We start from the raw sequence: 57,671 nt of genomic DNA on the forward strand, positions 1-57,671 counted from the left end.
CGTGTCGTTTGTGGTTTATCTGACATTATTGCGATCTTTTGTCCAATTACATGATTTAATAGCGTTGATTTTCCCACGTTCGGTCGACCAATAATAGAAACAAATCCTGATTTAAAACCTTTTTCGTTATTCATCCATATCCTCCGCTGTAAATGCTCCAGGTAGCAACTCTGCTACCGTCATTTCTGTAATATCACCTTTTAAATTCGTCAATACGACAAGCGTGTCACGCGAACACAATTCAACCATCACTTGACGACAAGCTCCGCATGGAGAGACAGGCCTGTCCGTTCCTGCTACGATAGCTACCATTTTTACATTCTTATTCCCTTCCGAATACGCCTTAAACAAAGCCGTACGCTCAGCACAATTCGTAAGTCCATATGAGGCATTTTCGATATTAGCACCTCTATAAACTGAACCATCCTCCATTAGCAGGGCTGCTCCAACAGGGAAGTTAGAATAAGGCACATACGCTTGTTCCCTTGCCCGCTTAGCTTCAACGATTAATTGCTCTTTATTCATTATTTTCCTCATCCTTTCTTCTCGAGCGTACATGAACGACCATATCCCGTTCATTGTACTCCGTTTCCATATCATTTACTATGGCTTCTGGGTCAGGCGGTACAACGACACCACCAGAAATAATGAACTTTAACCCTTGTTCTACAGTCATATTTAAGACAATTACTTCATCTCTTGGAACGAGCACAAGCCAACCAGAAGTTGGATTTGGTGTCGTAGGCAGGAAAACATTAATACAATCTTTTGAAGTTACCCTCTGTGCTTCTCCTTTTGATTCTCCTGTTTGAAATCCGACCGTATAGAGACCTTTTCTTGGATATTCAACAAGTACAACGTTTTTAAACGAAGAACGTTCTTGCGCAAACGCATGAATGACTTGTTCTACCGAAGTATAGATAGAGTTTGCAATCGGAATTTTACGAAAGGAACGATCAATAGTACCAAATATTTTCATGCCTCTCCCTTGAATACGCATGGCTCCAACCCATGTTATAAGGAGGATCGTTAATATAAAACCAATTCCGAGCAGTCGTTCCGAGAAAGGAGTGTACACCCCAAGAAAATAGATGCGGCCCTCTTCTGTTGTGATAATATTCAATGCTTTTAACACATCTGTAATAAAGGACCCGAGAAATGCATCTACCAAGCCAAACAGTAATTGAATAACGTAAATTGTTGCTATTGCAGGCAACAAGAAGATAATGCCTGCAATAATATTTTTTTGAAATCTCTTCCACATAGTAGAGGGTACTCCTCTCAACCAGTTCTATAACAATTTAAGTATAGCCGGGATAAAAAGGATACATCCAATTGCCACTGCAAATAAACAATAGATGAAGACAGCAGCTGCCGCTATATCCTTTGCCCGTTTTGCTAATGGATGGTATTCTTCCGTTACAAGATCAACTGTACGTTCAATGGCTGTATTCATTATTTCTAGAGCAAACATACTAGCTATTACTAAAAGCAATACTACCCAATGCTCAACTGAAAATCGCAATAAAAATGCAGCAAACATAGTTACAATTGCTACTAACAAGTGAATCTGCATGTTCTGTTCATGTTTAAGAACGTATCTGAATCCCTGTGAGGCATAAAAAAATGACCTGAGTAACCTTTTAAAACCTCTTTTGTTTCTATCGTGTAAGCCCATAAGCAGTTAAAATGTCCTCTTGCCTTGAGAACATTTCCTTCTCATCGGCATCTGTCATATGGTCATATCCAAGTAAGTGAAGCATACCATGAACTGTTAAGAAGCCTAGTTCCCGCTCAAATGAGTGGCCGTATTCCTCCGCTTGCTTTTTAATGTGAGCAGATGAAATAATAATATCACCAAGGATATTAGGCATATCTTCTGCATAGACAACCTCAGGTTCATCTTCATCTTGTTCATTTAAAGCAAAAGAAATAACATCTGTTGGTTGGTCTTTATCCCGATATTCCCTATTAATTTCTTGAATACGTTTTTCATCTACAATTGTCACCGAGACTTCAATTTCCCCTTTTAATTCTTCCACTTCTGCCGTTTTCAAAATTACACACTCAATCAGTTCATGCTGATCTTCTGTAATACTGTTCGTCTCATCATTAAAATCCACAGTAATGTTCATCCTTTTTCTCCCTTCCTTTTACATCTTCCGGGTATTCGATACGTTGATGAAACGTTCCTTTTAACGTTTCAAGGATCGAAACAGCTATTTGGTCAAGTTCTTTTAACGTTAGATCCGATTCATCAAATTGACCATCTTCTAATTTATCTTGAATTATTTTTCGAACGAGCGCTTCAATTTTATCTGGTGTTGGCTTCTGTATCGTTCGTACCGCTGCTTCTACACTATCCGCAATTCCAACGATGGCTGAAACTTTTGTTTGCGCCTTTGGACCTGGATAGCGAAATTGCGACTCTGGAACCGGTTGGTCAGTATCCTTATTTGCTTTATGATAAAAATACTTTAGTAGAGTCGTACCATGATGTTGCTCGGCAATATCAATGATCTCTTTAGGCATCTTATACTCACGCAATAGATCCGCTCCATCATAAGGATGTGCGATAATAATAGTTCTACTTAATTGCGGAGAAATTTTGTCATGAGGATTTTCCATTCTCATTTGATTTTCAATAAAAAAGTGTGGTCTCTTTGTTTTTCCTAAGTCGTGATAGTAAGAACCAACTCGAGCTAGTAGCCCATTTTCGCCAATCGATTCACAAGCTGCTTCTGCTAAGTTCCCGACAACAACACTATGATGGTACGTTCCCGGGGCTTCAACCAATATTTTACGCAATAAAGGATGGTTAGGACTTGAAAGTTCAATTAATCTAGATGTCGATAAAATTCCAAACCCCGCCTCAAAAAATGGCAATAAGCCGATTGTTAATACCGCAGCTACAAAACCAGATAAAAAGGCAAATCCAACGTGCATCCCAATTTCAAACCAACCACTTTGAACGCTTTTCATAAATAATAAAGCAATGACAGCCACGATATTAATAGCTGAAACAAATAAACCTGCTCTTAAAATTCTAGAAATTCGATTAGACTTATCTAAAAAATAAGCACCTGCAAATGAACTAAATAACATATAAAAACCATAAGTAAAGTTGAACGTTCCTAAAGTTTCATTATTAAACATAATACTTCCAATAACAGCAAACATTATACCTGTATATAACGCAAGACGAGTATGAATGAGCAACGTAATAAGCATTGCTCCAATTGACACAGGTACAACAAATCCAATACCTTGAATTTCTAACCCTTCTAATAGGCTAGTAATTTTCATTAAAGATACTGTTACAATAAAAATTAACGTGTACATTAATAAATGGCTGTTATTTTTTTGTACGGAAGTTTGCGCTTCATTTACATAGTACGCCAACATACCCGTAATAAGCAAAATGAGCAAAGCTAATCCTATATATGGGAAAATATTGAAGGATCCGTCTAATAGCCCTACAATCCGAAGTTGTTCATAGATGTCATGATCAATCATTTCCCCTTCTTTTACAAGAAGTTGTCCTTCTCTAATTAGAACGGGCTCGACACTCTCCGCTGCCTCTTGTCTTAGTTGTTCAGTTGCATTAGCATCATATATGTAATTCGGAATGATAGCAAATTGGGCCACTTCAATCATGGCATCTAGAAGCCTACTACTTACAGTAGAAATAGCAATTTGGTTGCTAACTTCCTGTTTTGCATCAGCTAATTCTCGAATGGATATTCTCTCACTCATTACTTCATGTACAGCATTTGTTGTCGTCTCTTTTGCAATTTGCAACTGTGAATCTCCTGCGTCTAAAAGTGTAATGAGAGTTTGATCTGTAATCCCGTTACTCCTCCTTAAGGAAAGAACTTCTTTTATATAATCAATTTGCAACTCAATTAGTTCATCTTCACTTAAAGGCTCTTCTTCTAAATCGCGGTCGCCAACAAGTTCTTCTTCCATATTCTTTGCTTTATTAACAACTTCATAGATATCATCTACTTTCTTTACCTGATTTTGAGCATACTCTCGTTTTAAGTCATAAACAGGTCCAATCTCATCTATAGCTGCACTTCGCCGTTCCTCTGTAGCCGTTCTATGCTCGATTGTTATAGGTGAACGGATGTCTTTGTCAGCAATTTGAGAAAGACGAATATCCAATGTTTCTGGAATAACATTTCCTAACAATAATATATAAAGAATAAATCCAATCGTACAAAAAAGGATTGCGCGTATGTATTGATGTTCTCGAAGTCTTTTCCACCACTTCTGTTGATCAATGGTTGATCTTCTCTTCAAACAAATCACCTCATTTCTTCCTTTTCTTCATTCTCAAAAGGGAAGACCCTCTTTCATTAAGAGGGTCTTCCTATTAACGCCTCCTAAGGCAAGGCTTTCTTTTCCACATAATCCTATGTTCTTTCGATGAATTCTCTCTCATCAGCATCTTGTTTTTCATAGGCCTGTAAAATCTGTTGCACCAATGTGTGACGAACAACATCAGACTGTTGCAAATAAATAAATGCTATATCTTTTACTTTGTCCAAAATTTCAATCGCAACTTTCAGGCCGGATTTTTTGCCACGTGGCAAATCAATCTGTGTTAGATCTCCATTGATCACCATTTTCGACCCAAATCCCAGTCTAGTGATGAACATTTTCATTTGTTCACGAGTTGTATTTTGAGCTTCATCAAGAATGACAAAAGCGTCATCTAGTGTACGTCCACGCATATAAGCTAAAGGCGCTACTTCAATCGTACCTCTTTCCATCAACCTTGCCGTTTGTTCCATACCTAAAACATCATGAAGAGCGTCATAAAGAGGACGCAAGTATGGATCGACTTTCTCCTTTAAATCTCCAGGCAAGAAGCCCAAACTTTCTCCCGCCTCTACGGCTGGACGAGTTAAAACAATTCGCTTTACATGACCTTCTTTTAAAGCCGTTACTGCCATGACAACGGCTAGATACGTTTTCCCCGTACCTGCTGGACCAATTCCAAAAACCATGTCTTTTTTCTTTAAGGCAGAGACATAATGACGTTGACCAAGAGTCTTCGCAATAATCGGTTTTCCTTTGACATTCGTTGCAACTTTTTCATCATAAAGCTCAAGAAGCTCATCTAAACGATTATTTTCAGCTAATTGAGCAGCATATACGACATCTCTCTCAGAAATAGTTATCCCTTTTCGGATTAATTGTATTAAAGTTGTAATGATTTTGCGAACAATTTCTATCTTCTCTACATCTCCAGTAACGAGTACTTCCTCGCCACGTGTAACAAGCGTTACATCAAGATGTTCTTCTATTCGCTTCAGATGTCTGTCATGAGGTCCAATAAGTGCCTGTGTCTCATTGGCATTCTTGACTTCTAACTGTATTATTTTCGTTTCTGACAATAGACTCAATCTCCTTGAATAATCGGTTGCTCCGATGTAATATCTTCTATTACTTGGTAATGTATCCGTAAGTTTACTTTACCATTCTCAACAGTTTCGTGCAAAACTTTTTCTCCAATTATCTCCGCATCCTTTGGTAAATCCTTCGATAAATCAACACGGGCACGTTCCCTGGCAGCCCGAACAGCATCTTTCTTTGTATAAGTACGTTCAAATTGATCAGTTTCAAGAAAATCAGAACGTTTATAAGTTAATGGCAATGACCAATTAAAAAATTTGAAAGGTCTTTCGTGAACCGACTCCGTAGATTCTTCAAAATTAACTTTTCCATACCCCCATATTGGGATATCAAGCCCAGAAATCGAGAGATAATGTTTTGATTTCTTTTCCCCAGTTAATGTAGTAAACAGGGTATCTAACGGGATTGTCACTTCAGACTTGTACCAAATTTCACCAAATACAACGGCCTGAGCTGGAACCAACTCTTTTTCTTCATCTTCAGCGTCTTTTTTTCCTATATATCCGGAAACAAGGAGATCTCCTTCTCTAACAAAATCATTAGGCTTAACCATGGCTTGACCATGTTCAACAAAGATTTTACGGATGATCGCTTTCTTCGTTGCCACTAAATGTCTTGGACTGTAGCGGTCTGCCTCTTCAGGAAGTTGTTGTTCAACTACTTCAAACTCAAAGGTCGTCCCCTTTTGCCTAACACCAACCCATGTGGCCCCTTGAACTAACTCAGTGACATCTCTTTGAATAAGCTCAACACTCGGAAGAGAGAACTGAAATGCTCCACGCTTTATCCCCATTTCTGTTACTACTTGTCTAAGTTCATGCTCTACTTGCGGAGAAGCTCCCTTAATTTCAATCCCCCAAACCATATTTGACAGAACGAACATAATGGCCAAAAACCCCACAAGACCAGCAACAAACCCTGAGCGCGCCATGATTCTCCTTATTAAAAAAGGAAATCCACTCCGTTGAATAAACGACACTTTACAATTGGTCATTCGTAAAAATGGACGAATCCTTTTTGCATCGTCTACATCCATATAGCAAACAATTCGATTGTCGCCAATTTTTTTTATTTGCCATATCGAGATGTTTTCCTCAATACAACGATTAAGAAATCTTTCTGGATAATCACCATCTATTCTTACCCGTACATAGCCATGTAAATGGTTAGTCCAATTATTCTTCATTGTTGTTTTTCCCCCTTTAAAACATACGTATACCTAGCTACTTGCTATGTACGTGAATCATCTATATAAAGAACTTGATCAATGCGCCCTTCAAGTAGCAATTCTTCCGGTAAAATGGTTTTAATGACAAAGTTGTCACCCTTTATAAGTAATTGCCCCTGCTTAAGTAACAACCGGAGCTCTTGGTTGGAGAATCTTAATACACCGCGATGATTTTCAATGTATATATGCAATTGGCCGATCATTGTGATTCGCGGCAGGTCCATCATGACATCTGCAGGTAATTGCAGTTGCTTTGTCATCCAGTTCTTCATTTGTTGTCTCATTTTTTTCATATGTGAACCCCCTCTCCTCTAATCTTTATGATCAATGATGAATTGATATCACAACGAATCGAAGCCAAAACAAAAAAAAGAAGCAGTGCCTGATTGGCACTACTTCATGTAGCGTCTTCTTGAAAATGTATTATGAGGCTGACGCGCTCTCGGACGACCAAGCACTTCCGACCACACAACTGCTTTCATAGCTTCTTTATTTGATAGACGATTTAATTGGAGATCAAGACTACCACTCTGATGAGTTACTTCTGTCTCACTTCTTACTTCACGGTCTCTTTTAGAAGCTTTTTCTCTTTTTTGACGTAATTCATCATACCGATTTTGAATCTCTTGCTGCAATTTCTCTCGTTCAGAAGGTCCTGTTACTTGGACTTGTTCCACTTTAGGTTCTTGGCGACTTGGTCCTCGTTCAGGCTCCACTTCTTCTTGCTTAAATATCTCTCGCCAATCAACTTTTTCCTCTTGTGGTTGTTGCGGAGTTCTCTGTCTCTGCCCTGCTCCACGGTTATCTTGTTGCTGCTGACCGGCACCTGTCATTCGACCTAACATACTAATGATACCACCGACAATAACAGCTACAAAGATAAAATTCTGAGCAATAAACTCAAATAAACTTTCTAAAGGCACATTCATCTCCTCCTTTCATTTTTAGGGGAGGATTCATGATTATTCACCCTTTTGATTAGTTGAATCACCATCAGTAGCTTTGCTAATTGAATCACGCATATCTGTATCCGCCATCACATTCTGATAGTTCATATAATCCATAACACCCATGTTTCCTTGACGTAACGCCTCAGAAAGTGCCATTGGTACTTCAGCTTCAGCTTCAACAACTTTCGCACGCATTTCTTCAACTTTCGCTTTCATCTCTTGTTCTTTCGCTACTGCCATTGCACGACGTTCTTCTGCTTTTGCTTGAGCAATTTTCTTATCAGCTTCAGCTTGGTCAGTCTGTAATTCAGCCCCAATATTTTTGCCGATATCAATATCTGCAATATCAATAGACAGAATTTCAAACGCTGTTCCAGCATCTAATCCTTTTGAAAGAACCGTTTGTGAAATCATATCTGGATTTTCTAATACTTTTTTATGATTTTCAGCTGAACCGATTGTCGAAACGATCCCTTCACCAACACGGGCAATAACCGTATCTTCACCAGCCCCCCCAACAAGACGGTCGATGTTAGCACGTACCGTAATACGAGCCTTAGCTTTTACTTCAATTCCATCCATCGCCACACCAGCAATAAATGGTGTTTCAATAACTTTTGGGTTTACACTCATCTGTACAGCTTCAAGTACATCACGTCCAGCTAGATCAATTGCTGCTGCACGTTCAAAAGTTAATTCAATATTCGCTCTTTGTGCTGCAATTAGTGCGTTAACAACTCGGTCAACGTTACCTCCAGCAAGATAATGCCCCTCTAATTTCGAAGTACTTAAATCAAGCCCTGCTTTTACCGCTTTAATTAACGGGTTTACAACACGAGCAGGAATGACTCGACGTAACCTCATTCCAACTAATTCAAAAATACCAATTCGAACCCCTGCCGCTAAGGCTGAAATCCACAGCATAACTGGTACAAAAGTAAATAATACCGCAAGCAAAATTAGCAATATCGCTAAACCAATTAACAATGTAATACTACCAGGATCTAATGCCATTTTCTTATTCCTCCCTTAATTTGTTTTCTTTCACTTCACGAACAACAATTCGTGAACCAGCTGTATACACAACTTCAATTTTACTACCCTGTCCAATATATCCTCCTTCAGATACAACGTCAAGACGTTCTCCATCAAAAACTGCTGAGCCTGAAGGTCTGAGCGGAGTCAAAGTTGTACCTGTTTGGCCAATCAATTCTTCTCTTGTTTTATTAGAGATATACCCTTTTTCACTACTGGTGGAATCCGTATGAATGATCTTTTTCATCGGACCACGATTGCCAAAATATTTAAAGATGAAAACCGTGGCGACCGCTGTTATCACAAGGGCAATCGCAATATATATAAGCATCGAGGCCGTTGAGAATGACGCAAGTAACATCCCCCCAATAACAGAGGCAATCCCTAACAATCCAAAGATCCCAAAACCAGGTATAAAAACCTCAACCATAATGAGTAAGAAACCAATCACAAATAAAATCATCGATTCCCAACCAGCAAAGCCCGCGAACATATGCCCAAAGAAAAAGAGCAATAAAGCGGAGATTCCCATTATTCCTGGAACTCCAAAACCAGGAGAATATAGTTCAAGAACTAACCCTAAGCTACCAATTGATAATAATATGGGTATGACAACCGGATGAGTAACAAAGCGAGCAATCTGCTCAGAAAAGCTCACTTCCATATCTCGTTCTTCTACATTTCCTAATTCTAAATAGTCAAGAAGCTCCGCTCGATTAGACGCAATTGCTTCAGCATACCCTACTTGCAATGCTTGTTGAGCTGTAAGGGTTAAAAGCTCCCCTTCAGGCGCGCCTAATTCAGGCAGATCAATACGCTGATCAGCCATTGCAAGAGCATACTGCGGATCTCGATCATTCAACTCAGCAGCACTACGCATCTCAGATAACCAATATGATTGTGTCTTATCATCAGCCGCATTTCCAGCACCATCAATTACAGCTGCTGAACCCATAGTTGCCCCTGGTGCCATAATAATTTTGTCAGTATTGAGTGCGATATATGCCCCTGCAGAAATCGCCTTGTTTTTAACAAACGTAATAATCTGGATATCACTTTCTTGAATTAAAAGCGCAATGTTTCCAGCAGCATCAACGGCTCCACCCGGTGTATCCATCTCTAATATAATATGAGTAGCACCATCTTCTTTTGCCGTAGCAATAGACCTTGACATAAAAGCTTCTAGACCACGTTCAACTGTTTGCTCAACTGGAATATAATAAACTAAAGATTCATAATCAGAGTCTTGATCACTATAAACTAGCGATTGAATTGGCATGAGCAAACAAGCTAAAAGAAGAAATGTGATTGAACAAATTAGACGTAAACGCCTTCTTTCCATATGTACCCTCCCTTCTATCGTCGCTCTAATCCTTCTACGAATACAACCTAAAAATGGTTTCAACTTCTTCAACCATTTTTATATAATATTCGCTTTCAATTCACTTATCATTCTATCATGAAAACAAATTCCAGCTCTAGTAAAAGCAAAAAAACGTCTCACCTCTAACAAGAGATGAGACGTTTGTGTCATTATGATAAATGTTGTTGCACAAGACGATTCACAAGACCACCATCAGCTTTTCCTTTAACCTTAGGCATGATTGCTCCCATGACCTTACCCATGTCTCCTTTGGTTGACGCCCCTACTTCTGTTATTGTTTCTTGAACAATTTGAGAGACATCTTCTTCAGAAAGCTGTTCTGGCATATAGTCTTCAAGTACAGTGATTTCATCACGTAGCTTGGAAGCTAAATCTTCACGGTTTGCTTTTTCAAACTCATGGAGGGAATCCTTGCGTTGTTTCAGTTCGCGATTAAGCACCGTAAGGCTATCATCGTCCGTCAACTCACGTCCGAGCTTATACTTCTCGTTTTGCAACGATGACTTTACCATACGGATGACAGAGAGTCTATCCTTTTCCTTGTTCTTCATCGCATTCTTCATGTCTTGATTTAACCGTTCAAGAAGATTCAATGAAAGCACCCTCTCACTTCAATTAGAACTTACGTTTTCTTGCTGCTTCAGATTTCTTCTTACGCTTAACACTAGGCTTTTCATAGTGCTTACGCTTTTTAACCTCAGCCAACGTTCCTTCTTTAGAGAGTGATCTCTTGAAGCGACGAAGTGCAGCATCAATCGATTCGTTTTTGCGAACACGAGTTTCTGCCATTTTATTTCCCTCCCTCCGAAACAACCAACTCAGGACGTACATTCAATTTGAGTGCACGTCTCTTAGCATTATAATACAATCATAGTAATAGGTCAACCGAAAATTGACAAGTTCCACTCTATCATTTTGCTTTTAATCCATTTAACATTAAATCGATATATATTTTGGATACAGCCTTTTCGTTTAACTCTCCTTTTGGATCAAACCAGTGATAACTCCAATTCACTGCTCCAAGAATGGCTAGAGTTATAATATTGCTATGCAAATCTTCACGAAATTCACCAGTTTCAATTCCCTTTTCAATTACACGTTTTATATTCTCCTTAAACTCATCACTTTTCTTAAATATATCTTCTAAATGGACTTCATTAAGATGCTGCATCTCGCGAAAGAACACTCTTGTACTTTGTCCATGCCCCTCAATATGTTTCATTAGCATATAGACCATTTCAAAAAGTTTTTGCTCTTGAGTACTAACTTTATTTACTATTTCCTCTTGGCTTGTTAACAAATCGTCTATATAACGAAGGTGGATGTCCATTAATAGTTCTTCTTTACTTTTAAAATAATAGTAGAACGTCCCCTTCGTTACCCCGAGTGCTTCTACAATATCTTGAATAGACGTTTCAGTAAAACCATTTTGCCCAAACAAGTCAATGCTCTTTTCAATTATTTTCTCCTTCATGTTGATTACGCCTCACAATCTTCTAAAAAAAATCATCGGCTATAGTATATCATAAAAGGTTTAGAGCATTATTCAGCGTTTAAGAAAACTTTGTTAAAGATATCCATGCGCTATGATTCACGTTCTAGTAAAATCGCAATCCCCTGGCCGCCGCCAATACATGCAGTAATAAGTCCAAATTGCTGCTTTCTTCTAGCAAGTTCATAGAGTGCTTTTGTCATTAAAACGGCACCCGTGGCTCCAAGCGGATGGCCATGTGCAATTGCCCCACCATTTACATTTAATTTATTGGCATTAAATTTTAGTTCACGGTCAACCGCTAATGTTTGAGCAGCAAATGCTTCATTGCACTCAATCAAATCAACCTGACCTAATGTCATACGAATTTTTGCTAGCAAAGACTTCACAGCTGAAACAGGACCAATCCCCATAATCTTCGGATCTACACCACTAATAGAGGAACCACGAACAACAGCTAAAATAGACAGACCACGTTTTTCTGCCACTTCTCGTGACATAACCACAAGTGCACAAGCCCCATCATTAATGCCTGAGCTATTGCCCGCAGTTACTGTGCCTCCGTGTAAGAATGCTACAGGCAACTTAGATAAACCTGCTTTTGTCGTTTGCGGACGTGGATGCTCATCTTCAGTAAATATGAATGGTGCTCCCCTTCGAACAGGTATAGTGATCGGTACAATTTGTTCATCAAAGTAACCTTGGCTCATTGCATTAGCCATTTTTTGTTGGCTATTCCAAGCGAATTCATCCTGTTCTTCCCGTGTAATTGAATACTTCTCTGCTAGAGTCTCAGCCGTTATTCCCATAGGGGGATCACCTATGTCCGTTGGCGACAGTTGTTGTGTTCTAAACTTTGGAAGGGAATGATCGTAGACCTTCGTAGGACGATCCATCAAGTAAGGAGCTCGACTTAGACTCTCTGTACCGCCCGCAATATAAATATCGCCAACTCCCGCTTGAATGGCCTGTGCAGCAAGAATAACCGCATTAATGCTTGATCCACATTGTCGATCTATAGTTAATCCCGTTGTAGAAAAAGGAAAGCCTGCTTGTAAAGCTGTTAGTCTAGCGATGTTTCCACCACCACTTGAAACATTGCCAAGTATGATATCATCAACCTCTACTGGATCAATGTTCGCTCTTTTTAATACCTCCTGTAATACAATTGCTCCGAATTCATGTGCTTGTAATGGCGCTAATGCTCCTCCTTGTCTAGCAATAGCTGAACGAACAGCACTGACAATCACAGCATCACGTTTGCCCATTTACTTCCCTCCCTTATAATAGTCCTTTACAACTGTAATAAATGTCCTTATGTAAATGTATCTTGAAATCACTTGTTATATGATTCTCTTGTTTAATATACATACTGATTAGAAAGTAACTCATTTTTCACTATAAATTAAACTTTTCAATCAAACACTCTCTCTTTTTTAATGATTTCTGTCATGCTTGTTCACTTTCGTCCATAGATTGAATAGAGAGGTGATCGGAGTGTTTAAAGAATTATTTTCGTTGTTGGCTGTATTTATTGCTTTGTTCTTATTTGGGATGGTTGTGATGAGAGCAGGACTATTTCAAATCGGACAAGCGAAATTTAAAGAAGTGTTACACCGATTAACGGATTCAGCATGGAAAGGGTTAGTCGTTGGTGCGATTGCCACAGCAATCCTTCAAAGTAGTTCAGCCATCATCATCATGACTGTTGGCCTTGTGGCTACAGGGCTTCTTGCCTTCCGTCACTCAATCGGAATCATTTTAGGAGCGAATATTGGGACGACCATGACAACAGAATTACTTGCACTTGATTTGTCCATGTTAATCGTACCTCTCTTGGTAATCGGTCTAGTCTCTTTAGTAATTCCCAACAAAAAAACATACTCTTTAGGATGTTTATCTTTTGGACTTGCTTGCATTTTTATTGCTATGGATGGATTAGAAACATTAGCTTATCCGCTATCATCGATTCCCTCCATTCATTCATTTTTTGATTTAACAAATGAACATCAATTAGTTGGGATTGGCATCGGAACGGTCCTGACAGCTATCATTCAGTCAAGTACAGCGACCACAGCTATTGCAATGGGATTTATGACGGATAATGTATTAAATCTTCCAGCTGGTATCGCTATTATGTTAGGAGCAAATATCGGGACTTGTGTCACGGCATACTTAGCTAGCATTGGTTCAGGGCGTAGTGCAAAGCTTGTTGCTTATGCGAATATTTGGCTAAATGTGTTTGGTGTTCTTCTTTTCATTCCCCTTATAGGGTGGTTAAGTACATTAGCAAGCAGTCTCACACCGATACCAATGATGCAACTTGCTCATGCTAGCCTTATCTTTAATGTGATTTGCTCGATCATTTTACTACCTTTTGTAACTTATTTCTCAAGGTTTGTGGAATGGTTACACGTAGATAAGTTAAATGCTTGAGGGAAAAGGTACCTGCTAACATTGTTGAGGGCACTGAAAAAGGTCGACTTTCACACCTCTTTCAGTGGCTTCTACATGTCACCAGGTGGTACCCTTTTGTCATTTAGTTTTGATAAGACTGTTGGCTGTAAGACATATCTTGACTAGATTGTCCTTGCCCTTGTTGGTTTTGCATTTGTTGTAATTTCTGCAGCTCTTGTTGCTGTTGCTGTTGGCTTTGAGTTTGCTGCTGCAATTGTTGTTGCGATTGATTGATTTGCTGAGCCATTTGATTCAAGACATTAATGGACTGAATTGATTGACTCACATTCCCTAACATTTGTGTTGCTTGTTGGATAGATTGCTGAAGGTCTTGGAACGTTTTCTGTTGTTGTTGCTGCGCTTGATTGCTAATTTGTTGCAATTGTTGTAATAATTGATTTGTTTGTTGTTGGTCTTGTCCAGAAGTAATCATTGAGTTAGCTTGCTGCTGAGTTGATTGAAGTTGGCTTAGTGTAGACTGCATCGTTTCTAAATGTCCTTTAAGCGGATCTAACTCTACTCCAATTTCCTCTTCAGCTTCCTCAGTCACATGCTCAATGATCTTTTTTGCGTCTTTTTCCAATGCAAACTCCTCCTTAAACGATTCATAATCATAATTTGCTGTTTCTGCTCGACCAACATAAACAGGCGCTGGTGCTGGTTCAGGTCTTGCCCTAAAGAAGTATGCAAGTGCACCTACTATGGCAACAAGCACAAAAACAATGAAGAATAACATTCCATCGATGGCAATGCACCTCCGATTTTCTTGCCCGGTGCCCCAAACCTATTGTTCAGGACAAAAGTTATTATGATCTACATCCCATTCGAATATTTAGAAAGAGTCATTCCAAAATTAGGAGTTAGTAAAAAGCTTGTAACGATCGGTTGGACTAAAATAATTTCTGAACAAAACTATTCTCTTTTTCCATTAGTTACAGGAAAAGTCTTGAATATTTCCCCATTCCTTACAAAGTAGCAAAAACTCTTTAATTTATACAACCAAAAAAGCGTTTTAACTCCCCCGTTAAAACAAGAGAAGGGGCTGCCTCAAAGCCATGAATAGAGGTGGCAATCGCTACTCGCCTTAAGAGGAGAAACCCACTCCTCTTAAGGCTTTTAAAAGATGAAGCGACCCCTCACATTGTTTCGGGGTCACTTCATAAGTCAAAAACCTTTTTGGATACCCCTCTTATCTGCATGAAATTTTATTTGTTTTTCATCCCAATAAAAGAATGAAGAAATTATGAACAGGGAAAAGTACGAATAGACACCAAGGAGGTTGATTATGACTCAACAGTTACATGAATTATCAGAGTGGTTCGAGTCTCATAAAGGAGAGACATTGCTCATTCGAAAGAACGAGCTATCTACGGGGTTGCAGCAGATTTTTGATATTGATCAAGTCACATTGCAACTTGATCATATTTCTGTTGTAAAAAACGTTTCAAATATTGACGATTACATTCCTAGTCAGGAACTTGTTCTACATGGCGAGGGCAGCATTAAAAGTGTTGAAGGAATGAAAGACCTACCACAAAACGCCTATGAAATTCCCCTTTTTGGCAGGGTAGTTACGACAAAGGAAAATAACGGATTAAAACTTGAAACTGAAAAAGCATTATATGAAATTTACCCTAATTAAAGAGGCTTTCTACAAGGTCCGTTTTTTGACCTTGTAGAAAGCCTCGAAGCAATGTGCGGAGTCGCTACATCTTTTAAAAGCCTTGAGAGGAGTGGTTTTCTCCTCTCAAGGCGCGTAGCGAACGGAGCCATTGCCACCTCTGTTCCGGACTTTTAGGACGCCCCATTGCAATCCTTTAAAAAGGTCCGTTCTTTGGCCTTTTAGACAGCCTTTTTAAATGAAATTCATGAATCATTCATTTCCTGAAGTTTCCTACCCATCATTTCTTCATTCATTGCTCCTATATGAATGTCTGTTATCATGCCATTTTCATCAATAAATAATGACGTTGGCATCGGACCAATTTGATAAAGAGAAGCTATTTCACCAAGTTCATCTAAAAGAACAGGAAATGTTAAACCGAGATCGACCGCAAAATTTTTGACATGATCACGGGAGACTTCTGTATTCGTTCCATTAATCGCAAGCAGGACAATATCATGATTTCTATAAAACTTCTCCATATCGGGCATTTCTGCTCTACAAGGAGGGCACCATGTTGCCCAAAAGTTGATCATAACTCTTTGCCCTTTAAAATCAGAAAGCGAGATCTCCTCTCCCTCAAACGATTGCAACACGAACTCCGGAGCTGTTTGCCCAACTGCAATCTTTACTGTCCCTTCACTCCCTCCCACCATCACTGCTTCATCTAGGCCCCCTAGTAACCCCCATCCGTGTATGCAGGTAAGAAGTAATAAGGTGAACAAACCTTTTTTTGTATTTTTATTGATAGTCCCTTCACTTGGTCTGATCTTTTTAGAACCAACTAACCCACTTAAGCAAATTAAGAAATAAAACCAACTTGGAACAGCGGCATCAAACATTCTAACTTGAAAAATGAGAGTTAAAACACCTAGTGCCATTCCATACAACACGGCTAATCGGATGAAGATCAACTGAGCACTGATCTTTTTTTGCTGCTGAAAATAAAAAAAGAACAACAAAATGAGGTTAATGATTGTTTGATAAAGACTAACCGGGTGTCCGTCTGAACTGAAAGGATAAAACGAAAAGTAAATTGATTCAAGGACGAGATAGCTAACAAAAATCGGAAGAAAAACAGTCACTCTACTTATATTCTCTTTCTTCGTTTTCCAAAAAACATAGATAGCTACCACTCCCCAAGCTATCATCCATTCATTTGTTCCACTAGGCATTGCAAGTACAGCAATAGGGTCAGAAATAGCAATCATCGGATACACAATAAGGGATGAAAACTGATAAACAATAAAAAAATAAATAAAACTATTCCAATACACTTCTCTTGCTTCTTGAGATTGGTAAAGCCCTTTAACTAATTGAATCGATAAGAACAATCCCACTATAAGCATAATTGCTAACGAAAGCCAAGTTTGCTTAATAATAAACGGACCAATTGTCCAAATACCATCCATCTGAATCCACCACCTTCACTAATTAGGTTCTATCATTTAATAGCAAATGTCAAAAAAATTGTTTCTACCAGATAAAACAAAGGGTTGCCTCAAAAGGTCTATTTTTTGGCCTTTTGAGACAACCCCGAAGAAGTCCTTCAAATCAATAATCAGTATTTGCTTGCTCTCCATTCACAATAGACACACCCGCACTAGCACCAATACGAGTAGCCCCTGCTTCGACCATTGCTTTTGCACCTGCAAGGTCACGAACGCCACCTGAAGCTTTTACACCAATATCTGGTCCAACCGTTTTTCGCATTAAAGCAATGTCTTCTACCGTTGCACCACCAGTAGAAAACCCAGTGGATGTTTTCACATAATCCGTTCCAGCCTTTACCGCTAGCTCACATGCACGTACTTTCTCTTCATCCGTTAAGAGACTCGTTTCAATGATGACTTTTGTTAACGCCCTCCCTCTTGCAGTAGCTACCACCGCACGAATATCTCTTTCAACAAGTTCATCATTCTTATCCTTTAGAGCAGCAATATTAATAACCATATCTACCTCTGTTGCCCCATTTTCAATGGCATTTGTTGTTTCAAAAGCTTTCACTTCTGTTGTCGATGCCCCGAGCGGAAACCCAATTACCGTACATACCTTTACGGGTTCTGCTTCAATTAATAACTCTGCAGCAAGCTTTACCCATGTAGGATTGACACATACAGATGCAAACTGGTATTCTTTTGCCTCCCTACATAGCGTTTCAATTTGCGCTTTCGTTGTATCTGGTTTTAATGCCGTATGATCAATTAGATTCGCAATTGACTTACTCAATTGTTAACATCCTCTCTTTACATAGTTATTTGTCCTTCAATAGCATAGAAGTACATGAGCGACGAGAAATTTCTACTATGTACGTATTGAATGAAAGTATTAGTCTTTTTATAGTCTCTCTTTCCTCGTCATTTCACTCATTTATTTCATCACAAAACCTCCATCAACGACCATACATTGGCCTGTAACAAAAGATGACCAGCCACTAGCAAAAAATAACACACTCCCAACAACATCATCTGGCTTAGCAATCCGATGTAGAGGTGTTTGGCCTTTGATAAGCTCCTTCACTTCCTCTTTTGTCGTTCGAGATGCATCAGTAGGATAGACGAGGCCTGGTGCAACACAATTAACTGTAATTCCAAATGATCCGAGGTCGACTGCTAGGTTTTGAGAATATGCGAGTACCGCCCCTTTTGCTGTATTATAATCATGATAAGGAACGATCGGCCTATAAACTAAATTACTAATCATATTAATAATTCTTCCAGATTTCCTCTCCTTCATAAGAGGGATAACATGCTTACATACATTATATGTTCCTTTTAAGGCTCCATCGATTTGACGTTGATAGTCCTCCCATTCAAGTTCCCAAGCAAGTTTTCTTTGATCTGGATCAAATGTATAAGCATGTAATGCATTGTTTACTACAATGTCAACCGAATCAAATTCTGCTATTATTTTGTCGATCATCTCTTTAACATCAGACTCGCTTGTCACATCTCCTTGTACAGTCATAGCATCAATATTATACGTATCCATTAAGTGGTTAGCGAGTTGCTCAGCCTGCCCTTTACTGTTCAAGTAGTTAATAATAATCGTTGCTCCTTGTTTTGCAAAGCTTTTTGCAACAGCTGCCCCTATTCCACGACTTGAACCCGTGACAAGGATGACTTTTTGTTCTAATTGTATATCCATTCGATCACCTAGTTTAATTGTTCTACTAATTCATTCGTTGTAATTTTTTCGATATTTACTCTTTCGCTTAGTAGACCTAACTCATAATAAGTTTCCTCTACTTCTTGTAAAATATCTACGTTCAACCAACCCAATCCTTTTTCAGCGACTTCTTCATTCGTTGATGTTTCATTACGGATGTTGATAATTTCAATATTTCTATAAACATCTTGACCATCTATAGCAGCAGTAACAGCAACTTCAGCCGCTTCTTTTGGATGCTCCATCGTATATGCTACACTGTCACGATACACCTGTAGAAAACGAATGAGCGCTTCTTGTCTTTCTTGGAACGTTTGTTCAGTAACAACAAACACATCAGCAGGAGTATTTAGTACATCTTTCACTTCAATTACATCGACTTCTCCTAATTCATTACGCTGAGCATCAAACAATCCTGTATCAGTTGCTGCTGTTGCTACTACTTGTTTATTCATTAATGGTCCAAAATTTAGTACGCCTGTTTCAATAAGATTCACATCATCTTCGCTCATTCCAGCTTGATGCAGGAGAACAAGCAAGTTCTGATACGTTCCGCTACTTCTACTGTATATGCCAACATCTTGTCCACGTAAATCTTCCATGTTCGTTATATTGCTTTCTTTGAGTGAAATTAAATTAAAGACATTTTCAGGATAAATGTTATAGATCACTCTCAATTCTTCCCCTTGTTCAAGCGCTAATAGAACTGCTTCCACATTCGCAAAAGCAATATCAGCATTGCCAGCAATAATATTACGAACTGCATCTCCTCCGCCAGCTCCAGGAATGAACTCAAAGTCGATTCCCCCATCTTCAAACCAACCTCTTTCTTCTGCTAAGTAAATGTTGGCTTGTTCGGTAATCGGTTGGCTCCAAGAAGCCATTCTTATTCTTTCAATTGATTGTTCTGCAACTTCTTCTTGAACCTCACTCTCTTCTTCAGTTCGTTCTTCTTCCGCTCCACAACCGGCAATACTTAAAGTAAGTGCGGCAAAACAAAAAGAAGCTCCGATTTTTTTGATAAATTGTTTCATTTCATTTCTCCCCTAGAATAACTATATTTTTTAAAAAAGATAACCTCAATCCAATTGATTAGTTGATACAATATAATTCCTTTGACAGTAAGCAAAATAAAAACAGAGAACATTAAGGTAGTATCGAGCATTCCTTGAGATGCAATAATTAGTGCACCTAACCCTTTATTCGCTCCAATAAATTCACTTATAACAGCTCCGACAACACTTAATACGACTGCGACACGTAATCCAGAGAAGATGTAAGGCATAGCTGTTGGAAGTCGAAGCTTTAATAGAGTTTGACTTCGTGATGCTTTTAGTGATCGAAAAAGCGCCAATTTATCTCGACTAACATGAGAAAGTCCTGTCACAGTACTTTCAAATAAAGGAAAGAAACAAACAAGGGCTACAATAACTATTTTTGGTGTATATCCAAAGCCAAACCACAATACTAATAGAGGTGCTAACGCTAGTTTCGGCATCGCTTGTGAAGCAATGATATACGGCTGTAATATTTCTTGCGTTGTCTTGGACTGTGCAACTAAAAACCCTAGACCAATCCCAAGAACAGTTCCCGCAAAGAAACCACCGAACACCTCAATAGACGTTGCTAAAATATGCGGATAAAAATATCCACTTTGAAAATGTTGTATTAAGTTGGCACCAATAGCTGTTGGGGCTGGTAGGATAATTTTTGAAATATCTTTTACATGAACAACCACTTCCCAGATGACAAGCAAAAAAAGAAATAGCAAAAACGAATAGATTTTCGTCACTTTCATTTTCAATGACCACCTAACCCTTCAATCGAGTTATGTAGGCCTTTCACCATTTCAATAAACGAGGCATCAAACTTTAACTCCTTTGGTCTAGGTCTTGCAAAAGGAACTTGTAATTCTTCGACGACCTGCGCTGGCTGTCCACCTAACAAAATAACTCGATCCGAGAGATAAGCTGCTTCTGTAATATCATGTGTGATGAATACGGTAGTCGTCTTATACTGCTTTGTCAATTTCATCAATTCTAATTGAAGCTGTTCTTTCGTCATCGCATCTAGTGCTGAAAAAGGCTCGTCCATTAACAGGATTTTAGGCTCCATCATGAAAGCCCTTGCCAATGTTACTCGAGACATCATTCCGCCTGACAATTCATGAGGATACTTATTTTGATGAATACCTAAACCAACAGAAGCAAGTACTTCCGACGCCTTATCTAGATCCTGTTGACTAGGTTTTCGTTTTAATTCAATTGGCATGAGAACGTTCTCTATCACATTCCGCCATTCTAGAAGAACAGGTTTTTGAAACACGTACGTAATTTCATCAAGTGGCTCAAAAATCACCTGCCCTAACACGTTAACCTCACCTTTTGTCGGAGTCAGCAAGCCGCCAAGCATTTGCAAAAGGGTCGTCTTCCCGCTTCCACTTTTCCCAATGATACTAACGAACTCACCCTTTTGGATTTCTAAATGAATATGATCTAGTATAGGCGCCTGGTCTCTGTTAAATTGCAGGGTAATGTCTCGACACGTAATGATCGTCACCTTTGTCACTTCCCTTAATCTCTAAATAAATCAAATAAATCCATTTGTTCTTCTAATGTAGATTCTACATCACAAAATCTGACTAAATCAGCTAAATGAAACCGACCATCATGATGCCAGCCAGGTTCAGGGTGCGGCATAGAGCCTAATGCACAAATTCGATTGACACCATATCCACCTAAAAGGTGAACAATAGAAGAGAAAGATTGAGGTGCACACCCAACTCCGACTGTTTGTACGAATCCCTTTACTTGATTCAAATAGCCCTTTATGTCATTTACATTGTCGATAGGTACAATGGTGACAAATCGGTTAAGAGGAGAGAACGGAAATTGATGATCTTCCCCTCGTCCACGATAGACCACGGTCCAATCTGTTCCATACTCGCTTTTTAAAAGACTAAGATCAGAATTGTCAAAGCTCTCAAATTCAATCGATGTCCGTAGTTTTACTATTGATTGTAGCTCTTCTTCTGTTAACCGGGCACGAGGATGCGTTTCCTGAAAATTGGCCATCTCATTCGCTAACATTTGGGCAAAATCTCGCGGTGAATATGCTCCTCCTCGCTCAATAAAAAAGACATGCGGAGAGAGACATCCTTGCTGATCAAACCATGAAGCATCACTAGCTGCAAGCTTTGCCGCTTGCCATGCTTTCGTTTTCTGTAAACACTCTTTCGTTAACAACCCAAAACTAACCTTATGACCATGCGCATGAAAGCTTGTCTGTGCAGGCACTTTCTGCCTAACTGTTTCAATCGTTTCTTTTCCACCATAAGCAATGACGGCATCAGTTGATTGGAAACTCACCTCTTCTAGTGACTGATTTCCACCTTTCCACCAAAGAATTGCTAGTGAATCTCCTAACCTTGGATCAATGTCTGCAATTGTTTTAGCAAACAACACGGGAAACAACGGTTCAGAAGAAGATACTTTTCCAAGTGTAGCTGACTTCAACATTATACCTGCAGCCAAACTCCAAAGCGGCAAGGCTGGAACATTTCCTGAAAAGATATGAGTGATAATACTTGGGCCGTAAGCTCGGCATACCCCTCCTGATTTTCTCGGACGAAATTCATCCAACACAAGAGGATTGGGAAAATCCTCTTCAATCATCCTTTGTAGTTTCACCTTGCGAAATTGGCGCAAATACCGGCTTAGAAATAAGCGAATCATTTCACGATCATAGCCTGTAATGACCGGTAAAAGTTCCTCAGCTAACTTTCTTAATTCATACTCCGGGTCTAACCATTTTTCAATCGCTTGATCAAACACATCAATTAGATCGTTCGTCCGAAGTGTGCTTACATAGTCCATTTGCTGCTGTTTCAGCTTGTCCATGACTTTTTGAATAAGAACTGGAGTGAGCTGTGGAACAGAGAGTTCAACTCTCTTGTCATAATTATCAAATACTAATTTTTGAATAGATGCTTCTGCAAAATCCTGCTCACACGAGAAGGGGACATGATAACATGCAAAGCTTAACGTCATACTGAATCTCCCCTTGATTGTTGAGCTGAAGCTAAAAACTGTTCGACAGCTAATGAACACCCTTTCGCCTCTGCACCTTCTGCTCGACCGAACAAATAAAACCCATTCCCCGCACTGACACCTATATCCTCTGTTAAAATGCCCATAACTGAATTCAAGTTCGCCAAATCATAGTGAACGATAATCCCTCTTTCTCCTAAGGATTTCTCCTCCATTCGTTCGATATCCATTACTACCGTTCTAACCCAATGGGGTCCATATTTCGTTGGGGTATGATACTCAACTTCGTTATGAAGTAAGTTTCCATCATACATTTGAGAGCTTAACTCTGTCATTCCATACATATTAAGACAATATTCTAAAGGTAACGAAAATAGCTTGCTCATCTCTTTTTTAAACTCATTCGGTTCCATTTCTCGGGAGCGTCCTTTTGCTCCACCTGTATCCATTAAACGACTTTTAGGTGGCAATTTAAAGTTCACATTCTTATTCCGACACTCATCTAATAAATGGATAAAAGAAAAAGTCGCTCCAATTAATAAAAGCGGTTCCTCATTTTTTTCCGCTTTTCGTAATTCTTCAATTAGTTTCTCTAATTGAAATTCACCTTTTGAGAAAACGTATAGACTATCTTCTGTTCCAAAGAATTGTTTAGCAATATGTAAATAATGTGCCAATGACGAATTTGGCAGCACTTCTTCTTCTGGAAAAAGAACAAACATTTTCACCTTTTCAAGATCAGGCATAATCGCTGACTTAAAAAAGGTCTTCATAGATAAATCATAGATGTCTAAATCTCGGTGATAGTTTTTTCCTCTTTTTTCGGGATTCGTTGTTCCGCTTGTCATAAATAACGCTTCTGTTTCCTCAATTGGATGACTTGTTAAAGTTGTTAATTTAAAGGCATCAATCGGGACAGGAGGGATCTCTAAAAAGTGTTTGATGTTTCTAGGTGAGACACGACGTTTTCTACAAAATTTTCGAAACGTTTGGTTGTGATTATATTGGAACTGAAAAACATTCATAGCCATTTGATTAAATTGTTCATCGCTGGCAGTAGGTTGATTAATAAATTTTCTGAGTTCTTGTTTTAATGTTTCATATGATGGTAACAATCTCTACACTCCTCTTCAACATAAACAAAACCGCTTTCTATCTCGAAAGCGGTCATCAATCTTCACTATGTTTTCTCAAAAAAATATAGCTGATAAAATGATGGCCACTTCCCTACGCTATGATTACATAGTTCAGGTTCAAAGGGTCTAAGCAATGCTTTAATCTCAGCCAACTTTGGCTCCCCTAGCGGTAAAAATCTAATATAGTTACTCAATAAATCATATCATTAATTACGTCTTATCGCTATAGTTGCCCAAACAGTGAAAAAGGGGCATCCCAAAAGGTCCGTTTTTTGACCTTTTGGGATGCCCCCGAAGCAATGCGGAGTCGCTACATCTTTCAAAAGCCTTGGAAGAAGTGGTTTTCTCCTCTCAAGGCGCATAGCCAACGGATCCATTGCAGCCTAGTTTCGGACTGATGAGACAGCCCCTTTTTTATCCATTCACAACTTGTACTGTTTCAGCTTCCTCTAACACGCGTACGAATTCGCCTTCGTTATAAGGATAACCCGCTTTTATAATTTTTACTTTTACAAGTTTACCAATCATCTCTTCAGAAGCAGGAACTTTTACTTTCAAATAGTTGTCGGTATATCCGATGAATAAACCACTATTTTTATTTTCCTTATCGCGCTCTTCCGGAATTACTTCAAGCACTTCCCCTTCAAAATGCGATGCGTATTCTTTTGCTAGCTGATTAGATAATTCGATTAAACGGTGAACACGTTCATTTTTAATCTCTTCATCAACTTGATCTTCCATACGAGCAGCAGGTGTTCCTGTACGCTTAGAATATGGAAACACATGTAGTTCACTGAACTTGTGCTTTGCAATAAAATCAAACGTTTCTTGAAACTCTTCTTCTGTTTCTCCAGGAAAACCAACGATGACATCAGAAGTTACAGCAAGCCCTGGTAGAACTTCTTTCAAACGATCTAAACGCTCACCAAAGAATTCCATCGTATACTTACGGCGCATACGTTTTAACACAGTATTTGATCCTGATTGCAATGGAATGTGCAAGTGGCGCACAACTTTATTTGAACGGTCAATCACGTTAATGACTTCATCAGTTAATTGACTTGCTTCAATTGATGAAATACGGATTCGCTTCAAGCCTTCTACTTTTTCTAAGTCTTCCAGTAAACGAGCAAGACTGTAATTCTTCAAATCTTCCCCATATCCACCAGTATGAATCCCGGTTAGGACAATCTCTTTATAACCAGCATGAACCAATTGTTCTGCTTGTTTAATTACTTCCTGTGGATCGCGTGAACGCATCAAACCACGAGCCCATGGAATAATACAAAATGTGCAGAAGTTGTTACAGCCTTCTTGTATTTTTAAGGAAGCACGCGTACGATCAGTAAAAGCTGGAACATCAAGCTCTTCATAAACACGTGACTTCATGATATTTCCTACTCCATTAATAGGCTCGCGTTCACGTTTGAACTGCTCAATGTATTCTAGCATCTTCACACGGTCTTGTGTCCCAACGACAATATCGACTCCAGGAATCGCCATAATTTCAGCAGGGGAAGTTTGAGCATAGCAACCCGTTACACAGATAACGGCATCAGGATTTTTACGGATTGCACGACGAATCACTTGTCGGCTTTTTTTATCGCCTGTATTTGTTACTGTACATGTATTAATGACATAAACATCTGAAGTTGCTTCAAAATCAACTTTTTCATAGCCTTCATTATGAAACAGCTGCCAAATTGCTTCTGTTTCGTAATGATTTACTTTACAACCTAATGTATGAAAGGCAACAGTAGGCATTAATATCACCTCATTAATTCGAAATGGTACGAAATCGCAGCAAGCACATAAAGAGATGCCGTTTCCGTACGTAATATCCGTGGTCCAAATCCACAAGCAATAGCACCTTGTTCAGTTAATTGACCAAGCTCTTCTTCAGTGATTCCACCTTCAGGTCCGATAATCACTAAAACTTTCTGCCCAAGCGTAACTGATGCTAACTGCTGAGCCAACTGAACTTGTTCTCCTCGCTTTGCCGATTCTTCATATGCTAAGATTACTACATCATACGAAGAGATTTTTTGTTTTAAGTCATTAAAAGAATGAACATTTAGGACCTCAGGAATGCATTCTCTATACGACTGTTCCGCGGCTTCCTTTGCAATTTTTTCTAACCTTTCAATTTTCTTGCCAGCTTTCTTTTGATCCCACTTTACGATCGAACGAGCAGCCGAAAAGGGAAGAAAAGCAAAAGCGCCCAGCTCCGTTCCTTTTTGAATAATTAAATCGAGCTTATCTCCTTTAGGAAGACCTTGTGCAATCGTTACTTGTACAGGGAGTTCTGTTTTAGGATCGAGCGTCTCTATTATGTCGGCAATGATTTCCTTATCCGAAAGATTTGATAAACGACATTTCACTGTCCTAGAATGATTGTCACTACAAATAACCTCATCACCAACATCCATCCGCATCACTTTTGAGATGTGCTTAACATCCTCACCTAGGATATGAACGGCTGTGTCTGTCATCTGCTCTTTTTTAACAAAATATCGTTGCATCTTCATCTTCCTTATTTTAAAGTGATATCAAAAAGGGACTACCTTTTTAGTCAAGCCTTACTTCTTCTTCGCAATAATGGCTACCCAATCATCCATTTCAACGATTTCTTCTATAACAAATCCACCGCTTGTGAGGGCATCTTTTACTTCTTGTTTCTTACGCTTAATAATTCCTGATGTAATATAAATTCCGTCTGGCTTAAGAACCGCTGCCGCATCTTGAACAAAACGAACAATAACTTCTGCTAATATATTTGCTACAACGATATCAAATGGTCCTTCGATTCCTTCGAGTAAATTGTTCTGTTTCACCGTTACGGTGTTATCCACTTGATTTAGCACGACATTTTGCTCTGCACTTTCAACCGCTACATAGTCTAGATCAAGCGCTAAGGTACGTTTTGCCCCTAGCTTTGCCGCAGCGATACTTAATACACCTGATCCTGTTCCAACATCTACAACTTCTTCTCCGCCTTTGATCACCTGATCAAGAGCTTGAATACAAAGAACGGTCGTTGGATGTGTTCCTGTTCCAAATGCCATACCTGGATCAAGTTCAATAATCGTTTCATCCTCCGACGCCTCATACTCTTCCCAAGTTGGAGTAATCGTGATAGAGCTGGACACCTTTACAGGTTTGTAATATTTTTTCCATGCTGTTGCCCATTCCTCTTCATGTACTTCGGCTATTTGAACTTTGTTCGAGCCAAGATCAATATCATAAGCAAGTAACCCATTGACTGACTCTTTTATTTCATCAAGCGTTTCTGCTAAAAAACTATTAACAGGGAAGTATGCTTTTACAATAACACCCTCTTCTGGATAATCATCAGGAGAGAGTTGGTAGATTTCACCGAAACGATCGCCCCACTCCTTTGCAAGGTCGATAGAGTCTTCAATTACAACCCCACTTGCGCCAGCTTCGTGCAAAATATTACAGACTGGCTCAACCGCTTCCTCTGTTGTATGAATACTAAATTCCGACCATTTCATCATTTCTACCAACTCCAGTTTTTAATTAATCACCTTTAAAGGCTCTTCTTACTTTTGCAAAAAAACCATCATTCTGTTCATCTGGTTGGCCACCAGACATCTTTGCAAACTCACGAATCATATCTTTTTCTTTCTCTGTTAAATCCTTAGGTGTAACAACACGAACTTTTACGTGTTGGTCACCTTGGCCCCGACCATGAACATTCGGTACACCTTTTCCACGTAAACGGAAGTTCGTGCCTGTTTGAGTCCCTGCAGGAATTTTAAGCTTCACTTTTCCGTTCAAAGTTGGCACTTCAATTTCGTCGCCAAGTGCAACTTGAGCGAATGTTAGTGGCATTTCACAATAAATATCATCACCATCACGCTCAAAGAATTCATGTGGTTTTACGTTAAAGACAACATATAAGTCTCCAGGAGGACCTCCGTTCACACCAGCTTCCCCTTGACCGGATACACGAAGTTGTTGCCCGTGATCAATACCAGCTGGTACTTTCACGCTGATCTTTTTGCGTTTACGTACCTTCCCTTTTCCACCACAGGTTGAACATTTATTTTTAATGAATTTCCCAGTACCTTCACAGTGGTGACAAACTCTCCGATTGACGACTCGACCAAATGGTGTATTTTGCTCTACATTTAATTGACCAGAGCCTCCACAATGTGAACACGTTTCTGGCTTTGTACCAGGTTTTGCTCCTGAACCTGTACATGTTTGACACGTTTCTTCTCTTGGAATTTCAATTTCCGTATCTTTTCCAAATACAGCTTCTTTAAAATCCAGCGTCATTGTATATTGCAAGTCTGCACCTTGACGTGGCGCATTCGGGTTACGGCGCCCGCCGCCTCCAAAGAACATATCAAAAATGTCACCAAAGCCTCCACCGAAGTCTCCAGCACCACCGCCGAACCCTTGATTCGGATCTGTATGACCAAATTGATCATAATGAGCTTTCTTTTGTGGGTCACTTAATGTGTCATATGCATCTTTTACTTCTTTAAATTTCTCCGTAGCGTCAGCTTCCTTATTGACATCAGGGTGATATTTACGCGCCAATTTACGGTACGCTTTTTTCACTTCATCAACTGAAGCATTTTGATCGACACCAAGGACTTCATAGTAATCTCGTTTACTCATGTCATCCACTCCCGACTCTTTTCCATAACGTTCATATTATCATCATCATAGCCTTGTTCGCAAGATGTAGGAAAGAAGAACTATTATCCTCTTTTTGGTATACATTCGTAGAAAAAGTCAAAGTCATGTAATCTGACTTTGACCTTTCTACATTGATTCGTCTTAGGTACTCAAATCCCTATTGACCTTCTTCATTTTATCGAACGAGCGATTATTTTTTCTCTTCTTCTTTAACTTCTTCGTAATCAGCATCTACAACATTATCATCCGCTTGGTTTGCACCAGCATCTGCACCTTCAGCACCTTGTGCCGCTTGAGCTGCTTGAGCTGCTTGCTCATACATCTTTGTAGATAAAGCCTGAACGATTTCTTGAAGCTCATCTTTTGCTGTACGAATTTCGTCAATGTTATCAGACTCAATTGCTGCTTTTAGCTTATCTTTTGCAGCTTCAGCTTTATCTTTTTCCTCTTGCTCAACGTTATCGCCAAGATCTTTAAGAGTTTTTTCAGTAGTGAATACTAGTTGATCTGCTTCATTACGAAGCTCAACTTCTTCGCGGCGCTTCTTATCTTCTTCAGCGTTCGCTTCAGCGTCTTTCACCATTTTTTCAATTTCATCATCAGATAATCCTGAAGAAGAAGTAATCGTAATAGATTGTTCTTTATTCGTACCAAGATCTTTCGCTTTTACATTTACGATACCATTCGCATCGATATCAAACGTTACTTCAATTTGCGGAACACCACGTGGTGCTGGTGGAATATCCGTTAATTGGAAACGGCCAAGCGTTTTGTTATAAGCAGCCATTTCACGCTCACCTTGAAGTACATGGATGTCTACTGAAGGCTGATTATCTGCCGCTGTAGAGAACGTTTGTGATTTAGACGTTGGGATAGTTGTATTACGCTCAATTAGCTTTGTAAATACGCCCCCCATTGTCTCAATACCAAGTGAAAGTGGTGTTACGTCTAAAAGGACAACATCTTTAACGTCACCAGTAAGGACACCTGCTTGAACAGCTGCACCAAGTGCAACAACTTCATCTGGATTTACACCTTTGTGCGGGTCTTTTCCAGTTAATTTTTTAATTTCTGCTTGAACGGCAGGAATACGAGTTGATCCACCAACTAGTACAACTTTATCAATTTCACTAGCAGAAAGACCTGCATCAGAAAGAGCACGGCGAGTTGGTCCAAGTGTACGCTCAACTAGGTCAGCAGAAAGCTCCTCGAATTTTGCACGGCTTAAGCTTAACTCTAAATGCTTAGGACCAGTTGCATCAGCAGTGATGAATGGAAGAGAGATCTGCGTTTGTGTTACACCAGAAAGATCTTTCTTCGCTTTTTCAGCTGCATCTTTTAGACGTTGCATAGCCATTTTATCTTGAGATAAGTCAATGCCATTGTCTTTTTTGAATTGCTCTACAAGGTGATCAATAATGACTTGGTCAAAGTCGTCTCCACCAAGTTTGTTATCACCAGACGTTGCTTTAACTTCAAAGAAACCATCGCCAAGTTCTAAAATCGATACGTCAAACGTACCACCACCAAGGTCATAAACAAGGATCGTTTGGTCTTCTTCTTTTTCTAACCCGTATGCAAGTGCTGCAGCTGTCGGCTCATTCACAATACGCTCAACTTCAAGACCTGCAATTTTACCAGCATCCTTTGTTGCTTGACGTTGTGAATCGTTGAAGTAAGCAGGTACTGTGATAACTGCCTTCGTTACCGTCTCACCAAGATATGCTTCTGCATCTGATTTTAATTTTTGTAGGATGATTGCAGAGATTTCTTGTGGAGTGTAATCATTACCTTCCACAGATTCTTTATAGTCTGTACCCATATGACGTTTAATAGAGATAATTGTATTTGGGTTAGTAATTGCTTGACGCTTAGCTACCTCCCCAACAAGACGCTCTCCATCCTTAAATGCCACAACAGAAGGTGTTGTTCGGTTCCCTTCTGGATTTGGTATAACTGTTGCTTCGCCGCCTTCCATAACAGCTACACAAGAGTTCGTTGTACCTAAATCAATACCAATGATTTTACTCATGATTTATATTCCTCCAATTCAACGATTATCTTTTTTCTATTCTATATGTAAAGGACTACGCGTTTACTTTGACCATAGATGGTCTCAGCACACGGTCCTTTAATTTATACCCTTTTTGCAATTCTTCCACGATTTGATTTGATTCAAACCCTTCTTCCTTTACTTGCATAACAGCTTGATGCAAATGTGGATCAAATGGTTGGCCAACCGTTTCAATTACTTCTACACCTTCACTTTTTAGTGTATCTTGAAATTGACGATAAACCATTTCCATTCCTTGTAGAAGAGATTTTGCTTCTTCTGTTTCAGGATTCACTAGAAGAGCACGCTCAAAGTTATCAATTACTGGTAATAACGCTTCAATAACATTTTGAGATCTATATTTCGCAGCCGCTTCTTTTTCCTCACGAGAGCGGCGACGGAAATTATCATAATCAGCTTGAACTCTTAGGAGACGGTTGTTAAGTTCTGCTATTTCTGCAAGACGGGCATCCTCTTCAGTTACTTCTACTTCTTGATCCGCACCTTCTGCCTCACCAACAGGCGTTGCGTTCTCCTCGGACACAACTTCTTCTTCCATCGTTTGCGTTTCTTTTTCTGTCAACTCGTTCACCTCCTAATAAAATTAACTATAATCTATGTAGTATGACAAAAAGTTATTGAAGAAGATCTTCACAACTAATTGTCAATATTACCATTTTTACCCTTGCTGATACAAGTTTGTTAATAGCTTTGTTAAGTCTTTTGATAACGTATCTACCACACCTATTACTCGGCGATACTCCATTCGCGTTGGTCCAAGTATGCCAATCGTCCCCATATGCTTTCCACCAATTGAATAAGAAGCAGTAATCAAACTACAGTTATCAAAAGCTTCCATCTTGTTCTCTTGACCGATCTTCACCTGAATACCATTGTGTGATGAACGAAGAATTTGATGCATTGTCTTATCTTCTTCTAGCATATTAAGAAGCATACGAACTTTATCAATATCTCTAAATTCCGGTTGTGACAAAATATTGGTTTTTCCACTGTAGAAAATTTTCTCTGGTTTCTCAACGTCTAAAGAAGGAGCTAGCATTTTCATAATATGTTCATAATCCTTAATGTGATTACGAAACACATTCTTTATTTCACTATGCAGCTTATCTCTAAGCTTATAAAGGGGTACTCCCATCAAACGCTCATTCAATATATTGACTGTCCGTTCAAGATCAGATGCTTCAATTGACTCCGGTACAGCGATCGTTTGATTTTCAACATGACCGGTATCTGTTACGAGAATCAGGATTGCAGATCCCTTACTAAGTGGAATAATTTGAATATTCCTAAGCGTAGTTTCAAACATCTCAGGCCCAAGTACAAGAGAAATATAACTAGTCATATTCGAAAGGACCCGTGCAGAATGCTGAATCACCGCTTCAACTTCTTGAATTCGTTCGTTAAAGATCGAACGAATATCAAGCTCTTCATCAGCCGTTAAATGATGAGGCATCAGAAGGTTATCGACATAATAACGATAGCCCTTTTGTGATGGGATTCGTCCAGCTGAACTATGAGGTTTCTCTAAAAACCCCAATTCCTCTAAATCAGCCATATCATTACGAATCGTTGCAGGACTAAACGTAATATCATCTCTTTTGGAGATGCTTCGTGAGCCAACAGGCTCCGCAGAACGGATATAATCATCAACAATAGCATCCAGAATTAACAATTGCCTATCTGTTAACATCACCTCATCACCTCTGTTAGCACTCACTACATTCGAGTGCTAAATCTAATGATAAAGTATCAAATAGGTAGGCTTTTGTCAATAAATAAACCTCAAATATCTTTGAGAAAACAAGTATTATTACATAAGTGACTTTTTTGAAAATAAAGTATTCGTTATTGATTTTCTAGTACAGCAATAAACTGTTCAAACACTTCGTTACCAAGGAGTAGCCCTTCCTCTGTCAATTGGATTGCTCCATCCTGAATCACCACTAGACCGCGCTTCTTTAAGAAATCGATCTGGGACGCAAAACTATCAAGAAGCGACCGTCCATACCGTTGTTCAAATTGGTCTATATTGACTCCTTCTCGTTTCCGAAGTCCCATAAACATTGCTTCTTCAACCCTCTCGACAGGACTAACTTTGTGCGAACTTAAGGTCGGGAAGACACCTTGTTCTACTGCCTTTAAATACTTTGGGATAGGTCCATGATTTTGATATCGGATTCCGTTCACATACCCGTGAGCTCCTGCACCAAAGCCGTAGTATTCTTCATTGTTCCAGTACACTAGATTATGTTTGCTTTCATATCCCTTTTTTGCAAAATTACTTATTTCATATTGGAAAAGCTCAGCTTCCTTTGTACGTTTTAACAATTGCTCATACATAATGACTTCATCTTCTTCTGGAGGCAATGTTAGCTTCCCTTTACGTTGTCGATTGTAAAACACGGTCTTTTCCTCAACCTTTAAGGAATATGCTGAAATATGTTCTATTTCTAAATTTATTGCTTGATTAATCGTCTCGATAAAATGAGCTGGATGTTGACCTGGCAAACCAAACATTAAATCTAAGGAGATATTAGTAAAGCCAGCTTGTCGACTTCTCCAAATAGCATCTTCAACACTTGTTTTGGTATGGGTTCGTCCTATCTCCTTAAGTAACGACTCATTAAAAGTCTGAACACCAATACTAAGACGATTGATTCCATTTTCTTTTATTACTGCTAGCTTATCCTCTTCTATACTATCGGGATTAACTTCAATCGTATACTCTTCAATGTTATCTAAAGGAAGAACATCTTTCATTCCTTTTAAAAGAGTATTAAGCTGCTTTGCTGAGAGTGCTGTAGGTGTACCCCCACCAATATAAACTGTCCTCAAGTTTGACGTAGGAGTATCTTTCATTGTTCGTTTCATTTCTTCTAACAATGCTTGTATATATTCATCAACGGGTTGATTTTTCAAAAAAACTTTATTGAAATCACAATAATGACAAATATGCTCACAAAACGGGATATGGACATATGCAGCTGTAGCCAAATTGCTTCCTCCTCTAATAGACAAAACCGCAGGAAAAAATCCTGCGGTTCATGTTGTTTGTTAATCATCCATTCGAAGAACAGCCATAAACGCTTCTTGTGGTACCTCTACGTTTCCAACTGATTTCATCCGCTTCTTACCTTCTTTTTGCTTTTCAAGTAGCTTACGTTTACGTGAGATATCTCCTCCGTAACATTTTGCAAGTACGTTTTTGCGAATGGCTTTAATCGTTGAACGAGCAATAATCTTTTGACCAATACTAGCTTGAACTGGCACTTCAAATTGCTGACGTGGGATTAATTCCTTTAATTTTTCTACAATGATTTTTCCACGTTCATATGCAAAATCACGATGAACAATTACCGATAAAGCATCCACTGTTTCGCCATTTAAAAGAATGTCCATTTTCACAAGTCTAGATGATTTATACCCAATTAATTCATAATCAAACGATGCATAACCTTTTGTGTTTGATTTTAATTGATCAAAGAAATCATAAACAATTTCTGACAACGGAATTTCATAAACGATTTGTACACGATTCGCATCAAGATATTGCATATCAATGAAAATTCCACGCTTTCCTTGGCAAAGTTCCATGACAGATCCTACGAAATCATTCGGCACCATAATTTGTGCTTTTACATAAGGCTCTTCGACATCATCAATCTTCTGAGCATCTGGCATATTGGATGGGTTATCAATTCTTACTTCTTCTCCATTTGTTGTTTTCACTCGGTAAATAACACTTGGAGCCGTCGTAATTAATGTAATTCCAAATTCGCGCTCAATTCGCTCTTGAATGATCTCCATATGAAGCAGCCCTAAGAAACCACAACGGAAACCAAAGCCTAATGCTTGTGATGTTTCAGGCTCATATTGCAACGATGCATCATTTAGCTCAAGACGCTCTAATGCTTCTCGTAAATCATTGTATTCATTTGTGTCGATTGGGTACAATCCACAGTACACCATCGGATTCATACGACGGTAACCAGGCAAAGGCTCCGGTGCAGGATTTGCAGCGCTTGTAATCGTATCACCCACACGAGTATCTCCTACATTTTTAATCGCTGCCGATAAGAATCCTACATCTCCAACTGTCAGTTCATCACGTTTTTCCGCTTTAGGTGTGAATACACCAATCTCATTTACTTCAAACTCTTTTCCTGTTGCCATCATCCTAATTTTTTGGCCAGGCTTAACTGTACCTTCAACAATACGAATATACGCAACTACTCCACGGTAAGAATCATATAGCGAGTCAAAGATTAGTGCTTTTAACGGTGCTTCAGGGTCACCTTCTGGCGCTGGAACTTTCTCCACTACTTGCTCTAATATTTCTTCAATCCCAATTCCGTTCTTTGCAGAAGCTAATACCGCATCAGATGTATCCAACCCGATAACATCTTCAACCTCCTGCTTCACTCGATCGGGTTCAGCACTAGGCAGATCAATTTTATTAATAACCGGCAAAATCTCCAAGTCATTATCTAGCGCTAAATAAACATTTGCAAGCGTCTGTGCCTCAATTCCTTGAGCCGCATCTACAATGAGTAAAGCCCCTTCACACGCAGCCAAACTTCGTGACACTTCATACGTGAAATCTACGTGTCCTGGTGTATCAATTAAATGAAAAATATATTCTTCGCCGTCTTTAGCCTTGTAAGTAAGCTGAACAGCGTTAAGTTTGATTGTAATTCCGCGCTCTCTCTCCAAATCCATCGCATCGAGCGTTTGTTCTTTCATTTCACGTTCAGTAAGTGCTCCCGTTTTTTCTAAAATACGGTCAGCAAGCGTCGACTTCCCGTGGTCTATATGGGCAATGATAGAAAAATTTCGTATCTTCGCCTGACGTGCTAGCCTTTGTTCTTTGTTCATGACATGATCACTCCTACATTCTCGTACAAGTACACTATTTTTGATTATACCAATCGTTTAAGTGTCAGGCAACAAACTTCATGTCAAATCGTGAAACTTCTATATGAAAATTACCCAATAATTGGGCTCAGTCCTCAACAATTATCCCCTTACAGCTCTTTCGCATAGTATTTATTTGAATACATTGAAAGTATCTTCTTGAAAAGGTGGTTTGAATAAAATGATATTTTTTTGGGGACCAATTACTGAAGCAACACTAGGAGCAGGCACGGGGACCGCTTCATCTCCGGCAGCAGAATTAGGTTACGGTACAGCTGCAGCACCAGCTACAGGTTATGAGTATGGTGCTTGTTATAGTGATTGCGAAGCACCTATAGCAGGATATGGAGTTCCAACAACAGGAGACGCAACTCCGACAATCGATGTTTAATTTAGCTTAAAAAGGAGATGTCGCATGCGACATCTCCTTTTATATATCTAGCCTTATCCGTTAAGAACATTGTTAACAAAAGACATAATTTGTGACAAGACTACTCGACTGACATAATTCAATCCTGCAGCTATATGATTTCCAAGGTCGGAGAAAAAGTTAAATCTTCCTACCTCTTCAACCGACTGCCTTTTCTCCACTAATTCATTTTTAGTCATTGTTTGGTCAGTTACATTTATTGTAAGGTTCGCTTCTTCCTTTTCTACTTGGAGAGGAATGGGGGTTGAGATCCCAAGCTCTTCGTTCATTAATTGAACACCAAACAGTGCACCTAAAAACAGGAGTAAGCCACCCCCTAATATTCTCACAATAAACTTCTTCATGTTCAACCTCCCCCACTACTCAGCACTTGTTCCTACATGTTCAAAGTAATATTCTGCAAATACATCTGCTACTGCTTCAGCAGTACGATTTGCTTCTGTAAGAGTGTTATAGATCCCACCCATTTCAATCAGAATTGAATTTCCAGATAAGTCTTGATTATAAATACCGTTTTGACCTGGTCTGTCGTTCAAAAGGACCCCACGGCTTAAGCCAGGATATTTCTTTTCTATTAATTCATGTAATTCTTTAGCTAACTGTAAATTCTGATCATAGTTTTCATGGCGTCCTCCAATAACGAAAACCGTTCGCGCATATTCAACACCATTTATTGTTACTGTTGTATTCTCTCTAGGAATCGTGTCTCGGTGTAAATCAAAGAAAAACTTTAAATCCTCGTTACTTGCCATTGCTTCTTTCACAAACTCACGCGATTGATCATATGACTGAGAATATTGCCAGCTTCTTTCTTGTAAATTTTGTTGTATATCTCTATCTTCAACCTCTACCCCAATCCCCCGCTTTTCAAGTTCTTGGGCTAGCTTTTCACCGACTAACGTTATATTAATTTGCCTATGGAAAGCCTCGTTCGGAACATTCGTTTCTAATTCCGGTAAGAACGATTCTGTGTTATGAGAGTGAATGATATGAACAATTTTTTCTCCATTTGTAGTACCTTGTGATTGTTGAGCTTCTTTTTCCATCTCTTCCAATTGAGCTAGACTTTCTTGTGTTGCTTCCCTTTCAGCCATCATAACATCCATTGGCGGAGCTGATTCAACTGGTAAGGTTGTATAGTCCATCCCTTCCCCTGCAACAATAATCTGCCCGTCAAATAAGGCAAACCCAGGTAATTCCCTCCCCAGTAAGCTTCTAGGGTCATCTGGATTAATGCTTGTAGCTACTTGAAAAGCTATATTAGATAAACTAGGGGGCTCACTACCTTCTGGCAAGGCCTGAGTAAATAACTTATTTTCCATTCCTAACACATGAACAAAATCCTCACCACTTATATTATTTGCCCATTCATGTATTTGGTTAGAAGCTAGTCCATATCCAGGTTCAAACGAGGTTAGCATTCCTGTAAAAATAAACAAAGCCATAATGCCTATAATGGTCATAGTAATTAAACGCTTTAGGCTCGTCCGATTAATTGTAAAACTACGAAAGTGATTTCTTTTCATAAGCCCATCCCTTCTCCTCGTGTAGATAGCTTGTATATCTCAAAATTAGTCCATTGCTGTAATGTAAAGGAGCTTCTACAATCACCCTATGAGATTAAATAGGGGATTAGAACAAAGAAATCAAAAGAAGGATGAAGCATCAAGTTCTTGTCAAATTTTCTAGAGTGGGAATATTTCGAATAAAATATTTGGGGTTTTACATGTTAGGGAGGTGGACTTGTTTACCTATATCTAAACAAAAACAACGGATTGGATTTAACAACACTAAACAAATAAAGCGGGGAACGGCAATCCCTTTCCTATGAAGGACTTTTCTCTTTAGATTGCGCGTATATGTTTTGCAATGGCTCCACTCGCCGTGCGCTTTCCTGCGAAGTTCACTCAAAAAGCTTAAAACCTTTACGGCGGCTTCTCTCATTGCATCGAGAGAGAAGAAAAGAGGAAAATCACCCCTTTTCTCTTTGGATTGCGCGTATATGTTTTGCAATGGCTCCGCTCGCCGTGCGCTTTTCGAGAAGTTCACTCAAAAAGCTTAAAACCTTTACGGCGGCTTCTCTCTCTAGTGTGTATATGCTCCTACATTTTCTTGATTTATTTTTTGATGCAGGGCTGCATTTAAGCCGGCTGCGATAACATTAGCCATGTCATCAATAAATACGTCTACTTCTTTTGGTGTCACCATTAAATTATGACCAAGCGGCGCAAGTACTTCTTGGATTAACTGGCGCTTTTCTGTTTCAGGTAAATTCCCGACCATCCCCATAATTGTTGAACGCTTTTGTTCATTTGGTAAATCCTTGTCTGTTAATTTCCTTTTTTCACCAAATGTCATCCCAGCTGGTGCAAGAGAACGAGACGGTGCATTTCCTTCTTTCATCTCTCTTCCAAAATGTTTTAATACGTAATCAATCGTATCACTCGTAATTGATACCGCGTCAACAACTGTAGGGATACCGACAGCAATAACTGGAATTCCTAGCGCCTCTTTACTTAGTTCTTTACGTTTATTACCAACCCCACTTCCAGGGTGAATACCTGTATCCGAAATTTGAATCGTTGAATTGACCCTTTCAATTGAGCGCGAAGCCAATGCATCAATGGCGATTACAAAATCTGGCTTTGTCTTTTCGATTACACCATAAATAACATCGCTCGTTTCAATCCCAGTTAACCCCATGACACCAGGTGTTATCGCACTAACTGAACGAAATCCATCTTGAACTTGTTCAGGGGCTAATTTAAACAAATGGCTTGTTACTAATAAATTTTCTACAGCAATAGGACCTAACGCGTCTGGTGTAACATTCCAATTTCCAAGACCTACAACGAGACATTTATCAGTTTCTTTAATTCCAATATCTTTTAAAAAGGCAGAAAATGAATTGGCAAAGACACGTTCCATCTTTTCCTGTAATTCCGTATCCTTTTTTCGAATTCCAAGCGCTTCGAATGTTAAATAATTTCCGGCCTTCTTCCCTAATCTTTTTGCACCAACTTCATCAATGACTACCCTTGTGATTGAAACACCATCTACTGTTTCTTCATCTATTTGAACCCCATTTACCTCTTTTGGAGGCATTCCTTTAGCAGCCTTTTCTTCTTGTTCTAACACCATTTGGTGCGCTTCCACCGCTAAATCAGTACGTATTTGATATTGGTCAAGATTTAATTCTTCACTCATTTGGACCACACTCCTAGTATAGACTCTCTCGTGAATGTAGTGTCTCCGCTCACACGTGTTTTCATTCTTCTATTGCAATCATGCGTCATTTTTGGTAAAATGCAATTTGTTGTATGAATGATGCGAAATGTGTCAACGTACCTTGAAAAAGAAGCGAAACCGTTCATAAATAGATGGACTGGGATCAAACCTGAACAACATGTATTAGGAGGTGAATGATATGCCAAACATTAAATCTGCGATCAAACGTGTGAAAACAGCTGACAAGCGTCGTGCTCAAAACATTTCAGTTAAATCCGCTCTACGTACTGCTATCAAGAACTTTGAAGCAAAAGTAGAAGCTGGTGACGTTGAAGTAGCGAAAGCAGCTTTCACTGAAGCTACTAAGAAGCTTGATAAAGCAGCTAACAAAGGTCTTATTCATAAAAATGCAGCATCTCGCCAAAAGTCTCGTCTTGCGAAAAAGCTTAACGGACTTTCTGCATAATGGTAAAAGCACACGAATCGATTTCGTGTGCTTTTTCTTTTCAACTTGCATGAACACTTGCTAATTTCATTAACAACAGTTCGACCGCAAGAACTTTCTCCATTTTACCTGATTTAATTGCATAGTCAGTATCTGCTGCAGCTTCTAATAATTGAAGGAGACGCTGATCATCAAAATTATTCATTTGTTGGCTTGCCAACTTGACAACATACGGATGTAGCTTTAATTGCAACGCTATTTGCTTCTGCGAATAGCTTCTTCGACTCATTTCCTTTACTTGATAATATATTCGTAACTGCCTTGCAATTAGCGCCAATAACTTTAGCGGTTCTTCTTTTTGCTTTAATAAATCATGATAAATAGATAATGCTTTATCTAATCTTTGTTTCACTGCAAATTCAATTAATGCAAACACATCTTGTTCCAATGAACGGGCCACAAGAAGACCGACAACCTTCCCATCTACCTGCCCTTCTTCTCCTACATACAGGGCCAACTTTTCCATTTCAGATGCAAGTAATAAAAGCTGCGGGCCTACACGTTCAAGCAAATGTTCTTTTCCATCAGGTGTAAATTGAAAGCCTTTTGCTGAGGCTTGGTCATCAAGCCACTCAGACAGCATTCGATCATCAAAAGGGAAACACTCCACTAAAGTTGTTTTTTGCTTGAGTGCTTTCGTAATTTTTTTTCGTTCATCTAACTTTTCATAAGGTGCTGATAAAATAAATATCGCTTCCGGCGAAGGCTGCTCTATGTATTGTTGCAAACGTTGTAGATCATGTTCTAATTTTGTATCCGGCTTTTGTGTCGAAACAAGGGAGAAATCTTTTACAATTACGACCTTTTTTCCACCAAAAAAAGGAAACGTTTCTGCCTCTTCCACAGCAAGATCAAGCAGTGTATCTTGGAGACTATACGTTATAACATTTGGATCATCTTGTGCACCAACTGTATGTTTTACAATTTGAAACAATAGATCTTCCATTAAAAACGTTTGTGTCCCATACATAAAATAAACTGGTTTTATATTCCCACTTTGAATTTCTTTTCTTATTTTTAAATATGACATGTTCATTCCTCATTTTCACTTGCTTATTTCCCATAATTTTTGGGAATATTATTATAGGAGTTTATTGTGCTCGTCCTCTTCTTAGGATAGACAATGATCGTCCATATGACAAGAAAAATGAGAAAGGGGTCTAGCTACGCAAATGCCAGACCCCCATTTATGATAAACGCCGTAAAATAAGAACCCGGGACCTCTTACTTACGACGATAACCATGACCGCCTTGCACTATTTATAATATCCTATGCAAACCGAAAGTATAGGTGACAACTCTTTACAGACAAACCAATCTATCTGAAATTTTTTTTACAATTTATTGAACCATTCATATTTTTGTCAAATTGGCGAACAATCTACCTAGCATTTTTTTAGCCCATCCCGTATACTTGAATTTGAATAAGGAGGAATGCCAGATGCATTTTGAAAAAGAAGTACAATGCAAACGTAATGATGCAATTGATTCTGCTGTTGGATTTATCATTCCTTTTGGTTTCTTTGCAACCCTTTTCGTAATCGCTACAATTGTAGATGTATTTAGTGGTATGTAAGAACAGATGGTCTAACAGATAAAAGAGGGAGTCTAGGTGTTACTAAAAGGTGCTTTTACCTTTTCCAGTACGCTAGACCCCTCTTTTTCCTATTCCTTTTCCTTACTGACCTTTTCGAGTTCTTACGTTTACCTCTTTGTTTTTTATTAACAGTTGGACAGCGCCATTTAGATCACTGCGCCAAATTGTAACCTCTTGTTCCTCTAACCTGTTCATAACATCAGGGTGAGGATGACCAAATCGATTATTGCGCCCAACTGAAATGAAAGCCGCTTTTGGTCTCAATTGTTGTAGAAAAGGCTCTGTAGTTGAAGTCTTGCTACCATGATGACCGATTTTTAAGATATCAACTTGGAGTTCAGGATAAACTCTAAGCAGTCTCCTTTCGCCTTCCTCTTCCAAATCCCCAGTAAATAAAATGGATACCTCCTCCACATTTGCCAAAAGTACGATAGACCTTGCATTTAAGTCAGATTCTGTTCCAACAGGTGATAATACAGCAAACGAAGAACCACCTTTATTCCAACCCATCCCTTCATTAATGAAATGAATAGTCGCTCCATTTCCCGATAAAACATTCAATAGATCACGCTCAAATTCTCCCTCTACCGGCCCCTTACTATATAATACTTCTTTAATTGCAAGACTCCGGGCTAAAGCTTTCACACCACCTATATGGTCAAGATGACCGTGTGTCAAAATTAACCGATCGACTTTTCGGATACCTTGAGCTTTTAGTGTTGGCACAACAATATCAGCTCCTACATCAAATGACCTTCGTCGACTTCTCCAATCTTCATTCATAAAAGAGATCGTCCCACCGGTGTCAATTAAATAAACTGCCTTACGATTAGGAAGCTCTATAAGAAAACTGTCTCCTTGTCCTACATCAATCATGGTGATTTTTGCCTTTGAATCTAAATATGGAAGTGACAGTTGAACTAAAAGGATCAAGCTTAGGGAGAACAACGGAGTTCTCCACCACAACTTTCCTCCTTTTTCCCAACTTACAAATCCATAGACGATATTGACATAGAAAAGGAACATAATTAACGTAGACGGTTTTCCAACAATAAGAGTCGCCCATTTTAATTCTGCTACTTTCAAAAGAAAATGATGAACGATAGGGACAACTGATTCTAATAAATAAAGGAGCACATTATAGTTTGTTGGTAGAAAAAAGGATATGAGAAAGGATATGAAGGTTAACGGAAGGACAAATAACGAAATAAAAGGAATATAGATTACGTTCAATGGAAGACTCAAAATAGGAATTTCATACATATAAAGAAGGATAATCGGAAAGGAAATGAGTTGAGAAACAATCGTAATTGCCACTAGCTGGAAACCTGCTTGATTATAACGTCGTTGAATAATAGGCGCCGAAGTAATTAGTCCAAAAGAGACTAAAAAGGATAACTGAAACCCTAGTTGAAATATAATAAACGGCTTAAATAAAACATAACCTAAATACACAACGACAATACCTAAAAATGGCGGAATTCGTAACTTCATCCGCATAAATAATAGAACAACCATAGCCATAAGCGCCGCTCGGATAACAGAAGGGGCTGCACCAGCAATCACACTATAGATGGGCAGCATAAATAGAAGCACCTCCATTGATCGCTCCCTCGTTACACCGATTCTAATTAACATATAAAAACTAGCGGCTACAATCAACCCTACATGCAAACCTGAAACAGCGAGTAAATGAATGACACCCAATCTTTGATAAGCTTCTAACAACTCACCTTCCATCATTACTCTTTCACCAAAAACTAAAGCGCTCATAATGCCACTAAAATCTGAGCTAATGTTCTGTTCAATTTTTCGTAGTTGGTTTTGACGCCACCGTTGTAACTTCATAAAATAACCATGATTATCCGTACTAATACACTGGATGCCTGCTCGATTCGGTCTTAAAATCCAAAATATATTTTGCTCGTATAAATAACGCTTATAATCAAATTGTCCAAAATTCGTAGGAGGCAATGGCTGAGAGAGAACACCACTGATTTTACACGAATCACCGACTAAAATGGATTTCATTTGTTGTTGCTCTTGCTCATCATAAAGATATGCTTGAATTTGAATCAGTTCTTTTTTATTACTTTCAAGCCGCATTGATAATGAATCACCATCTATAACAGGAATAATCTGAACTTTACCGTAAATAGTCTGTTCACCAGCTACAAATACCGTTTCTCTTTGATCAACTGTATATATACCCACAAAATAATAAACAAGAAAAGTGAAAGTGAAAAGAAGAACCTTAAGTTTGAAAAATTGACGATGTAATAGGCAAAAAAGGAGGAAGGCAGTAAGGATGAGTAGATACGGCACACTCGCTCCTCTTAGAGCTAAAAAGAGGCCAAGTGTAGCAACTATTGGGAGAAGAGAAAAGAGGTGAAGAATGTTGGTTCACCCCTTAAAAAAACTTTGTGTAAACAAAAAATTCGCTTGATTACGTAACTCTTGTAAGTCTTCTGCTGCAACACCCGCTTGATCTAATTTATCTATCAAGTCTGCTGTGAATTTCATCTTATCAAGATGGTGTTGATCCAAGCGTATCTCATCTAACTCTACTTGAACAACTTGAATCCCTGCTTCTTTAAACAACTCTTCTGCATAAGGATGATTTTTATAATCCTTTGCATAGTAGACACTCTTAATGCCTGCCTGGATGATTGCTTTCGAGCAATGCACACAAGGATAATGCGTCACATAAATCTCAGATCCTTCTGTCGGAACACCGAATTTCGCACATTGAAGAAGGGCGTTTACCTCTGCGTGTATCGTTCGGATACAATGGTTGTCTACAACATAACAACCTTCATCTATACAATGAGCACCACCAGAAACAGAGCCATTGTAGCCACCTGCAATAATTCGTTTTTCTCTAACAATTGTTGCTCCCACCATTAGACGGGTACAAGTACTTCTTAACGCTAATAAATGACTTTGTGCCATAAAATATTGATCCCAAGAAATTCTTTGCACAGTTTATCCTCCTAATCTTCATATAGTTAGTTTAGAAAAAAGATGCAGTAACGTCAATGCTTATCGAATTTCAACGAAATATAAGGTGTTCTTGAAGCTTTTCAATCGATTTTGGTCCAATCCCAGATACTTGTAATAAATCATCTATTCCTTTAAATGGACCATATTCATCACGATAAGTAATGATCGCAGCGGCTTTGGCCGGTCCTATTCCCGGAAGTTGTTCAAGATCCGTTACCGTAGCCTCATTAATGCTTATTTTTCCATCATTTTCCCCTACTCCATGAGATATTAATTCAGTAGTACCCTCTTCCCCTTCTTTCGGTACATAAATTAGCATCTCATCATGTAACAACTGAGCTAGATTCAACTTTAATTCATCTGCATCATCCCTGAATCCTCCCGCAATTTCAATTGCATCCACAATTCGCGCGCCTCCTTCTAACTCATAGACTCCGGGAATTCTAATCGCACCTTTTACATCTACCACTAGACTCGTTTTACTCTCAATACTTGCAGGAAGTTGCTCACCTTGAGTAAGCTCCTTTTGGTATTCGTTCCAATCAAATACAACTTCTTCTTCTTTGGGATTGCTAAAATGCAGAAACAATACTAAACTGACTATTAGTATGAATGCAACTATTGCCCCTGCTTGTTTTAAACTAGCTATTTTTTTCAACATATGAACACACCTTTCATTTTTGATAGGTTAAAAAAAACAACGAAGAATAGTAAGGAGACGATAATCAATGACTGTACATTTACAAATTGCAGAACAAGTAAAGAAACATCGTGAAGCACAAAAACAATTTCTAGCATTAGATGCCCAAAGGGAGCGTGCAATTGCGAGCGTGCTCGAATTAGCCAAATCAGGAAAAATAATTCAAACAACAGAAATTAACCAGATCACCAAAGAAATGAATCAAATTGCCATGCAGTTTCAGTTTCCACCTCGAAAGCTTGTGACCCCTGAAATGGTCGGAAATTATCTAAATGAAAAATAATTGAAGTCATAACATCCCTTTCAGCCTCATACGTTTAGTCATAACGATAATCGTATGAAGGAGGGGCTATCTTGAAAATTGGAGTAATTGGAACAGGTAGTATGGGGACGATTATACTTGAATCATTCATAGAATCTGGTGCCATTTCTCCGCACCAATTTGTCATAACTAATCGAAATAGAGAAAAAGCTCAAGTTTTACAGGAACGCTTTCCCGACCTTAAGATTGCACCTGATGCAATATCGACAGCAAAGCAGTCAGATGTCATTTTTTTATGCACCAAGCCTTTACAGATGCCAAGTGTGTTACGCGAAATTACTCATGTATGTGATAAAAACAAATTATTAATCTCTATCACAAGTCCCATTTCAGTTGTTCAATTAGAGGAAATGGTCAGTTGTAAAGTTGCCCGCGCGATTCCAAGTATTCTGAATCGAGCCTTGACGGGACCTTCCCTATTAAGTTTTGGAAATAGATGTCATCCAAAAGACCGCACATTTGTGACAAATTTAATGTCATCAATTTCTGAGCCTTTAGTTATCGACGAGAACATTACACGAGTATCTTCTGATATCGTAAGCTGCGGTCCTGCCTTTTTTAGCTATATCATGCAACAATTTATTGATGGGGCAGTCAGACAAACCGACATTACTCAAGAGGATGCGACAACTCTTGCTACGAATATGATGATTGGAATGGGTAAGTTATTAGAAAAAGGACATTTCACCTTACCGACGTTACAAGAACGCGTCTGTGTTCCTGGAGGGATAACTGGAGAAGGAATAAAAGTGTTAGAAGCTGAAATTGGAGCGATGTTTGATCATCTGTTCCAACAAACACATGCGAAGTATTATGAAGATCAAGAATTAATTTCTGAATCTTTCACGAAAAAATAAGAACCAGGAAGAGCTTAGAGGCTCTTCCTGGTTCTTATTCGTTATTTTTTTCTAAATTCCTCTATAAGTTTTTCCGTGCACAAAAGAAAATTCGTTCACTTTTATTTGTAGGATATTCACTAGTGAAATCTGCTTGTATAGATATATCACAAAACCCGGCCTCTACTAGCCATTGCTTATATTGTTCAACCGGATAAGTTCGCTGTTTATGTAATTCAAGCATTCGTTCATAATAATCTAATTCATTCTGTACAAAAAACGTTAATTCATGTTCAACACTATATAGGTGATCACCTTCAAAAGAAGTCCAAATGTATGCAATTTCACCGGCATCTTCAGCAAACGTATGTCCAATAAAGCCTTCTTCTATTTTCGAAACTGAATGGACATCAAATAAAAGAATGGCTCCTTCCTTCATTTGCTGAAACAAACTTTTAAACGTATCGACAACTTCCTGCTCGGTTTCCAAATAATTGAGGGAATCACAAAAGACAGTGACAACATCAAACTGTCCTAAGCCTTCTAAGTCCGTCATTGATTGCTGAATTAATAAGGGGGAAAAACCAGCTTTCTCGCATTTTTCTTTTGCAATAGCAAGCATTTCAGCTGATAAATCGACCCCCACTACTTCGGCACCTAAATCATTCAACCTGACCAATAGTTCCCCCGTACCACATCCAACATCAAGAACCCGGCTCTCCGAAAGATTGGACTTGTGTAGTTGTCCATGCATATAATCGATCCATTTGTCATAAGGCGCATCCGCCATTAACGTATCGTACAAAGCAGCAAACGCTTGATAATTCATCGATCTCATAGTCTCCTTTTACGACTTCTTTATATGCGTCCAACCGTCTCGCTGTTCAATTTTATTTTCTTTCATTAATTTACCAAGGGCACGCTTAAATTTAGCCTTACTTATTGAAAATCTTAACTCTATATCTTCTGGTGGAGTTTTGTCCCAATAAGGCATCGAACCGCCTCGCTCTTGCAAAAATGTGTAAATACGCTCTGCATCTTCTTCTTGCTGTTCAGACCTAAGCGGATTCATCGTGACATTAATTCGACCATCATCCCGAACAAATTGCACGCGAGCTGTTATATACTCTCCGTATCTTGGCGTGCCATTCATTTCGTCATTATGAAGAAAAGCAATATACTCTTCATCCGTTAATAGCAGAGCACCTTCGTCAAGAAAATGATAAACATGGCCACTTACTTCTTTGTTCATCATTTCTTTTGGAGCTTTTTTGGCAGCTTTTTCAACAGGCTCTCCTTTCACGAGCTTAGCCATTAAGCGACCTCTTTTGTCCCATGTCAATGACAGAGGGAGTTTGTCACCTGGCCTAGGCCATTGTTCACGATCGTAAGGGAGCTCGTCCATTGATAGGAAAAGATCTCTAGAGATACCGTTCTGAAAGAAAACACCATGCCCTGTTTTTACTTCAACTGCTTCTAACCATTTAACTTCACCCATTTTTAGAAAAGGCTCTTCCATTGTTGCAGCTAACCGTCCTTGGTGGTCATGATACAAAAAGACGTCAACCCGATCTCCTATTTCGATAACTTCCTTCGCTTCACGTTCATGCAGAAGAATATCTGATTTTCCGTCACTTAAAAAATAGCCAAAATTCGCTTTTCGGATAACCTCCAACTTAACACTATAACCAGGCTTCAATTCCATTAGCCTAATACCCCTTCTAATTCTACTACAGGGGCATCTCCCCATAATTTCTCCAAATTGTAATAAACTCGTTCATCTTTATGGAACACATGTACAACGACATCACCTAAATCAATAAGAACCCATCTTGCTTGGTCGAACCCTTCTAATCGTTTAATTTCAATACCTTGTTCTTGGACTACTTTTTTCAATTCATATGCAATAGCTTGGACTTGCTTGTCTGAATTACCATGACAAATGACAAAATAATCAGCAATCAGTGAAACACCTTGCATATTTAGTGCAACAATATTTTCTCCTCTTTTATCATCAATCGCCTTTACTGCAAGTGATAAAGTTTCATTCACTAACATCACTTCTCCTTTTTTTGTTTAATTAAATGATTATATGTTGCAAGTGTATCTGGATAAACACGTTGTCTTCGTTTCATTAGAAAGCCAATTGTATTTTCAAGCACTTGAATTATCGCATCATCTAAATTGACTTTTGCGATCTCACGAACTTCATCAACACCTTTAAACTTTCGACCAGGTTCAATATAGTCAGCTAAGAAAACGACTTTTTCCAAAAGAGTCATTTCTGGTCTTCCTGTTGTATGATAGTAAATGGCATCTAGTATTTCTTTATCGTCAATGCCAACTTCATCTTTCACAAAATATGCGCCGCATGGTGCATGTAGTAGCTCATCTCCGTAATCAAGAAACGATTTATCTACTAGTTTTTCCTGAACGACCTTTTTCATTTCTTCTTTATCGCGAAATTTTGCATAATCATGAAAAATAGCAGCGAGCTCCGCTTTCTCCTGATCCGCACCAAAGCGATTAGCAAGATCGATAGAAGTTTCTACTACTCCTAGTGTATGAATATATCGGTGATCAGTGAGATGAAGTTTCACGATGGCTAATGCTTGTTCTCGGTTCATATAACTCCCTCTCTTTCACCAATGCTTCCACACTATTTGGAACCATATACGTAATTGGTTTCCCTTCTTGAACCCTCTTGCGAATCGCAGTTGATGAAATATCAACTTGGGCCATTTCCAAAAGACGAACCTGCTTAGAATAATTAGTTGTATCCACCGAAGACCCCGGACGCTTCACACCTATAAATGTAACTAACTCAAATAATTCATCGACTTTTTCCCATTTAGGCAAATACTCAATCATATCTCCACCAATCAAAAAATAAAATTCATAAGTTGGATATAATTGTTTCAACTGTCTCATTGTGTCAATTGTGTATGAAGGTCCTTCCCTTTCTAACTCAATCGTATTAACATAAAATTGTTCATGATCATCTGTAGCCCCTACAAGCATATCTACTCGATCTTGATTTGAAGCAAGATCATCGCTTTCTTTGTGCGGGGGAACATTAACAGGAATAAACCAAATTTCATCTAATTCAAATTCAACTAACACTTCTTGAGCAAATAACAAGTGCCCTAAATGAGGAGGATTAAATGTTCCTCCAAATAATCCAATTTTTTTCATCATTTCACTCTCCTGCTCTTTACTTAAGAAGGGAGAACTAATTCCTTATTTTCTTTAGATTCTTTATATAAGACAATCGTGTTCCCAATGACTTGAACGAGCTCTGCTCCTGTTTGTGCAACAAGTCGTTCTACGACGTCATCTTTCTCTTCCTCACAATTTTGCAAGATGCTAATTTTTAGTAGTTCTCTTGCTTCTAATGCATCCTCTATTTGTTTACTCATATTATCATTTACTCCACCTTTTCCCACTTGAAAAATTGGGTTTAAATGATGAGCTTTTGAACGTAAAAATCTTTTTTGTTTACCAGTTAACATGTTGTTCCTCCTAATTGTTCTAAAACTATTTTCCTCATCCGATTTCGATCAGGGGTTACTCCATTCCAGTGTTCAAATGAAAGTGCAGCTTGATTGACAAACATTCCAACACCATTGATTGTTGTGGCCCCTTTCCTTTTTGCCACTTTCAATAACTTTGTTTCTAACGGGTTATAAATAAGGTCACAAACTACAGCCTCTCTTTTTAATTTTCCTAAGTCAAGTGGCATCTCCTCTATATTTGGACTCATTCCAACAGAAGTCGTATTAATAATGACATCATACTCATCTAGATTCTTTTCTGCTTGTGCACGATCAACCGCTTCGGCTGGAGTCTTCAACGTCTTTGCCAAGTGCACGATCGGATCTGCCTTTTCTAATGTTCGATTTGTAATGGCAAGGTGCCCAATGCCATGTAGCATAAGTGCGGTAGTCACTCCCCTTGCAGCACCACCTGCGCCAATCAGTAATAATCGTTTGTCTTTCAGGTCCTCATTTAGTTCCTCTATTAATGACTGAACAAACCCACGACCATCTGTATTGTATCCAATTAACTTTCCATCTTGATTGACAATCGTGTTGACAGCACCTATAAGACGTGCTTCCTCATCGATCTCATCCAAATATTCCATAACAACAACCTTATGTGGAACAGTCACATTGCAGCCAACTATTTGCAAAGCTCGTATTCCATGAACGGCTTCTTTGACGAATTGGGGCCCTACATCAAAAGCATGATACGTTGCTTCAATTCCAATCTGTTTAAAAGCGTCGTTATGAATGTTCGGAGACATTGAATGCCCTACCGGATGACCTAATAAACCAAAGACTTTCCCCACCTATAACTCCTCCCAACAAAACGTTCTTCTTATATAATTGATTCTCTAATTGTGACATTAACTCCTTTTGGGGCATAACCTTCTACTTCTAAATCCGTTCCGTTCACTGTGACCCATCCTAATCCTGAAAAGACAATGTCAACTTTTTTATCTTTAATACGAAATGTATGCTTTACAAGTGGAGGAAGTGATTCCCTGCTTTTGTTGCCCGGAGGCGTTAAAAGCTCACCTAAATGATTTTGATAAAGCTCTTCTGCCTTTTCTCTTTTCGTTCTGTGAATATTTAGTTCATTTGAAACATAACAAGTAAAGGATGTTCTATCTCCTGTAACAAAGTCAAAACGCCCTAGCCCACCTAAAAATAATGTTTGTCCTTCATTTAATTGGAAGACCATTGGCTTTATTTCCTTTTTAGGCGTAATTACTTTTAGCTCTTGCTTATCTATATAATGAGCCATTTGATGATGATTAATAATTCCCGGAGTATCATATAATGCTTTTCCATCATCAAGTGGGATATCAATCATATCTAATGTTGTTCCAGGAAAGTGAGAAGTTGTAATTAACTGCTCGGTATCCCCGCCAAATGCCTTAATCATTTGGTTGATAAATGTTGATTTCCCAACGTTTGTACAGCCGACAATATATACATCCTGTCCTTTACGCAATCGATCTATCTCAGAAGCAACCTCCTCTATTCCAATTGCTTTTTCAGCACTCATCAATAAAACATCGATCGGCTTTAAACCGAGATCTTTTGCAGACTTTTTCATCCAATTTACTAATCGGTTATGATTAAGTGATTTTGGCAAAAGGTCTACTTTATTTCCAACTAACAAAACATCATTTCCACCGACAAATCGGTGCAGGCCCGGTAGCCAACTTCCTGTAAAGTCAAAAATATCAACAATTTTCACTATTAATGCTTTCTTTTGTCCTAAGCCATTCAATATTTTCAAGAAATCGTCATCAGTTAGTGAAACATCTTGTACTTCATTATAATGAGTTAGACGGAAACAACGTTGACAAATAATCACATCTCTTTTTAGTGCAGATGCGGGTGCATAACCTAGACTTTCTTTTGACTCAGTTTGGATCACTACACCACAACCTGCACAAATTGTATTTCTTTCTTCCATATTATCCTCCTACTTTTTCATCCTTCTTAACCTGCTTACTTCTTATTATGAGAGACAATCGATCCATTCATCCCGACAGTTGAATTGCCGATTGTTGACATTGTTTTACGTAGTAAATGCCACGTCTACCAAACTTTAACTATACCTTTTGTTATTTTTTTTTTCAAATGTAATGGTCAAAAAACGACGCTGTTTAAAAAAACTGTTATTATTTCCAACTTTTTTAAAAATTTTTCGACAAAACTAAGCACTAATCAACACCTGTGGATAACTTTATACACGCTATCCCCTTAATATCATAAGGGTTTCTTATTGGTAATAAACAGGAAACTAACAACTTATCCACCTAGCAGTGTGGATAAGTAGAACAGTTGTTCTATTTCTGGAGTCATGATAGGATTAAAGCACATTAAGCACAACTTAGTAATTTATTCACTTAGAACTGATTCTATTCCTATAAACTTGGCCAAACTAAATATGGAGGAGGTGAACCTGTCGAATTTTGACAGGAACAAATGCAAAACCTTTCTGATGAATTATTAATTGAGACATATTACAAAGCCGTTGAATTAAACTTGAGCCATGATTTTATTGAATTAATACGTATGGAAATAGCGAAACGTTCCCTCTCTGATAAAATAAAATTATCTTCATAATGCAAAAGGCAGCCATCACAATGATAGCTGCCCTTTTTTTTATTGTCTGCCAACTCATTCACTACGTTCTGGAGCACGATTGCCAATACGAATATATTCTCTTGGCTGGAACGGGAATGTAGTCGGAACGACATTATCATGCAGTTGTTGGATTGTCACATTGTTCGGCCCATCAAGCCCCTTCTCATGAATCGTACGATTATTAAATTCATTAGCGTACCACCCACCAGAAAATAGGACAAGAAAAATACATACTGCCGCTAACCCCTTCTGCTTATTGTTCATCGTTGTCACTCCTATTTTTAGGTAACTCTCGTTTCATATCCCATATCCTGAACTTTTAACATTCACTTTCAAAAATTAAACTTGCTTTTGTTTATAGACTGTCGCACCTCACTAAAAAATATACATACTTTTTCCAATTTCAACAAAATAATCATGGAAACCCTCTAGTTTTACTTTGCAAAAAAAAAATTTTTCTTTTATTTTTTCTCATTTCTACATATTTAATAAGTTATTGAAAATTGGTAAATGCTAAAGATGTCTTGGATGCATGTGTCTAAAAAGTAGGTTATACTTTTATTTAGCCTTAAGGATTGTGTATTCTGCAGGAGAATTTTGAGGGTAAATGAAGGAAGTTCACAAGTTACACTGTTAAAGAAAAAAAGGAGGTATGTCAATTGACGGTTTTGCATTGGGCTACAATCTCCCCATTTTTGTTAGCCATTTTGATCCCTTTTTTGTATAAGTACGTAAGACCAATACATACGGGGTGGTTTGTCCTTGTACTCCCGCTCGTCTTATTTATTTATTTCATCCAGTATTTGCCGATAACGTCCGCTGGAGAAGTTATTAAGTACACTGTCCCTTGGGTTCCTTCTCTTGGGATTAATTTTACTGTTTATCTGGATGGGTTAAGTTTACTGTTTCTACTGTTAATAACAGGGATTGGGACACTAGTTATTCTTTATTCGATCTACTACTTGTCTAAAAAGACTGAGAAGCTTAACAACTTTTATGTTTACTTGTTAATGTTTATGGGGGCAATGTTAGGTGTTGTCTTATCAGATAACCTAATTGTCCTATATGTCTTTTGGGAATTAACAAGTTTAGCTTCTTCCCTATTAATTAGCTATTGGTTTCACCGTGAGAAATCTACTTACGGAGCACAAAAATCATTACTAATTACTGTATTTGGTGGTTTATCGATGCTTGGTGGTTTCACCCTCCTGTATATAGTGACAGGAACATTCAGCATTCGTGAAATCATTGCTAACGTTGATTTAGTAACTACAAGTACTCTCTTTTTACCTGCGATGCTCCTAATTTTACTGGGTGCTTTTACAAAATCAGCACAATTCCCATTCCATATCTGGTTACCGGATGCCATGGAAGCACCTACACCAGTAAGTGCCTACTTGCACTCAGCCACAATGGTTAAGGCTGGGATTTATTTAGTAGCTCGTCTTACACCTGTATTTGGCGGAGCTGCAGAATGGTTCTGGATCCTGTCCATATTTGGAATCATAACACTTTGCTGGGGATCGATATCTGCCGTTCGTCAAAAAGACCTGAAATCCATCCTTGCTTTCTCTACTGTTAGTCAGCTTGGGTTGATTATGTGTTTACTAGGTCTAGGTTCGGCATCCCTTTACTATGGATACGGAACAGAGACAATCTATACAACAGCTATTCTTGCTGCTGTGTTCCATCTGATTAACCATGCTACGTTTAAAGGTAGCTTGTTCATGACTGCTGGAATCATTGATCACGAGACTGGTACGAGGGACATTCGTAAACTTGGCGGCTTAATGACAATTATGCCTGTAACATTTACGATTTCTTTAATCGGTCTTGCATCAATGGCAGGGCTTCCACCATTTAATGGCTTTTTGAGTAAGGAAATGTTTTTTACAGGGGTTTTAAATTCTACACAACTAGATATATTCAATATGCAAACATGGGGGGTTCTCTTCCCTATCCTTGCTTGGATTGCTAGTGTTTTTACTTTTGTTTACTGTATGGTGATGTTCTTCAAAACGTTCACGGGAAAGTTCAAACCAGAAAACTATGATGTTAAACATGTGCACGAGGCTCCAATTGGTATGTTAATCAGTCCAATTGTTCTAGGTTCTCTAGTAGTTATTTTTGGCCTCTTTCCTAATTTGCTTGCTTACACACTGATTGAACCGGCTATGGCTGCCATTCTTCCAAACCTTTTAGAAGCAGATGAAAGGTTTTATGTCAACATTTATCACTGGCATGGTTTCAATACAGAACTATTTATGACTATTGGCGTCGTCATAGTAGGTATCTTCATTTATATGATGATGAAAAAATGGTCAGAAATGGCGTTTTATCAAAAAGAGCGAGACCCTCTTAACTGGTTCTATGACAATTCTTTATCAGGTCTAGTCAGTGGTTCTCAATTCGTTACACGTATTCAGATGACTGGGTTACTCCGAGATTATTTTGTTTATATGTGTGTATTTATGATTTTACTCTTTGGCTATACAATGTATCGTTACGATGCATTTGCAATTGACACAACCAACGTTACTGGAATTGATCCATTTATGTGGGTTTTAAGTCTTGTATTTATTGCTGCAACTTTGACGATACCATTTATTAACCACCGTATTACGTTGGTCATTGTCGTTGGTGTAATTGGTTTTCTACTAGCAGTTTTCTTTGTTGTCTTCCGGGCACCAGACTTAGCATTAACCCAGTTGTTAGTTGAAACTGTAATGGTAGTTCTGTTAATGCTTGCGTTTTATCACTTACCCGAGCTACGCAAAGAATCGTTCAAGCCACGTTTTAATATAGTTAATTTGATTATTTCTATAGCAGTTGGCGGGCTTGTGACTGCTATCGGACTAAGTTCAGCAGCACTCGGAAATGAAGCTAATTTTGAATCAATTGCTGAATATTTCATTCAGAATTCAAAAGAGCTTGCTGGTGGCTACAACATGGTTAACGTTATCCTAGTAGACTTCCGTGGGTTAGATACCTTACTCGAAGTACTTGTACTTGGAATTGCAGCTCTTGGTGTTGTAACACTTATTAAACTACGAATGACAGGGAGGGAAGATGTGTGAAGAAACGAATCAAGTCAAATGAAGTAATGCTTCATACTCTAAGTAGAGTTGTCACCTTCCTCATTCTAACCTTCTCGATTTACTTATTCTTCGCCGGTCATAATAATCCCGGCGGAGGGTTTATTGGAGGGTTAATGACAGCATGTGCTCTCTTATTAATGTATATTGGCTTCGATATGAAGAGCATGAAAAAGGCGTTGCCATTTAATTATACTTCGATTATTGCAATTGGACTTTTGCTCTCAATTGCAACAGGTGTTTCTAGTATGCTATTTGGCTATCCTTTTCTCACTCAGTTTTTCGAATACTATCAACTCCCTATTTTAGGAGAGACTGAGCTTACAACAGCATTGCCATTTGACTTAGGGATTTATTTAGTCGTTGTGGGAATTACCTTACTTACTATTTTAACAGTTGCGGAGGATGATGCATAATGGAAATACTGATATCCATCACTGTCGGTGTCCTCTTCATGGTCGGAACGTATATGATTTTAACTAGAAGTTTATTACGTGTTGTGATTGGGCTTATGCTGTTATCACACGGCGCTCATTTGTTATTCTTAACAATGGCAGGCTTACAAAGGGGTACACCACCGCTGTTAAGTTTAGGGGCAGATGCTTATGCGGATCCGCTACCGCAAGCTCTTATTCTTACAGCCATTGTAATTAGTTTCGGGGTCACATCTTTCTTGCTTGTTCTTGCCTATAGAACTTATAAAGAACATAAAACTGATGATTTAGACCAATTGAGGGGATCTGCTGATGAATAACTTAATTATCTTACCGGTTTTAGTCCCGTTTATAATAGGTTCAATTTTAATATTATTTGCAAAACACCATACGCTTCAACGTGTAATAAGCGGATTTACAGCTATTGGTATGCTACTAATTTCAATCTACCTTGCCATTCATGTTTATCAGAACGGAATTGGCGTTTTGGAACTTGGTAATTGGCCAGCACCATTTGGAATAGTTTTAGTTGCTGATATGTTTGCAACGGTAATGGTTGTTTTATGTGGTGTGATTGGGGTTGTTTGTTTATTTTTTGCTTTTCAAACAATCTCACCTGAACGAGAGAAGTATTTTTTCTACCCATTTTACTTCTTTTTACTAACTGGCGTTAATGGTGCTTTCTTAACAGGTGACCTTTTCAACCTGTTCGTATTTTTCGAAGTGATGCTAATTTCTTCCTATGTTCTAGTTGTTATGGGGGGGACGAAGTTTCAGTTACGAGAGTCACTAAAATATGTGATCATAAACGTATTTGCTTCTATTTTATTTATTGTTGCGATTGCCTATGTCTATGCGGTAACTGGAACTTTGAATATGGCTCACATTGCAGAACGTGTAGCAGCACTTGAACAAACAGGTGTACTCAATGTTATTGCCATTGTTTTGTTTTTTGTTTTTGCGATGAAGGGAGCACTCTTTCCACTTTATTTCTGGCTCCCACGTTCATACTTTGGGCCACCTGCAGCGATTGCTGCATTGTTCGGTGGATTACTAACGAAAGTAGGGATTTATGCAATTATCCGTTCTTTCACACTTATATTCACTCATGATCCTGGCTTTACACACAATCTCATCCTAGTAATAGCTGGTTTGACGATGGTTTTAGGAGGACTTGGAGCTGTTTCCAACTTTGACTTTAAAATGATTCTCTCCTATCACATCATCAGTCAGATTGGATACATGGTAATGGCACTCGGTATTTATTCGCCACTTGCTATTGCCGCTGGGATCCTTTATATTGCTCACAATATAATTGTTAAATCTGCCTTGTTCCTATTTGCCGGTGCTACTCAACGAATAACAGGGACAACGGAACTTAAAAAAATGGGTGGAATTCTTAAAACTCATCCATACCTAGCTTGGCTGTTCTTTATCATGGCAATGTCGATCGCGGGAATTCCACCATTAAGTGGGTTCTTTAGTAAGTTACCACTTGTTATAGCTGGTTTTGAGGAAGGCAATTATGTAATAACAGCTGTTGCACTTGCAACTGGAATGTTAACCCTTTTCTCGATGGTGAAGATTTTCATGTATGTATACTGGGGTGAACAAAAACATACAGAGGAACAAGCAAAAATAAAAGTTGGCAAGCTAATTCTGCCGATCCTTCCGCTTGTAGCATTATCAATTATTATTGGTATTGC

The 57,671-nt window shown here is 38.7% G+C and carries 62 protein-coding genes and 1 riboswitch (2 of these 63 cut by a window edge); of the genes, 12 read left to right on the forward strand and 50 right to left on the reverse strand.

Annotation, left to right across the window (positions count from 1 at the left end):
• From era to AC1FXP_RS06030, 16 genes are all read right to left on the reverse strand, one after another.
• On the reverse strand, positions 1 to 134 hold the 5' end (the start) of the coding sequence (gene era / locus AC1FXP_RS05955; RefSeq protein WP_480059353.1) for a GTPase Era. The gene continues 778 nt to the left of window position 1, outside the view; 134 of the gene's 912 nt are visible here — the first part of the coding sequence; the start codon lies at positions 132 to 134; the stop codon falls past the left edge of the window.
• A complete protein-coding gene (locus AC1FXP_RS05960; protein ID WP_480059355.1) occupies positions 127 to 525 on the reverse strand; it encodes a cytidine deaminase in 399 nt (132 codons plus the stop codon). The genes era and AC1FXP_RS05960 overlap by 8 nt, the downstream gene beginning before the upstream one ends.
• Positions 518 to 1,264, reverse strand: coding sequence for a DUF502 domain-containing protein (locus AC1FXP_RS05965; RefSeq protein ID WP_480059357.1), 747 nt, complete (start codon positions 1,262 to 1,264; stop codon positions 518 to 520). The genes AC1FXP_RS05960 and AC1FXP_RS05965 overlap by 8 nt, the downstream gene beginning before the upstream one ends.
• A 27-nt stretch (positions 1,265 to 1,291) precedes the next feature.
• Positions 1,292 to 1,678 carry a diacylglycerol kinase family protein gene (locus AC1FXP_RS05970; protein ID WP_480059359.1) on the reverse strand — a complete coding sequence of 129 codons (387 nt, stop codon included), beginning with the start codon at positions 1,676 to 1,678 and terminating at the stop codon, positions 1,292 to 1,294.
• The gene (gene ybeY / locus AC1FXP_RS05975; protein WP_480059361.1) at positions 1,662 to 2,135 is read right to left on the reverse strand and encodes an rRNA maturation RNase YbeY; all 474 of its coding nucleotides are present in this window, start codon (positions 2,133 to 2,135) and stop codon (positions 1,662 to 1,664) included. The genes AC1FXP_RS05970 and ybeY overlap by 17 nt, the downstream gene beginning before the upstream one ends.
• Positions 2,113 to 4,314: an HD family phosphohydrolase gene (locus tag AC1FXP_RS05980; RefSeq protein WP_480059363.1), complete on the reverse strand. Its 2,202-nt coding sequence runs from the start codon at positions 4,312 to 4,314 to the stop codon at positions 2,113 to 2,115. Before AC1FXP_RS05980 ends, ybeY begins: the two co-directional genes overlap by 23 nt.
• Positions 4,315 to 4,418: 104 nt before the next feature.
• The gene (locus AC1FXP_RS05985; RefSeq protein WP_480059365.1) at positions 4,419 to 5,405 is read right to left on the reverse strand and encodes a PhoH family protein; all 987 of its coding nucleotides are present in this window, start codon (positions 5,403 to 5,405) and stop codon (positions 4,419 to 4,421) included.
• Between the two features lie 5 nt (positions 5,406 to 5,410).
• Entirely contained in the window at positions 5,411 to 6,610 is a 1,200-nt protein-coding gene (gene yqfD, locus AC1FXP_RS05990; protein ID WP_480059367.1) for a sporulation protein YqfD, read from the reverse strand.
• Between the two features lie 44 nt (positions 6,611 to 6,654).
• Positions 6,655 to 6,945, reverse strand: a complete 291-nt coding sequence (gene yqfC, locus AC1FXP_RS05995; RefSeq protein ID WP_250096149.1) for a sporulation protein YqfC — start codon at positions 6,943 to 6,945, stop codon at positions 6,655 to 6,657.
• A gap of 99 nt (positions 6,946 to 7,044) precedes the next feature.
• Positions 7,045 to 7,575 (reverse strand): hypothetical protein, encoded by a 531-nt coding sequence (locus AC1FXP_RS06000; protein WP_480059369.1) that lies wholly within the window; start codon positions 7,573 to 7,575, stop codon positions 7,045 to 7,047.
• A 39-nt stretch (positions 7,576 to 7,614) separates the two neighbouring features.
• The gene (gene floA, locus AC1FXP_RS06005) at positions 7,615 to 8,616 is read right to left on the reverse strand and encodes a flotillin-like protein FloA (protein WP_480059371.1); all 1,002 of its coding nucleotides are present in this window, start codon (positions 8,614 to 8,616) and stop codon (positions 7,615 to 7,617) included.
• Positions 8,617 to 8,620: 4 nt separating this feature from the next.
• Positions 8,621 to 9,979, reverse strand: a complete 1,359-nt coding sequence (locus AC1FXP_RS06010; RefSeq protein WP_480059373.1) for an NfeD family protein — start codon at positions 9,977 to 9,979, stop codon at positions 8,621 to 8,623.
• 191 nt (positions 9,980 to 10,170) lie between these two features.
• On the reverse strand, positions 10,171 to 10,614 hold the full coding sequence (locus tag AC1FXP_RS06015) for a GatB/YqeY domain-containing protein (RefSeq protein WP_480059375.1): 444 nt from the start codon (positions 10,612 to 10,614) through the stop codon (positions 10,171 to 10,173).
• A 22-nt stretch (positions 10,615 to 10,636) separates the two neighbouring features.
• Entirely contained in the window at positions 10,637 to 10,810 is a 174-nt protein-coding gene (gene rpsU, locus AC1FXP_RS06020; RefSeq protein ID WP_003323311.1) for a 30S ribosomal protein S21, read from the reverse strand.
• A gap of 121 nt (positions 10,811 to 10,931) precedes the next feature.
• A complete protein-coding gene (locus AC1FXP_RS06025) occupies positions 10,932 to 11,495 on the reverse strand; it encodes a TetR/AcrR family transcriptional regulator (protein WP_480059377.1) in 564 nt (187 codons plus the stop codon).
• 110 nt (positions 11,496 to 11,605) lie between these two features.
• The gene (locus tag AC1FXP_RS06030) at positions 11,606 to 12,781 is read right to left on the reverse strand and encodes a thiolase family protein (protein WP_480059379.1); all 1,176 of its coding nucleotides are present in this window, start codon (positions 12,779 to 12,781) and stop codon (positions 11,606 to 11,608) included.
• Between the two features lie 229 nt (positions 12,782 to 13,010).
• Between AC1FXP_RS06030 and AC1FXP_RS06035 the strand changes: the two genes are divergently transcribed.
• Positions 13,011 to 13,949: a Na/Pi symporter gene (locus AC1FXP_RS06035; protein ID WP_480059381.1), complete on the forward strand. Its 939-nt coding sequence runs from the start codon at positions 13,011 to 13,013 to the stop codon at positions 13,947 to 13,949.
• A gap of 103 nt (positions 13,950 to 14,052) precedes the next feature.
• On the opposite strand, the gene AC1FXP_RS06040 is transcribed toward AC1FXP_RS06035, so the two are convergent.
• Positions 14,053 to 14,706, reverse strand: a complete 654-nt coding sequence (locus tag AC1FXP_RS06040) for a hypothetical protein (protein WP_480059383.1) — start codon at positions 14,704 to 14,706, stop codon at positions 14,053 to 14,055.
• A 549-nt stretch (positions 14,707 to 15,255) separates the two neighbouring features.
• Here AC1FXP_RS06040 and ymzB point away from each other — a divergent pair.
• On the forward strand, positions 15,256 to 15,612 hold the full coding sequence (gene ymzB / locus AC1FXP_RS06045; RefSeq protein ID WP_480059385.1) for a protein YmzB: 357 nt from the start codon (positions 15,256 to 15,258) through the stop codon (positions 15,610 to 15,612).
• A 224-nt stretch (positions 15,613 to 15,836) separates the two neighbouring features.
• Here the strand turns inward: ymzB and AC1FXP_RS06050 are convergent, their stop codons facing one another.
• The 17 genes from AC1FXP_RS06050 to lepA all read right to left on the reverse strand — a co-directional run bounded on the left by AC1FXP_RS06050 (position 15,837) and on the right by lepA (position 35,609).
• Entirely contained in the window at positions 15,837 to 17,045 is a 1,209-nt protein-coding gene (locus tag AC1FXP_RS06050; RefSeq protein WP_480059387.1) for a redoxin domain-containing protein, read from the reverse strand.
• A 142-nt stretch (positions 17,046 to 17,187) separates the two neighbouring features.
• The gene (deoC, locus tag AC1FXP_RS06055; RefSeq protein WP_480059389.1) at positions 17,188 to 17,862 is read right to left on the reverse strand and encodes a deoxyribose-phosphate aldolase; all 675 of its coding nucleotides are present in this window, start codon (positions 17,860 to 17,862) and stop codon (positions 17,188 to 17,190) included.
• A 141-nt stretch (positions 17,863 to 18,003) separates the two neighbouring features.
• The gene (locus AC1FXP_RS06060; RefSeq protein WP_480059391.1) at positions 18,004 to 18,780 is read right to left on the reverse strand and encodes a 3-oxoacyl-ACP reductase; all 777 of its coding nucleotides are present in this window, start codon (positions 18,778 to 18,780) and stop codon (positions 18,004 to 18,006) included.
• Between the two features lie 8 nt (positions 18,781 to 18,788).
• On the reverse strand, positions 18,789 to 19,835 hold the full coding sequence (locus AC1FXP_RS06065) for an ABC transporter substrate-binding protein (RefSeq protein ID WP_480059393.1): 1,047 nt from the start codon (positions 19,833 to 19,835) through the stop codon (positions 18,789 to 18,791).
• A complete protein-coding gene (locus AC1FXP_RS06070) occupies positions 19,832 to 20,599 on the reverse strand; it encodes an ABC transporter permease (protein ID WP_480059395.1) in 768 nt (255 codons plus the stop codon). The genes AC1FXP_RS06065 and AC1FXP_RS06070 overlap by 4 nt, the downstream gene beginning before the upstream one ends.
• Before the next feature lie 2 nt (positions 20,600 to 20,601).
• Positions 20,602 to 21,360 carry an ABC transporter ATP-binding protein gene (locus tag AC1FXP_RS06075; protein ID WP_480059397.1) on the reverse strand — a complete coding sequence of 253 codons (759 nt, stop codon included), beginning with the start codon at positions 21,358 to 21,360 and terminating at the stop codon, positions 20,602 to 20,604.
• A 14-nt stretch (positions 21,361 to 21,374) separates the two neighbouring features.
• Positions 21,375 to 22,850, reverse strand: coding sequence for an acyl-CoA reductase (locus tag AC1FXP_RS06080; RefSeq protein WP_480059399.1), 1,476 nt, complete (start codon positions 22,848 to 22,850; stop codon positions 21,375 to 21,377).
• The gene (locus tag AC1FXP_RS06085) at positions 22,847 to 23,965 is read right to left on the reverse strand and encodes a LuxE/PaaK family acyltransferase (RefSeq protein WP_480059401.1); all 1,119 of its coding nucleotides are present in this window, start codon (positions 23,963 to 23,965) and stop codon (positions 22,847 to 22,849) included. Before AC1FXP_RS06085 ends, AC1FXP_RS06080 begins: the two co-directional genes overlap by 4 nt.
• A gap of 92 nt (positions 23,966 to 24,057) precedes the next feature.
• Positions 24,058 to 24,161: riboswitch (TPP riboswitch) on the reverse strand.
• Between the two features lie 239 nt (positions 24,162 to 24,400).
• Entirely contained in the window at positions 24,401 to 25,750 is a 1,350-nt protein-coding gene (mtaB, locus tag AC1FXP_RS06090) for a tRNA (N(6)-L-threonylcarbamoyladenosine(37)-C(2))-methylthiotransferase MtaB (RefSeq protein WP_480059403.1), read from the reverse strand.
• Between the two features lie 5 nt (positions 25,751 to 25,755).
• Positions 25,756 to 26,508, reverse strand: coding sequence for a 16S rRNA (uracil(1498)-N(3))-methyltransferase (locus AC1FXP_RS06095; RefSeq protein ID WP_480059405.1), 753 nt, complete (start codon positions 26,506 to 26,508; stop codon positions 25,756 to 25,758).
• A 57-nt stretch (positions 26,509 to 26,565) separates the two neighbouring features.
• Positions 26,566 to 27,501, reverse strand: coding sequence for a 50S ribosomal protein L11 methyltransferase (gene prmA / locus AC1FXP_RS06100; protein WP_480059519.1), 936 nt, complete (start codon positions 27,499 to 27,501; stop codon positions 26,566 to 26,568).
• A gap of 25 nt (positions 27,502 to 27,526) precedes the next feature.
• Positions 27,527 to 28,639, reverse strand: a complete 1,113-nt coding sequence (gene dnaJ, locus AC1FXP_RS06105) for a molecular chaperone DnaJ (RefSeq protein ID WP_480059407.1) — start codon at positions 28,637 to 28,639, stop codon at positions 27,527 to 27,529.
• 211 nt (positions 28,640 to 28,850) lie between these two features.
• Entirely contained in the window at positions 28,851 to 30,692 is a 1,842-nt protein-coding gene (dnaK, locus tag AC1FXP_RS06110) for a molecular chaperone DnaK (protein WP_480059409.1), read from the reverse strand.
• Between the two features lie 55 nt (positions 30,693 to 30,747).
• A complete protein-coding gene (gene grpE / locus AC1FXP_RS06115) occupies positions 30,748 to 31,296 on the reverse strand; it encodes a nucleotide exchange factor GrpE (RefSeq protein ID WP_480059411.1) in 549 nt (182 codons plus the stop codon).
• 96 nt (positions 31,297 to 31,392) lie between these two features.
• Positions 31,393 to 32,424 carry a heat-inducible transcriptional repressor HrcA gene (hrcA, locus tag AC1FXP_RS06120; RefSeq protein WP_480059413.1) on the reverse strand — a complete coding sequence of 344 codons (1,032 nt, stop codon included), beginning with the start codon at positions 32,422 to 32,424 and terminating at the stop codon, positions 31,393 to 31,395.
• Between the two features lie 155 nt (positions 32,425 to 32,579).
• A complete protein-coding gene (gene hemW, locus AC1FXP_RS06125) occupies positions 32,580 to 33,728 on the reverse strand; it encodes a radical SAM family heme chaperone HemW (RefSeq protein WP_480059415.1) in 1,149 nt (382 codons plus the stop codon).
• Between the two features lie 60 nt (positions 33,729 to 33,788).
• Positions 33,789 to 35,609, reverse strand: coding sequence for a translation elongation factor 4 (lepA, locus tag AC1FXP_RS06130; protein WP_480059417.1), 1,821 nt, complete (start codon positions 35,607 to 35,609; stop codon positions 33,789 to 33,791).
• A gap of 220 nt (positions 35,610 to 35,829) precedes the next feature.
• On the opposite strand from lepA, the gene AC1FXP_RS06135 reads away from it, so the two are divergent.
• Positions 35,830 to 36,039 (forward strand): hypothetical protein, encoded by a 210-nt coding sequence (locus AC1FXP_RS06135; RefSeq protein WP_480059419.1) that lies wholly within the window; start codon positions 35,830 to 35,832, stop codon positions 36,037 to 36,039.
• A gap of 53 nt (positions 36,040 to 36,092) precedes the next feature.
• Here AC1FXP_RS06135 and AC1FXP_RS06140 read toward each other — a convergent pair whose 3' ends face one another.
• The 3 genes from AC1FXP_RS06140 to gpr all read right to left on the reverse strand — a co-directional run bounded on the left by AC1FXP_RS06140 (position 36,093) and on the right by gpr (position 39,285).
• A complete protein-coding gene (locus AC1FXP_RS06140) occupies positions 36,093 to 36,422 on the reverse strand; it encodes a DUF3679 domain-containing protein (RefSeq protein ID WP_480059421.1) in 330 nt (109 codons plus the stop codon).
• Between the two features lie 15 nt (positions 36,423 to 36,437).
• Positions 36,438 to 37,604, reverse strand: coding sequence for a stage II sporulation protein P (locus AC1FXP_RS06145; protein ID WP_480059423.1), 1,167 nt, complete (start codon positions 37,602 to 37,604; stop codon positions 36,438 to 36,440).
• A gap of 559 nt (positions 37,605 to 38,163) precedes the next feature.
• The gene (gene gpr, locus AC1FXP_RS06150; protein ID WP_480059425.1) at positions 38,164 to 39,285 is read right to left on the reverse strand and encodes a GPR endopeptidase; all 1,122 of its coding nucleotides are present in this window, start codon (positions 39,283 to 39,285) and stop codon (positions 38,164 to 38,166) included.
• 220 nt (positions 39,286 to 39,505) lie between these two features.
• On the opposite strand from gpr, the gene rpsT reads away from it, so the two are divergent.
• Complete coding sequence (gene rpsT / locus AC1FXP_RS06155; RefSeq protein WP_034747726.1) at positions 39,506 to 39,772, forward strand: 30S ribosomal protein S20; 267 nt, start codon at positions 39,506 to 39,508, stop codon at positions 39,770 to 39,772.
• A gap of 40 nt (positions 39,773 to 39,812) precedes the next feature.
• Here rpsT and holA read toward each other — a convergent pair whose 3' ends face one another.
• Positions 39,813 to 40,841, reverse strand: a complete 1,029-nt coding sequence (gene holA, locus AC1FXP_RS06160; protein ID WP_480059427.1) for a DNA polymerase III subunit delta — start codon at positions 40,839 to 40,841, stop codon at positions 39,813 to 39,815.
• A gap of 411 nt (positions 40,842 to 41,252) precedes the next feature.
• Between holA and AC1FXP_RS06165 the strand changes: the two genes are divergently transcribed.
• Positions 41,253 to 41,387, forward strand: a complete 135-nt coding sequence (locus AC1FXP_RS06165) for a YqzM family protein (RefSeq protein WP_250095792.1) — start codon at positions 41,253 to 41,255, stop codon at positions 41,385 to 41,387.
• 102 nt (positions 41,388 to 41,489) lie between these two features.
• On the opposite strand, the gene AC1FXP_RS06170 is transcribed toward AC1FXP_RS06165, so the two are convergent.
• The 3 genes from AC1FXP_RS06170 to AC1FXP_RS06180 form a co-directional block, all read right to left on the reverse strand.
• The gene (locus AC1FXP_RS06170; RefSeq protein ID WP_480059429.1) at positions 41,490 to 43,733 is read right to left on the reverse strand and encodes a DNA internalization-related competence protein ComEC/Rec2; all 2,244 of its coding nucleotides are present in this window, start codon (positions 43,731 to 43,733) and stop codon (positions 41,490 to 41,492) included.
• A gap of 78 nt (positions 43,734 to 43,811) precedes the next feature.
• Entirely contained in the window at positions 43,812 to 44,390 is a 579-nt protein-coding gene (locus AC1FXP_RS06175) for a ComE operon protein 2 (protein WP_480059431.1), read from the reverse strand.
• A 70-nt stretch (positions 44,391 to 44,460) separates the two neighbouring features.
• Positions 44,461 to 45,072: a helix-hairpin-helix domain-containing protein gene (locus tag AC1FXP_RS06180; RefSeq protein ID WP_480059433.1), complete on the reverse strand. Its 612-nt coding sequence runs from the start codon at positions 45,070 to 45,072 to the stop codon at positions 44,461 to 44,463.
• Between the two features lie 67 nt (positions 45,073 to 45,139).
• On the opposite strand from AC1FXP_RS06180, the gene AC1FXP_RS06185 reads away from it, so the two are divergent.
• Both AC1FXP_RS06185 and comER read left to right on the forward strand, forming a co-directional pair.
• On the forward strand, positions 45,140 to 45,394 hold the full coding sequence (locus AC1FXP_RS06185) for a DUF2533 family protein (protein WP_480059435.1): 255 nt from the start codon (positions 45,140 to 45,142) through the stop codon (positions 45,392 to 45,394).
• Positions 45,395 to 45,465: 71 nt separating this feature from the next.
• Positions 45,466 to 46,290 (forward strand): late competence protein ComER, encoded by an 825-nt coding sequence (gene comER, locus AC1FXP_RS06190; protein WP_480059437.1) that lies wholly within the window; start codon positions 45,466 to 45,468, stop codon positions 46,288 to 46,290.
• A gap of 61 nt (positions 46,291 to 46,351) precedes the next feature.
• Here comER and AC1FXP_RS06195 read toward each other — a convergent pair whose 3' ends face one another.
• Genes AC1FXP_RS06195 through yqeH form a run of 8 tightly spaced genes read right to left on the reverse strand, consistent with a single transcriptional unit; the run spans position 46,352 to position 51,759 of the window.
• Positions 46,352 to 47,098 carry a class I SAM-dependent DNA methyltransferase gene (locus AC1FXP_RS06195; protein ID WP_480059439.1) on the reverse strand — a complete coding sequence of 249 codons (747 nt, stop codon included), beginning with the start codon at positions 47,096 to 47,098 and terminating at the stop codon, positions 46,352 to 46,354.
• A gap of 18 nt (positions 47,099 to 47,116) precedes the next feature.
• Positions 47,117 to 47,974, reverse strand: a complete 858-nt coding sequence (locus AC1FXP_RS06200) for a CvfB family protein (protein WP_480059441.1) — start codon at positions 47,972 to 47,974, stop codon at positions 47,117 to 47,119.
• Entirely contained in the window at positions 47,974 to 48,327 is a 354-nt protein-coding gene (rsfS, locus tag AC1FXP_RS06205; RefSeq protein ID WP_480059443.1) for a ribosome silencing factor, read from the reverse strand. The genes AC1FXP_RS06200 and rsfS overlap by 1 nt, the downstream gene beginning before the upstream one ends.
• The gene (gene yqeK, locus AC1FXP_RS06210; RefSeq protein WP_480059445.1) at positions 48,327 to 48,896 is read right to left on the reverse strand and encodes a bis(5'-nucleosyl)-tetraphosphatase (symmetrical) YqeK; all 570 of its coding nucleotides are present in this window, start codon (positions 48,894 to 48,896) and stop codon (positions 48,327 to 48,329) included. Before yqeK ends, rsfS begins: the two co-directional genes overlap by 1 nt.
• Complete coding sequence (locus AC1FXP_RS06215) at positions 48,850 to 49,464, reverse strand: nicotinate-nucleotide adenylyltransferase (protein ID WP_480059521.1); 615 nt, start codon at positions 49,462 to 49,464, stop codon at positions 48,850 to 48,852. Before AC1FXP_RS06215 ends, yqeK begins: the two co-directional genes overlap by 47 nt.
• Positions 49,465 to 49,487: 23 nt before the next feature.
• Positions 49,488 to 49,781, reverse strand: a complete 294-nt coding sequence (gene yhbY / locus AC1FXP_RS06220) for a ribosome assembly RNA-binding protein YhbY (protein ID WP_250095803.1) — start codon at positions 49,779 to 49,781, stop codon at positions 49,488 to 49,490.
• Positions 49,775 to 50,620: a shikimate dehydrogenase gene (aroE, locus tag AC1FXP_RS06225; RefSeq protein ID WP_480059448.1), complete on the reverse strand. Its 846-nt coding sequence runs from the start codon at positions 50,618 to 50,620 to the stop codon at positions 49,775 to 49,777. The genes yhbY and aroE overlap by 7 nt, the downstream gene beginning before the upstream one ends.
• A 29-nt stretch (positions 50,621 to 50,649) precedes the next feature.
• Positions 50,650 to 51,759 (reverse strand): ribosome biogenesis GTPase YqeH, encoded by a 1,110-nt coding sequence (gene yqeH, locus AC1FXP_RS06230; protein ID WP_480059450.1) that lies wholly within the window; start codon positions 51,757 to 51,759, stop codon positions 50,650 to 50,652.
• 515 nt (positions 51,760 to 52,274) lie between these two features.
• Here yqeH and AC1FXP_RS06235 point away from each other — a divergent pair.
• The gene (locus AC1FXP_RS06235; protein ID WP_480059452.1) at positions 52,275 to 52,415 is read left to right on the forward strand and encodes a sporulation histidine kinase inhibitor Sda; all 141 of its coding nucleotides are present in this window, start codon (positions 52,275 to 52,277) and stop codon (positions 52,413 to 52,415) included.
• A 54-nt stretch (positions 52,416 to 52,469) separates the two neighbouring features.
• On the opposite strand, the gene AC1FXP_RS06240 is transcribed toward AC1FXP_RS06235, so the two are convergent.
• A complete protein-coding gene (locus tag AC1FXP_RS06240; RefSeq protein WP_480059454.1) occupies positions 52,470 to 52,700 on the reverse strand; it encodes a hypothetical protein in 231 nt (76 codons plus the stop codon).
• A gap of 395 nt (positions 52,701 to 53,095) precedes the next feature.
• On the opposite strand from AC1FXP_RS06240, the gene AC1FXP_RS06245 reads away from it, so the two are divergent.
• The 4 genes in view from AC1FXP_RS06245 to AC1FXP_RS06260 are tightly spaced (at most 8 nt apart) and all read left to right on the forward strand, a layout consistent with a single transcriptional unit that may run on beyond the window.
• Positions 53,096 to 55,513, forward strand: a complete 2,418-nt coding sequence (locus AC1FXP_RS06245) for a Na+/H+ antiporter subunit A (RefSeq protein WP_480059456.1) — start codon at positions 53,096 to 53,098, stop codon at positions 55,511 to 55,513.
• 8 nt (positions 55,514 to 55,521) lie between these two features.
• Positions 55,522 to 55,947, forward strand: coding sequence for a Na(+)/H(+) antiporter subunit B (locus AC1FXP_RS06250; RefSeq protein WP_480059523.1), 426 nt, complete (start codon positions 55,522 to 55,524; stop codon positions 55,945 to 55,947).
• Positions 55,947 to 56,285 (forward strand): Na(+)/H(+) antiporter subunit C, encoded by a 339-nt coding sequence (locus AC1FXP_RS06255; protein WP_480059458.1) that lies wholly within the window; start codon positions 55,947 to 55,949, stop codon positions 56,283 to 56,285. The genes AC1FXP_RS06250 and AC1FXP_RS06255 overlap by 1 nt, the downstream gene beginning before the upstream one ends.
• Positions 56,278 to 57,671, forward strand: partial view of a Na+/H+ antiporter subunit D gene (locus AC1FXP_RS06260; RefSeq protein WP_480059460.1) — the 5' portion only. Its footprint extends 88 nt past the window's final position; the window shows 1,394 of its 1,482 coding nt (coding positions 1–1,394); it begins with the start codon at positions 56,278 to 56,280; the stop codon falls past the right edge of the window. Before AC1FXP_RS06255 ends, AC1FXP_RS06260 begins: the two co-directional genes overlap by 8 nt.

This window comes from Halalkalibacter sp. HAAS-P013 (assembly GCF_056619925.1).

Coding starts and splice junctions, on each gene's coding strand:
- AC1FXP_RS05960 (WP_480059355.1), bottom strand. CDS start 525: ATGAATAAAGAGCAATTAATCGTTGAAGCTAAGCGGGCAAGGGAACAA.
- AC1FXP_RS05965 (WP_480059357.1), bottom strand. CDS start 1,264: ATGTGGAAGAGATTTCAAAAAAATATTATTGCAGGCATTATCTTCTTG.
- AC1FXP_RS05970 (WP_480059359.1), bottom strand. CDS start 1,678: ATGGGCTTACACGATAGAAACAAAAGAGGTTTTAAAAGGTTACTCAGG.
- ybeY (WP_480059361.1), bottom strand. CDS start 2,135: ATGAACATTACTGTGGATTTTAATGATGAGACGAACAGTATTACAGAA.
- yqfD (WP_480059367.1), bottom strand. CDS start 6,610: ATGAAGAATAATTGGACTAACCATTTACATGGCTATGTACGGGTAAGA.
- yqfC (WP_250096149.1), bottom strand. CDS start 6,945: ATGAAAAAAATGAGACAACAAATGAAGAACTGGATGACAAAGCAACTG.
- floA (WP_480059371.1), bottom strand. CDS start 8,616: ATGGCATTAGATCCTGGTAGTATTACATTGTTAATTGGTTTAGCGATA.
- AC1FXP_RS06010 (WP_480059373.1), bottom strand. CDS start 9,979: ATGGAAAGAAGGCGTTTACGTCTAATTTGTTCAATCACATTTCTTCTT.
- rpsU (WP_003323311.1), bottom strand. CDS start 10,810: ATGGCAGAAACTCGTGTTCGCAAAAACGAATCGATTGATGCTGCACTT.
- AC1FXP_RS06025 (WP_480059377.1), bottom strand. CDS start 11,495: ATGAAGGAGAAAATAATTGAAAAGAGCATTGACTTGTTTGGGCAAAAT.
- AC1FXP_RS06030 (WP_480059379.1), bottom strand. CDS start 12,781: ATGGGCAAACGTGATGCTGTGATTGTCAGTGCTGTTCGTTCAGCTATT.
- AC1FXP_RS06040 (WP_480059383.1), bottom strand. CDS start 14,706: ATGTTATTCTTCATTGTTTTTGTGCTTGTTGCCATAGTAGGTGCACTT.
- ymzB (WP_480059385.1), top strand. CDS start 15,256: ATGACTCAACAGTTACATGAATTATCAGAGTGGTTCGAGTCTCATAAA.
- AC1FXP_RS06050 (WP_480059387.1), bottom strand. CDS start 17,045: ATGGATGGTATTTGGACAATTGGTCCGTTTATTATTAAGCAAACTTGG.
- AC1FXP_RS06060 (WP_480059391.1), bottom strand. CDS start 18,780: ATGGATATACAATTAGAACAAAAAGTCATCCTTGTCACGGGTTCAAGT.
- AC1FXP_RS06065 (WP_480059393.1), bottom strand. CDS start 19,835: ATGAAACAATTTATCAAAAAAATCGGAGCTTCTTTTTGTTTTGCCGCA.
- AC1FXP_RS06070 (WP_480059395.1), bottom strand. CDS start 20,599: ATGAAAGTGACGAAAATCTATTCGTTTTTGCTATTTCTTTTTTTGCTT.
- AC1FXP_RS06080 (WP_480059399.1), bottom strand. CDS start 22,850: ATGACGTTAAGCTTTGCATGTTATCATGTCCCCTTCTCGTGTGAGCAG.
- mtaB (WP_480059403.1), bottom strand. CDS start 25,750: ATGCCTACTGTTGCCTTTCATACATTAGGTTGTAAAGTAAATCATTAC.
- AC1FXP_RS06095 (WP_480059405.1), bottom strand. CDS start 26,508: ATGCAACGATATTTTGTTAAAAAAGAGCAGATGACAGACACAGCCGTT.
- prmA (WP_480059519.1), bottom strand. CDS start 27,501: ATGAAATGGTCGGAATTTAGTATTCATACAACAGAGGAAGCGGTTGAG.
- dnaJ (WP_480059407.1), bottom strand. CDS start 28,639: ATGAGTAAACGAGATTACTATGAAGTCCTTGGTGTCGATCAAAATGCT.
- dnaK (WP_480059409.1), bottom strand. CDS start 30,692: ATGAGTAAAATCATTGGTATTGATTTAGGTACAACGAACTCTTGTGTA.
- hrcA (WP_480059413.1), bottom strand. CDS start 32,424: ATGTTAACAGATAGGCAATTGTTAATTCTGGATGCTATTGTTGATGAT.
- lepA (WP_480059417.1), bottom strand. CDS start 35,609: ATGAACAAAGAACAAAGGCTAGCACGTCAGGCGAAGATACGAAATTTT.
- AC1FXP_RS06135 (WP_480059419.1), top strand. CDS start 35,830: ATGATATTTTTTTGGGGACCAATTACTGAAGCAACACTAGGAGCAGGC.
- AC1FXP_RS06140 (WP_480059421.1), bottom strand. CDS start 36,422: ATGAAGAAGTTTATTGTGAGAATATTAGGGGGTGGCTTACTCCTGTTT.
- AC1FXP_RS06145 (WP_480059423.1), bottom strand. CDS start 37,604: ATGAAAAGAAATCACTTTCGTAGTTTTACAATTAATCGGACGAGCCTA.
- gpr (WP_480059425.1), bottom strand. CDS start 39,285: ATGAGTGAAGAATTAAATCTTGACCAATATCAAATACGTACTGATTTA.
- rpsT (WP_034747726.1), top strand. CDS start 39,506: ATGCCAAACATTAAATCTGCGATCAAACGTGTGAAAACAGCTGACAAG.
- holA (WP_480059427.1), bottom strand. CDS start 40,841: ATGTCATATTTAAAAATAAGAAAAGAAATTCAAAGTGGGAATATAAAA.
- AC1FXP_RS06165 (WP_250095792.1), top strand. CDS start 41,253: ATGCATTTTGAAAAAGAAGTACAATGCAAACGTAATGATGCAATTGAT.
- AC1FXP_RS06180 (WP_480059433.1), bottom strand. CDS start 45,072: ATGTTGAAAAAAATAGCTAGTTTAAAACAAGCAGGGGCAATAGTTGCA.
- AC1FXP_RS06185 (WP_480059435.1), top strand. CDS start 45,140: ATGACTGTACATTTACAAATTGCAGAACAAGTAAAGAAACATCGTGAA.
- AC1FXP_RS06195 (WP_480059439.1), bottom strand. CDS start 47,098: ATGAATTATCAAGCGTTTGCTGCTTTGTACGATACGTTAATGGCGGAT.
- AC1FXP_RS06200 (WP_480059441.1), bottom strand. CDS start 47,974: ATGGAATTGAAGCCTGGTTATAGTGTTAAGTTGGAGGTTATCCGAAAA.
- rsfS (WP_480059443.1), bottom strand. CDS start 48,327: ATGTTAGTGAATGAAACTTTATCACTTGCAGTAAAGGCGATTGATGAT.
- yqeK (WP_480059445.1), bottom strand. CDS start 48,896: ATGAACCGAGAACAAGCATTAGCCATCGTGAAACTTCATCTCACTGAT.
- AC1FXP_RS06215 (WP_480059521.1), bottom strand. CDS start 49,464: ATGAAAAAAATTGGATTATTTGGAGGAACATTTAATCCTCCTCATTTA.
- yhbY (WP_250095803.1), bottom strand. CDS start 49,781: ATGTTAACTGGTAAACAAAAAAGATTTTTACGTTCAAAAGCTCATCAT.
- yqeH (WP_480059450.1), bottom strand. CDS start 51,759: ATGGAAGAAAGAAATACAATTTGTGCAGGTTGTGGTGTAGTGATCCAA.
- AC1FXP_RS06235 (WP_480059452.1), top strand. CDS start 52,275: ATGCAAAACCTTTCTGATGAATTATTAATTGAGACATATTACAAAGCC.
- AC1FXP_RS06240 (WP_480059454.1), bottom strand. CDS start 52,700: ATGAACAATAAGCAGAAGGGGTTAGCGGCAGTATGTATTTTTCTTGTC.
- AC1FXP_RS06255 (WP_480059458.1), top strand. CDS start 55,947: ATGGAAATACTGATATCCATCACTGTCGGTGTCCTCTTCATGGTCGGA.